Annotated in this window: 38 protein-coding genes and 1 pseudogene (1 of these 39 running past the window's edge); 18 read left to right on the forward strand and 21 right to left on the reverse strand. The window is 74.7% G+C overall.

Annotation, left to right across the window (positions count from 1 at the left end):
- Positions 1 to 1,015: hypothetical protein (locus tag AB0O53_RS29975; protein ID WP_365199819.1), on the forward strand; the 1,015-nt coding region annotated here is incomplete at its 5' end.
- Between the two features lie 28 nt (positions 1,016 to 1,043).
- Complete coding sequence (locus tag AB0O53_RS29980) at positions 1,044 to 1,979, forward strand: SDR family oxidoreductase (RefSeq protein ID WP_365199821.1); 936 nt, start codon at positions 1,044 to 1,046, stop codon at positions 1,977 to 1,979.
- Positions 1,980 to 2,234: 255 nt separating this feature from the next.
- Here AB0O53_RS29980 and AB0O53_RS29985 read toward each other — a convergent pair whose 3' ends face one another.
- Positions 2,235 to 3,008, reverse strand: coding sequence for a TetR/AcrR family transcriptional regulator (locus tag AB0O53_RS29985; protein ID WP_350991693.1), 774 nt, complete (start codon positions 3,006 to 3,008; stop codon positions 2,235 to 2,237).
- Positions 3,009 to 3,116: 108 nt separating this feature from the next.
- Here AB0O53_RS29985 and AB0O53_RS29990 point away from each other — a divergent pair, with 108 nt between their 5' ends.
- The gene (locus AB0O53_RS29990) at positions 3,117 to 5,384 is read left to right on the forward strand and encodes an ATP-binding cassette domain-containing protein (RefSeq protein ID WP_350991692.1); all 2,268 of its coding nucleotides are present in this window, start codon (positions 3,117 to 3,119) and stop codon (positions 5,382 to 5,384) included.
- Between the two features lie 13 nt (positions 5,385 to 5,397).
- On the opposite strand, the gene AB0O53_RS29995 is transcribed toward AB0O53_RS29990, so the two are convergent.
- Positions 5,398 to 6,474 (reverse strand): enoyl-CoA hydratase/isomerase family protein, encoded by a 1,077-nt coding sequence (locus tag AB0O53_RS29995; protein WP_365199825.1) that lies wholly within the window; start codon positions 6,472 to 6,474, stop codon positions 5,398 to 5,400.
- Between the two features lie 745 nt (positions 6,475 to 7,219).
- Positions 7,220 to 7,483 (reverse strand): hypothetical protein, encoded by a 264-nt coding sequence (locus tag AB0O53_RS30000; protein WP_365199826.1) that lies wholly within the window; start codon positions 7,481 to 7,483, stop codon positions 7,220 to 7,222.
- Between the two features lie 512 nt (positions 7,484 to 7,995).
- Between AB0O53_RS30000 and AB0O53_RS30005 the strand changes: the two genes are divergently transcribed.
- The 3 genes from AB0O53_RS30005 (at position 7,996) to AB0O53_RS30015 (ending at position 9,878) form a co-directional block, all read left to right on the forward strand.
- On the forward strand, positions 7,996 to 8,322 hold the full coding sequence (locus tag AB0O53_RS30005; RefSeq protein ID WP_365199829.1) for a hypothetical protein: 327 nt from the start codon (positions 7,996 to 7,998) through the stop codon (positions 8,320 to 8,322).
- Positions 8,315 to 9,160 carry a hypothetical protein gene (locus tag AB0O53_RS30010; RefSeq protein WP_365199830.1) on the forward strand — a complete coding sequence of 282 codons (846 nt, stop codon included), beginning with the start codon at positions 8,315 to 8,317 and terminating at the stop codon, positions 9,158 to 9,160. Before AB0O53_RS30005 ends, AB0O53_RS30010 begins: the two co-directional genes overlap by 8 nt.
- A 268-nt stretch (positions 9,161 to 9,428) precedes the next feature.
- Positions 9,429 to 9,878 carry a hypothetical protein gene (locus AB0O53_RS30015; RefSeq protein ID WP_350991683.1) on the forward strand — a complete coding sequence of 150 codons (450 nt, stop codon included), beginning with the start codon at positions 9,429 to 9,431 and terminating at the stop codon, positions 9,876 to 9,878.
- A 12-nt stretch (positions 9,879 to 9,890) separates the two neighbouring features.
- Here the strand turns inward: AB0O53_RS30015 and AB0O53_RS30020 are convergent, their stop codons facing one another.
- A complete protein-coding gene (locus AB0O53_RS30020; protein WP_365199833.1) occupies positions 9,891 to 10,451 on the reverse strand; it encodes a DUF6434 domain-containing protein in 561 nt (186 codons plus the stop codon).
- A gap of 137 nt (positions 10,452 to 10,588) precedes the next feature.
- Here AB0O53_RS30020 and AB0O53_RS30025 point away from each other — a divergent pair, with 137 nt between their 5' ends.
- The 4 genes from AB0O53_RS30025 to AB0O53_RS30040 all read left to right on the forward strand — a co-directional run bounded on the left by AB0O53_RS30025 (position 10,589) and on the right by AB0O53_RS30040 (position 14,983).
- Positions 10,589 to 11,170, forward strand: coding sequence for a hydrolase (locus AB0O53_RS30025; RefSeq protein WP_350991679.1), 582 nt, complete (start codon positions 10,589 to 10,591; stop codon positions 11,168 to 11,170).
- A 50-nt stretch (positions 11,171 to 11,220) separates the two neighbouring features.
- Complete coding sequence (locus AB0O53_RS30030; RefSeq protein WP_365199835.1) at positions 11,221 to 12,303, forward strand: saccharopine dehydrogenase family protein; 1,083 nt, start codon at positions 11,221 to 11,223, stop codon at positions 12,301 to 12,303.
- Positions 12,300 to 12,929 (forward strand): TetR/AcrR family transcriptional regulator, encoded by a 630-nt coding sequence (locus AB0O53_RS30035; protein ID WP_350991675.1) that lies wholly within the window; start codon positions 12,300 to 12,302, stop codon positions 12,927 to 12,929. The genes AB0O53_RS30030 and AB0O53_RS30035 overlap by 4 nt, the downstream gene beginning before the upstream one ends.
- A gap of 65 nt (positions 12,930 to 12,994) precedes the next feature.
- The gene (locus AB0O53_RS30040) at positions 12,995 to 14,983 is read left to right on the forward strand and encodes a CASTOR/POLLUX-related putative ion channel (protein WP_350991673.1); all 1,989 of its coding nucleotides are present in this window, start codon (positions 12,995 to 12,997) and stop codon (positions 14,981 to 14,983) included.
- A gap of 22 nt (positions 14,984 to 15,005) precedes the next feature.
- Here AB0O53_RS30040 and AB0O53_RS30045 read toward each other — a convergent pair whose 3' ends face one another.
- The 6 genes from AB0O53_RS30045 to AB0O53_RS30070 form a co-directional block, all read right to left on the reverse strand.
- Complete coding sequence (locus AB0O53_RS30045) at positions 15,006 to 16,982, reverse strand: flavin monoamine oxidase family protein (protein ID WP_350991671.1); 1,977 nt, start codon at positions 16,980 to 16,982, stop codon at positions 15,006 to 15,008.
- A gap of 126 nt (positions 16,983 to 17,108) precedes the next feature.
- Positions 17,109 to 17,846 carry a carbonic anhydrase gene (locus AB0O53_RS30050; RefSeq protein ID WP_350991669.1) on the reverse strand — a complete coding sequence of 246 codons (738 nt, stop codon included), beginning with the start codon at positions 17,844 to 17,846 and terminating at the stop codon, positions 17,109 to 17,111.
- 55 nt (positions 17,847 to 17,901) lie between these two features.
- A complete protein-coding gene (locus AB0O53_RS30055) occupies positions 17,902 to 19,731 on the reverse strand; it encodes an ABC transporter ATP-binding protein (RefSeq protein WP_434094361.1) in 1,830 nt (609 codons plus the stop codon).
- 123 nt (positions 19,732 to 19,854) lie between these two features.
- On the reverse strand, positions 19,855 to 20,109 hold the full coding sequence (locus AB0O53_RS30060; RefSeq protein WP_365199841.1) for a DUF6332 family protein: 255 nt from the start codon (positions 20,107 to 20,109) through the stop codon (positions 19,855 to 19,857).
- A gap of 119 nt (positions 20,110 to 20,228) precedes the next feature.
- Positions 20,229 to 20,879, reverse strand: a complete 651-nt coding sequence (locus AB0O53_RS30065) for a DUF305 domain-containing protein (RefSeq protein WP_365199844.1) — start codon at positions 20,877 to 20,879, stop codon at positions 20,229 to 20,231.
- A 121-nt stretch (positions 20,880 to 21,000) separates the two neighbouring features.
- Complete coding sequence (locus tag AB0O53_RS30070) at positions 21,001 to 21,420, reverse strand: DUF6153 family protein (protein WP_365199847.1); 420 nt, start codon at positions 21,418 to 21,420, stop codon at positions 21,001 to 21,003.
- Positions 21,421 to 21,538: 118 nt separating this feature from the next.
- On the opposite strand from AB0O53_RS30070, the gene AB0O53_RS30075 reads away from it, so the two are divergent.
- From AB0O53_RS30075 to AB0O53_RS30090, 4 genes are all read left to right on the forward strand, one after another.
- Positions 21,539 to 21,928: a hypothetical protein gene (locus AB0O53_RS30075; protein WP_350991659.1), complete on the forward strand. Its 390-nt coding sequence runs from the start codon at positions 21,539 to 21,541 to the stop codon at positions 21,926 to 21,928.
- Positions 21,929 to 22,334: 406 nt separating this feature from the next.
- Positions 22,335 to 22,763, forward strand: a complete 429-nt coding sequence (locus AB0O53_RS30080) for a hypothetical protein (RefSeq protein ID WP_350991657.1) — start codon at positions 22,335 to 22,337, stop codon at positions 22,761 to 22,763.
- A 127-nt stretch (positions 22,764 to 22,890) separates the two neighbouring features.
- Positions 22,891 to 24,015: a PLP-dependent cysteine synthase family protein gene (locus AB0O53_RS30085; RefSeq protein WP_365199851.1), complete on the forward strand. Its 1,125-nt coding sequence runs from the start codon at positions 22,891 to 22,893 to the stop codon at positions 24,013 to 24,015.
- Positions 24,012 to 25,319, forward strand: coding sequence for an MFS transporter (locus AB0O53_RS30090; RefSeq protein WP_365199854.1), 1,308 nt, complete (start codon positions 24,012 to 24,014; stop codon positions 25,317 to 25,319). Before AB0O53_RS30085 ends, AB0O53_RS30090 begins: the two co-directional genes overlap by 4 nt.
- A 33-nt stretch (positions 25,320 to 25,352) precedes the next feature.
- Here AB0O53_RS30090 and AB0O53_RS30095 read toward each other — a convergent pair whose 3' ends face one another.
- Positions 25,353 to 27,527 (reverse strand): tetratricopeptide repeat protein, encoded by a 2,175-nt coding sequence (locus AB0O53_RS30095; RefSeq protein WP_350991651.1) that lies wholly within the window; start codon positions 27,525 to 27,527, stop codon positions 25,353 to 25,355.
- A gap of 145 nt (positions 27,528 to 27,672) precedes the next feature.
- Positions 27,673 to 28,128, reverse strand: a complete 456-nt coding sequence (locus tag AB0O53_RS30100; RefSeq protein ID WP_365199857.1) for a hypothetical protein — start codon at positions 28,126 to 28,128, stop codon at positions 27,673 to 27,675.
- A gap of 181 nt (positions 28,129 to 28,309) precedes the next feature.
- Between AB0O53_RS30100 and AB0O53_RS30105 the strand changes: the two genes are divergently transcribed.
- On the forward strand, positions 28,310 to 28,483 hold the full coding sequence (locus AB0O53_RS30105) for a CsbD family protein (RefSeq protein ID WP_350991647.1): 174 nt from the start codon (positions 28,310 to 28,312) through the stop codon (positions 28,481 to 28,483).
- A 124-nt stretch (positions 28,484 to 28,607) separates the two neighbouring features.
- On the opposite strand, the gene AB0O53_RS30110 is transcribed toward AB0O53_RS30105, so the two are convergent.
- Genes AB0O53_RS30110 through AB0O53_RS30120 form a run of 3 tightly spaced genes read right to left on the reverse strand, consistent with a single transcriptional unit; the run spans position 28,608 to position 32,655 of the window.
- Entirely contained in the window at positions 28,608 to 29,825 is a 1,218-nt protein-coding gene (locus AB0O53_RS30110; RefSeq protein WP_365199860.1) for an NAD(P)/FAD-dependent oxidoreductase, read from the reverse strand.
- Entirely contained in the window at positions 29,822 to 31,222 is a 1,401-nt protein-coding gene (locus AB0O53_RS30115) for an FAD-dependent oxidoreductase (protein WP_350991643.1), read from the reverse strand. Before AB0O53_RS30115 ends, AB0O53_RS30110 begins: the two co-directional genes overlap by 4 nt.
- Positions 31,219 to 32,655, reverse strand: a complete 1,437-nt coding sequence (locus AB0O53_RS30120) for an FGGY family carbohydrate kinase (RefSeq protein ID WP_365199864.1) — start codon at positions 32,653 to 32,655, stop codon at positions 31,219 to 31,221. Before AB0O53_RS30120 ends, AB0O53_RS30115 begins: the two co-directional genes overlap by 4 nt.
- Positions 32,656 to 32,945: 290 nt before the next feature.
- On the opposite strand from AB0O53_RS30120, the gene AB0O53_RS30125 reads away from it, so the two are divergent.
- Together AB0O53_RS30125 and AB0O53_RS30130 are read left to right on the forward strand one after the other, a co-directional pair.
- Positions 32,946 to 33,926: a hypothetical protein gene (locus AB0O53_RS30125; RefSeq protein WP_350991639.1), complete on the forward strand. Its 981-nt coding sequence runs from the start codon at positions 32,946 to 32,948 to the stop codon at positions 33,924 to 33,926.
- A gap of 85 nt (positions 33,927 to 34,011) precedes the next feature.
- On the forward strand, positions 34,012 to 35,544 hold the full coding sequence (locus AB0O53_RS30130; RefSeq protein WP_350991637.1) for an amino acid permease: 1,533 nt from the start codon (positions 34,012 to 34,014) through the stop codon (positions 35,542 to 35,544).
- 58 nt (positions 35,545 to 35,602) lie between these two features.
- Here AB0O53_RS30130 and AB0O53_RS30135 read toward each other — a convergent pair whose 3' ends face one another.
- Positions 35,603 to 36,892 (reverse strand): phosphatase PAP2 family protein, encoded by a 1,290-nt coding sequence (locus tag AB0O53_RS30135; RefSeq protein ID WP_350991635.1) that lies wholly within the window; start codon positions 36,890 to 36,892, stop codon positions 35,603 to 35,605.
- Positions 36,893 to 37,125: 233 nt separating this feature from the next.
- The gene (locus AB0O53_RS30140) at positions 37,126 to 38,169 is read right to left on the reverse strand and encodes a hypothetical protein (protein WP_350991633.1); all 1,044 of its coding nucleotides are present in this window, start codon (positions 38,167 to 38,169) and stop codon (positions 37,126 to 37,128) included.
- A 285-nt stretch (positions 38,170 to 38,454) separates the two neighbouring features.
- On the opposite strand from AB0O53_RS30140, the gene AB0O53_RS30145 reads away from it, so the two are divergent.
- Complete coding sequence (locus AB0O53_RS30145; protein ID WP_365199869.1) at positions 38,455 to 41,625, forward strand: AfsR/SARP family transcriptional regulator; 3,171 nt, start codon at positions 38,455 to 38,457, stop codon at positions 41,623 to 41,625.
- Between the two features lie 56 nt (positions 41,626 to 41,681).
- Here the strand turns inward: AB0O53_RS30145 and AB0O53_RS30150 are convergent, their stop codons facing one another.
- From AB0O53_RS30150 to AB0O53_RS30165, 4 genes and pseudogenes are all read right to left on the reverse strand, one after another.
- On the reverse strand, positions 41,682 to 41,906 hold the full coding sequence (locus tag AB0O53_RS30150; protein WP_350991630.1) for a hypothetical protein: 225 nt from the start codon (positions 41,904 to 41,906) through the stop codon (positions 41,682 to 41,684).
- A gap of 224 nt (positions 41,907 to 42,130) precedes the next feature.
- Complete coding sequence (gene ddaH, locus AB0O53_RS30155) at positions 42,131 to 42,943, reverse strand: dimethylargininase (protein WP_350991628.1); 813 nt, start codon at positions 42,941 to 42,943, stop codon at positions 42,131 to 42,133.
- Between the two features lie 100 nt (positions 42,944 to 43,043).
- Positions 43,044 to 44,339, reverse strand: a complete 1,296-nt coding sequence (locus tag AB0O53_RS30160) for an MFS transporter (RefSeq protein WP_350991627.1) — start codon at positions 44,337 to 44,339, stop codon at positions 43,044 to 43,046.
- A gap of 6 nt (positions 44,340 to 44,345) precedes the next feature.
- Positions 44,346 to 57,671, reverse strand: a pseudogene (locus AB0O53_RS30165) (non-ribosomal peptide synthetase) (its annotated part continues 195 nt past the right edge of the window); the annotation flags it as partial.

A 57,671-nucleotide genomic window follows, 5' to 3' on the forward strand; every position in this document is an offset into this window, starting at 1 on the left:
TGCGCAGCGACCGTGCGTGCGGGGCCCGGCCTGGTCCGTTCGGGTGAAGGGGCGGCCGCCGCGAACCGGTCGGCCGTCAGGCGGTGTCCGGGACCCGGCCCGGTGCCCCGACACCGCGGACCGCGCCGGAGGCGGCCTGGCTCGGCGGGCCACCGCCGATCCGCTGTTCCGGCTCGTCGCCTACGCCCTGGAGGCCGCGCACGGGCGGCCCCCGGCCGCCGTGTGGAGCGCCCCGTACGCCTTCCGGCTCGGTTCTCCCGGGCTCGTCGCCGCCGCGGGCTGGCCGACGGCCGTCGCCGCGGCTCCCCGCGACGACGGCCTGGTGCGGCTCAGCTCCCTCGGCCATCCGGCGGACGGCTGCGACCTGCCGCTGACCCTGTCCGGGCCGCTGCCCGACGCCCCCGCCTGGGCCGTCCGGCCGTACACGGTGCTGCGGACACTGGCCCGCGCCGGGTACGGCCGCGGCGGGACGGACCTGCACGTGCAGGGCTCGCTCACGGCGGCCACCGGACTGGCCACGGCCGAACCGGTCGACTGCGCGGTGGCCCTGGCGGTGGCCGACGTGCACGCGGCGGCCGGCGAGCGGCCCGACCGTGCGCTCCTGGCCCGGCTGCTGGCCGAAGCCCTGCCGGAGGGGGACGACGGCCTGCGCCGGGCGGTGTTCCACGCCCGGCCCGGCCGGGCCCTGCTGCTGGGCGCACGGCCACGCCGACGGCGGTACGTCGCCTTCGACCCGGCGGCCTCGGGGTCACGGCTGGTGCTGATGGCCGTACGGGGCGAGGCAGCGGACCGGCCCCGTGAGCTGGCCCGCGCCGCGTCCGGCGCCCGCCGGGCCGGGGCGCTGAGCGCCTGGCCTCCCGGGCGGGAGCCGGGCCGGAGCCTGCTGATGCTGCTGCCGGAGGCGCGGCGGGCGGCGGTGCGGTCCGCCGTCGCGGAGGACTTCCGCGGCCGGGGCCGTCCCGTACCGCGGTTCCTGAACATCGCCGTGGCCGGTGCGGCCCGGCGCGAGGAATGACCCGGGCGACCCGTCGTAGGGTCGCGGTATGACTCTCGAAGGTGCCGCGGACGTCAAGGATCTGAGGGGCAGGGTGGCCCTGGTCGCGGGGGCGACGCGTGGTGCGGGCCGCGGCATCGCGGTCCAACTCGGGGCGCGGGGCGCGACCGTGTACGTGTCGGGGCGCAGCACCCGTGGCCGGCGGTCGGAGTACGACCGGCCCGAGACGATCGAGGAGACCGCCGAGCTGGTCACCGCGGCGGGCGGCCGGGGGATCGCGGTGGTCGCCGACCATCTGGTGCCGGCCGAGGTGGAGGCCCTGGTCCGGCGGATCGACACCGAACAGGGCCGCCTGGACGTGCTGGTCAACGACATCTGGGGCGGGGAGCTGCTCTTCGAGTGGGACAGCACGGTCTGGGAGCACGACCTGGACAAGGGATTGCGGCTGCTGCGGCTGGCGGTGGAGACGCACGCCATCACCAGCCACTTCGCGGTGCCGTTGCTGCTGCGCGAGCCGGGCGGTCTGGTGGTGGAGATGACGGACGGCACCGCCGACTACAACGCGGCCCACTACCGGGTCTCCTTCTTCTACGACATCGCCAAGTCCTCGGTACTGCGCATGGCGTTCGCGCTCGGGCACGAGCTCGGCCCGCGCGGAGCGACGGCGGTGGCGCTGACGCCGGGCTGGCTGCGCTCGGAGATGATGCTCGACGCCTACGGCGTGACGGAGGAGACCTGGCGGGACGCACTGGCCGCGAACCCGCACTTCGCGATCTCCGAGACCCCCGCGTACGTGGGCCGCGCGGTCGCGGCCCTCGCCGCGGACCCGGAGGTCTCCCGCTGGAACGGCCAGTCCCTCTCCAGCGGCCGCCTGGCCCAGGTCTACGGCTTCACGGACCTGGACGGCAGCCGCCCGGACGCCTGGCGCTACCTGGTCGAGGTCCAGGACCCGGGCCACGAGGCGAACACCACCGGCTACCGCTAGGCCGCCGCCTCGCCGAACCCGGGAGTCATCGCACTGCGGTTCGTCGAGCTGGTGGCCCGGGACCGGTCTTCGCGTTGTGCATGATGCGGACACCGCTGATGGGCCCGCCCCGGCTCAGGCGGCAGGCGCGCGCGGCGCTCGCCGCCGCTGCCCGCCGCGCCCAGGCCCCGGCATCCCGCATCGGCCGCGCGGCCCCCCTGAGACCGGCACCGCCGTCGCGCGGCCGCCGCATGCCGCACCGGTCCGGGCGCCGGCCTACGACGTGGCGCGGTCGGACGGGCGGGAGGCCAGGCGGTGGGTCAGGCCGTCCAGGACGCACCGGAGGCCGAAGGCCCAGATCGTCCGGGGGTGGTAGCCGCCGACCGCGGCGCCGACGCGGCCGGCAAGCGGGTGGCGGTCGGGGTCCAGGGCGCGCTCCAGCAGCGGGGCGCTGACGGCCCACCAGTCCTCCTGGCTCTGGCGGCGGTTGTGGTCGGCGTCGTCGGCGGCGGCCAGCGCGTTGGCGTGCACGAAGCCGAGCAGGTGGGTCAGGGCGGCGTCCATCTCGGTGTCGGTCAGGCCGATGCCCTCGAAGGCCGCCAGTTCGTGCTCGTACTTCCCGATCACCCCGGGACCCAGCGGCGGACGGGTGACGGCGAGGTCGGCGATCCACGGGTGGCGGGCCATCAGGTCCCGGTTGTCCTCGGCCACCCGGGTCACGCGGGCCCGCCAGGGCTCCTCGGGGTCGGCGGACCGGCGTTCCATGTGCAGGTACGCGTCGTCGAGCATCAGGTCGAGCAGTTCGGCCTTGCCGGGTACGTACGTGTAGACGGTCATCGGCGTCACGCCGAGCCGCTGGGCCAGCGCCCGCATGGTCAGCGCGGCCAGGCCCTCCTCGTCGGCGAGCACGGTCGCGGCGCGGACGACGGCGTCCACGCTGAGGCCCTGCCGCGGACCGCGCCGAGCGGGCTGCGCCGGCTGCCCGGGCTCGCGCCACAGCAGCTCCAGCGTGCGGACGGGGTCTCCCGCGCCGCTGCGGTCCTTCACCATGTCCCGGCCTCCGAGCCGTCGCCATCAATTCACTACAACGTATAGAGTACAACGTATAGAGTAAAGCGCAGAGAGTAAGCCGAGACGCGCCGCACCTCGAGGAGTTCCGTGCACATCGCCGCCGACAACCACCAGGTCATCCAGGTCCGGGGGGCCCGGGAGAACAACCTCGCCGACATCTCCCTGGACATCCCCAAGCGTCGCCTCACGGTCTTCACCGGCGTCTCCGGCTCCGGGAAGTCCTCCCTCGTCTTCGGCACCATCGCCGCCGAGTCACAGCGGATGATCAACGAGACGTACACCGCCTTCGTCCAGTCCTTCATGCCGAGCCTCGGCCGCCCGGACGTGGACGGACTGCACAACCTGAGCGCCGCCATCGTGGTCGACCAGGAGCGGATGGGCGCGGGTTCCCGCTCCACCGTGGGCACCGCCACCGACGCCTACACCATGCTGCGGATCATCTACTCCCGCGTCGGCACGCCGCACATCGGCACGTCCAGCGCGTTCAGCTTCAACAACCCCGACGGGATGTGCCCGCGCTGCGAGGGCGTCGGCGAGGTCTCCGACATCGACGTGGACCAGCTGGTCGACCGCGAACTCACCCTCAACGAGGGCGCGATCACCGTCCCGGGCTTCGCCGTGGAGTCCTGGTACTGGCAGAACATGGCGAACTCCGGCTTCTACTCCCCCGACACCAGGCTCAAGGACTTCACCGAGCAGGAGTGGGCCGACTTCCTGCACAGAAGCGCGGTGAAGGTGAAGTCCGGCTCCAACGGCTTCACCTACGAGGGCCTGATCACCAAGATCACGCGCCTCTACCTGGCCAAGGACCGCGAGTCCATGCAGCCCCACATCCGCGCCTTCGTGGACCGCGCGGTGGTCTTCACCGCCTGCCCGGACTGCGGGGGCACCCGCCTCTCGGCGGCCGCGCTGTCCTCGCGCATCCACGGCGTGAACATCGCCGAGTGCGCGTCGATGCAGATCAGCGAACTGGCCGGCTTCGTGCGCCGGATCGACGACCCCGCCGTGGCCCCGATGCTGGTCAACCTCCGGGGCCTGCTCGACTCCCTCGTCGAGATCGGCCTGGGCTACCTCAGCCTGGACCGCCCCTCCGGCACGCTGTCCGGCGGCGAGGCCCAGCGCGTGAAGATGGTCCGGCACCTGGGCTCTTCCCTCACGGACGTCACCTACGTCTTCGACGAGCCGACCACCGGCCTGCACCCGCACGACATCCAGCGCATGAACGACCTGCTGCTGCGGCTGCGCGACAAGGGCAACACCGTGCTGGTCGTGGAGCACAAGCCCGAGGTCATCGCGATAGCCGACCACGTCGTGGACCTCGGTCCCGGCGCCGGCACGGCCGGCGGAGAGCTCTGCTACAGCGGGGACGTGGCCGGGCTGCGCACCTCCGGCACGCTCACCGGCCGCCACCTCGGACACCGGGCACGGCTGCGGGAGTCGGTGCGCACCCCGCGCGGCCACCTGTCGGTGAAGGGCGCCGACCTGCACAACCTCAAGGACGTCAGCGTGGAGGTGCCGCTCGGCGTGCTCACCGTGGTGACCGGTGTCGCGGGTTCCGGCAAGAGCTCGCTGATCCACGGCTACCTGTCCGGGCGCGAGGGGGTGGTCGTGGCCGACCAGTCGCCGATCCGCGGTTCGCGCCGTTCCAACCCGGCCACCTACACCGGGCTGCTGGGGCCGATCCGGACCGCGTTCGCCAAGGCCAACGGCGTCAAGGCGGCCCTCTTCAGCGCGAATTCGGAGGGCGCCTGCCCGAAGTGCAACGGCCTCGGGCTGGTCTACACGGACCTGGCGATGATGGCCGGGGTGGCCACGGTGTGCGAGGAGTGCGAGGGCAAGCGGTTCACCCCCGAGGTGCTGACGTACCGGCTGCGCGGCAAGAACATCAGCGAGGTGCTGAACATGCCGGTCGCGGAGGCGCACGAGTTCTTCTCCACCGGGCAGGCACGGACCCTCCTGGGCCGCCTGTCCGACGTGGGCCTCTCCTACGTGCGGCTCGGGCAGCCGCTCAACACCCTGTCGGGCGGTGAGCGGCAGCGGCTGAAGCTCGCGATCAGCATGGCGGAGAAGTCCTCGACGTACATCCTGGACGAGCCGACGACCGGACTGCACATGGCCGACGTCGACAAGCTGCTCGCCCTGCTGGACCGGCTCGTCGACGACGGCAACTCGGTGATCGTCATCGAGCACCACCAGGCCGTGATGGCGCACGCCGACTGGCTGATCGACATCGGCCCGGGCGGCGGGCACTCCGGGGGCCGGGTCGTCTTCGAAGGCACCCCGGCCTCACTGGTGGCCGGGGGCGACACCCTGACCGCCCGTCATCTGCGCGAGTACGTCAGCGCGGACGCGTAGCCGCCCGCGGGATCTACGCCGGACGGAGTTCGCGGCCCTCGCCCAGCGGGGCGAAGAACCGCTCGACGTCGGCTTCGGTGACCGCGGCCAGGGTCGGCGGGGACCAGCGCGGGTTGCGGTCCTTGTCGACGACCTGCGCCCGGATGCCCTCGACCAGGTCGGGTGAGGTCAGTGCGTTGCAGGAGACCCGGTACTCCTGGGCCAGCGCCTCCTCCAGCGTGTCGAGGGCGGCGGCCCGGCGCACCGCGGCGAGGGTGGTCTTCAGCGCGGTCGGGGACTTGGCGAGGATCGTCTCCGCCGCCTCCTTCGCCGCCTGGTCGCCCTGGCCGAGGAGCCTGTCCACGATCTCCTCGACCGTGTCGGCCGCGTAGCAGTGGTCGATCCAGGAGCGCCCGCCGTCGAGCACCCCGGGCCCGGGCGTGGCGGCGTAGTGCGGCAGGACCTCGTCGGCGGGGGCCGTGGCGAGATCCGCGGTGAGCGCCGGGAGGCGTGCGGCGGGTACGAAGTGGTCGGCGAGCCCGCAGAGCAGCGCGTCCGCGGCGCCCACCGCGGCACCGGTGAGGGCGAGATGGGTGCCGAGCCGGCCGGGGGCGCGGCCCAGCAGCCAGGTCCCCCCGACGTCCGGGACGAAGCCGATGCCGGTCTCGGGCATGGCGACGCGGGAGCGTTCGGTGACGATGCGGACGCTGCCGTGCGAGGAGAGGCCGACGCCGCCGCCCATGACGATGCCGTCCATGAGGGCGACGTACGGCTTGGGGTAGCGGGCGATGCGGGCGTTGAGCCGGTACTCGTCGCGCCAGAAGTCGGCGGAGGCGGTGTTCCCCGCCCTGGCGTCGTCGTGGATGGCCCGGATGTCGCCGCCCGCGCACAGCCCGCGCTCGCCGGCTCCGCGGACCAGGACCTGGCCGACCGCGGGGTCGTCCGCCCATGCCTCCAGGGCCCCGGCGATCCGCAGCACCATGGGGTGGGTGAGGGCGTTGAGGGCCCTGGGGCGGTTGAGGGTGACCACGCCGGTCCGTCCCGCGACGTGCAGCACAACGGTGTCGTCGTCGGCGGGCGCGTGGGCGCCGGTATCGGGTTCGCTGTTCACGGCCCTCACAGTAGGGCCGGGGCAGCGGTGCGCCACGGGCGGCCGTGGCCGGCGCCGGGCGCGCCCCGGTGCACCGGGGCGGGAAGGTCATGCCCGGCCCCCGCGGGGACCGGATCGGCCGGGAGCCCCGGGACTGCCGAGGGTCCGGCACCACGGACATTCGCGGGGGTCGCTCCCCGAGTTCCCCGAGCTCCCCGAACTCACCTCAGGAGGCGGGGGCAGGGAGAAGCCCGCCCTGTATTCGTCCCGAAGCCGTGGCATCGAGCCGATCCCCGCGCCGGGTGGGACGGCTTCGCCGGCCGTGCCCGCGTCGGCGAGGCGGCGGATCACCCGCGCCACCGCTGCCCGCACCGCGCGCGCCACCCGTCGCCCGGTCGTCCAGGGACCACGAGCTGCCGGCTCGCCGCAGGGGGCGTCCGCGCGCGACCCTTCTCGCGGATTGTGTCCGGATGATCCGGAAGTCGGTCCGTGCAACGAATTTTCCCCATCTTCCGCGCATCTCGGAGGGATGGACCTTACATAACCCATTCGACGGCGAGAAGGCAGCACGGCGCGAATTGCGCGAGTTTTCACCCGCCCCCCGATGTGCGAATTGCCGGGGTTTTCACCCACTCCGAGGATGTACGAATTGCCGGGGTTTTTCAGTAACTCCGGCCGCCCTTTACGCCCGGGTGCGCCTGATCAGGACGCGCGGCCGGGGGTCCCGGTGCACGAGGGATCCGGTGGCGAACCGGGCGGTCCGCGCTCAGGACTGCAGCGGTTCGGCGGGCGGAACCGAGCGGCAGCCGGCGGGCGATTCGCCGTAGGACGGGTGGCCGACGTGGCTCATGAACGATCCGGGTGCGCGGACGCCGAGCAGCTCCTCCCCCGGCCAGACCGGCGCCGCGTCGTCCCGGCGGCCCAGCCGGGTGGCGTCCACGTGCAGGGACAGCACCTGCTTGAAGCGTCGCCGGCGCCTCAGCTCCAGGGCGTCCACGACCCAGAGACGGCCGGCTCCGGAGGAGCTCAAAGCAGTGAAAACCGTGCCCAGCGCAGTGGAAATCAGCACGATCCACAGGAGGATGCCTCCCACAGTCAGTCCTTTCGAAGGTTGTTGCGGCAAGGACCGCCCGAACCGGGGCCCCGGCGATCGACCGGCATAACGGGGAGGCATATGCCAGGTTGCGCCCCGTCCCCCGATTGCAGCCATGCACGGCAACCGGCCTTTGGCATCTCGGCCTATTTACCGATGACCGGCCACCCGCGCCGGTCCCCGAGCCCGATGCCCGCCCGAGGCCCCGCCCGGGAACGGCCGGGGGACGGCCCGGTGGGGCAGGGCCGGATCGACCGACGGGGGTGGTCGCATTGATGTACGCACATCGCCCCGGCCGCGGGGGTGTGCAGAGCGCCGCCGCGCCACTGCGGGGGAATAACGTTCCGGCTGTTTGTTGAAATCGATATGAAAGAGCCCGGCGCTTGCCCCTCGGCCACCATCACCCGGATGGCGCATACCCTGACCAACATCGACAGCGTTTATGGAATATGACAACAGCAAAGCTCCCCGTCTTCTTCCACGGGACCACGGAAGAAGACGGACAGGGAGACAGTTCTCATTCCGGCGCGATCCGGATCGGGAAGTGGCTTTTCATTCCGGGCTCGGCCGACCGCGGCGCGACCCGGAACGCAACGCTGGAACACGAGAGCCTGGAAATCGATCTGGGCGCCTCGTCGACGATCTTCGAGGACTTCCTGCGCACGATGAGCATGATCCAGACCGACTTCGGCAGGCGGTTGGGGAACGCGACGGCGTCCGCAACCGCGTCCGCATCAGCGGCCGGCGAGCGCTCGGGCGGCAGCTCCCGTGTATGAGCCGTACGCGTACACGGACATCCCGGGCCTCCGCCCCCAGCCGACGACCTCGGCGTTCTGGGGCTGGCCGGACCACGGACCGGATCCCTCCCCCGGGCAACCGCCCGGCGGTCCCGGCGAGGCGCACCGACCGTGGGATCCGGCGGAGGAGTTCGCCGGGCTATTCCAGGAGGGCGCCGCGCAGGCGCCGCGCGAGCCCCGCGCCCGAGGCGACTTCGACCGTACCGGTGACCCGGCCGGCACCATCGGCCTCGTCACGGGGCTGAAGAGCTCCGCTCCCGGCCGTCCGCCCGCGGACGCCTCCAGGGGGCACCGGCGGGCCCTGTCGAAATCGCCGGTGGTGCCGCCCCTGCTGCAAACGGGCAGCCTGTTCGCCGCAGCGCTGGTGGGCGGCATCGCCGCAGTGGTGAGCATCCTCAGCGGCCTCGCCATCTGCGACGCCCTGCGCCACAGCGCCGGACCCCACGCGGACCGCGAAGTGGTCAGCTGGTGGCCCCTGCTGATCTACGGCCCCTGGATGGTCGCCTCGCTGTCCATCCTCAGATCGGCGCTGCACCAGCGCCGCGCGCTCCACTCCTGGTCGATCGTGCTGCTGTTCTCCACCCTGGCCACGCTCCTGTGCGTGGCCCAGGCGCCCAGGACGATCGCCGCCGGCGCGGCGTCCGCCCTCCCGGCCGTCGCGGCGCTGGCCTGCTTCCAGCAGCTGGTCCGCCAGATCACGCTCACCCGACCGCCCCGCCAGGCCGCTCCGCGGCACCGCAATCCGACGGCTTCCGTGTCCGCCGCGCTCCGGCAGTCCGCCACCCCCGGAAGCGGCCGATTCGGACAGGGCGGATGACGGTCCCCCGTGCGCGGCGGGCGAGGGCCGATCACCCCGTGGGCGGCCACCGCGAGGAGCAAAGGCGGTAGCAGCTGCCGACTCCTCCCTGGCCAAACCGGTCCTTCCCACGCATCAAAGAGGTGTTCACCTGCACCTTTGAAACGAAGATCGAAACCGATGGTCACGGGCCGCACCCAGACTCCATCCGACGGTCTACCCGCTCACGCCCCTCGGCGAGCCGCGCTCCGGCGCCCCGTCTCCACGCCCATCACGAGAGATCGACACCATGTACGAACTGACCTACGCAGAGCGAATCCAGTACAAGCGGCGCCAGGACACCGCCTACCAGGCCGGCCAGGACGCCGTCGCCAACCTCCGGGCGGCGCTCGCGCTCGCGGACCTGACCCTTCCCTCCCTGAGCAACGACGGGCCCGTGGCCGGCCACGGCTTCGTCCGGCTCGGGGGGTGCAACGCGGCTTTCGCCAACCGGCTGGCCGAAGTGGTCGCCGCAGGTGCCCACGCCCTGCAGTACCAGCAGCAGGTCGGCGCAGCCGAACAGCCCCGGAAAGGAGCGCAGCAACAGCCCACCCCCCACGGCGTCGAAGTCGTCGGCCACCGGAGCGTACGCACGGAGGTTCCGGCCGCACCGGACCCCGTCGTCGCGTTCCTCCTCGCCGTGCGTCACGGCGCCAGGCATCCGGCCCGCGCGGACCGCAGGCCGACGCCGGCCCACTGAAGCCCTGCCGGTTCAGTCGCGGGGGCGGGCCCGGTGGGCCCGCCAGGCGGCGAGGGCGTCCGTGCGCGTGCCCGCGGGGTGCCGGGCGTGCCAGTCGCGCAGGAAGCGGTTGAACTCGAACTGGGCGTCGATCACCCGGGGTTCGGCCGCCCGGGCCCGGGTCGCACGCCAGTGCTCGACGGCCTCGGCGAGGGTGTGCCCGGCCTGCCCGGCGACGTACTCCCTCATGGGGGCGTCGAAGTGGAAGCCGGGGCCGATCTCCCGCACGAAGTACTCCCGCAGCACCTGGCTGCAGCGCTGTCCGGGCGGGATCACCGTCGCCCCGTCGACGGGGGCGGCGAGTTGCCGTCCGGCCCGGCGGGGCGGGACGGGCGCCGTGACCGCGGGCTCGGGCAGGCCGTCGAGCGCGGCGGCGAGCCGGGCGGTGACGGCGGCCTTCCCGCCCCGGACGGTGATGCCCAGCTGCCGTGCCAGTCCGGTCAGTTCGGCCAGGGTCCAGTACCAGCGCAGCAGTTCCGCCCCGGTCAGCGCCGTCGACAGGAGGGGGCGCACCTCCCCCGCATTCGTACTCATGTTCGCATCCTAGGCCGCTTCTCCGTCGCGCGACATGCCGCGGCGATCCGCGGGGCGGCGCGGCCGCTTCTGACAGGCTTTCACCTCATGTCGAGCGCCCGTGGCGCCCCACCGCACCCGGCCCCGAAGGAGCGCACATGCCCGCCGACCCGAACGGCCTCGCCCTCGGCGAGGACACCGCCCTGGTCCTCATCGACCTGCAGACCGGCATCCTGGCCCTGCCCACCACCAGGCCCGCCTCCGAGGTCCTGGGGCGGGGCGTCGCGCTCGCCGAGGCGTTCCGCGCCCGCCGGCTGCCCGTGGTCCTGGTCAAGGTGGCCTGGTCGCCGGACGGCGGGGACCTGCCCACCGCCAACGTGGACCGCCCCGGGCCGGCGGCCGCCCCGCCCGCCGCGTTCTCCGAGATCCCCGCCGAACTCGCCACCCTCGGGGACGTGGTCGTCACCAAGCGCCACTGGGGCGCCTTCACCGGTACCGAGCTGGACCTGCAGCTCCGCCGCCGCGGCATCCACCGCATCGTCCTGGCCGGGATCTCCACCAGCGTCGGCGTCGAGTCCACCGCCCGTACGGCGTGGGAGCTCAGCTACGAGCTGGTCTTCCCGGAGGACGCCACCGCCGACACCGACGCCGACTCCCACGCGCACACCTTCGGCAAGATCTTCCCCCGCATCGGCAAGGTGAGCACCACCGACGAGGTCATCGCCGCCCTGCGCCCCTGAGCGCGGGCCCCTGTTCGCATTTTTAGGTCGATCGACCTAGAATCTGCGGCATGACTGATGCACTGCGGTACGACCCGTCCGGACCCGTCCTGATCACCGGGGGGTACGGAACCGTCGGCGCCGAGATCGCCCGGATGGTCGCCCCCGGCTCCCCGGTCCTGCTCACCGGCCGTTCACCCGAGCGCGGCCGGGCCCTGGCCGCCGAGACCGGCGCCGAGGTGCGCGCGTGGGACCTCGGCTCCGCGGACCCCTTCCGCGCGGAGGTCCGGGCCGTGGTCAACGCGGTCAACGACCCGGAGGACCGGGTGCTGCGGGCCGCCGTCGAGGGCGGCGTCCCCTACGTCGACATCACCCGCTGGACCGCCCGGATGCAGCGGGCGGTCACCGTGGCGACCCTGCTGGGCCCGACCGCGCCCGTCCTGCTGTCCTCGGCCTGGATGGGCGGAGTGAGCAGCCTCGTCGCCGCGTCGCTCGGCGCCGCCCTGGGCGGCGCCGAGCAGGTGGAGATCGCCGTCCGCTGGGACATGGCCGACCGGTCCGGCGCGGACTCGGTCGAGTTCATGGACCGGCTCGGCGTGGGGTTCGAGGTGGTCGACGGCGGACGCCGCCGGCGCGCCGACCCGCTCACGGAGGCCCGTACGGTCCTCATCGGCGGAACTCCCGTACGCGTCGCGCGCATCGACACCCCGGAACAGTTCACCCTCCCGCTGACCCTCGCCACCTCCACCGCGGCCACCCGCATCGGCTTCAGCTCCCCGGCCGCCACCCGCGCGCTCCTCGCCCTGCGGGGCACCGGCTTCTTCCACTGGGCCGGCGGGGAGCGCTGGGCGCCGGCGCGCCGCGCGCTGCTGCACTCGCCCGGGGACGGCGGTACGGCGCAGCTGCGCGTCGACGTGTCGCGCGGCGGGCGCAGCCGCACCGCGACCGTCACCGACCCGCGCGGCCAGGGCCATCTGACCGCCGTCGGGGCGTTCCTGGGACTGCACCGCGTGCTGGGCACCGACGGGGCACCGCCGCCGCGGGGCGTGGTCTTCCCCGAGCAGCACCCCGACCCGGTCGCGGCGGCCGCCCGCCTCGCGGACCACGGCGTACGCGTCGAGTTCGACCGGGCGGGGACGGGGGCCGCGGCATGACCCCCGCACATCCTTCGAACCCCTCGGCGCCGACTCCGAAGGGGCACCAGCGGCGCACGGCCCTGCTGGACGCCGCGGAGCGGATCCTCGGCTCGGCCGGGGGCGCCGAACTGACGATGCGGGCGGTCGCCGACGCGGCGGGCGTCCGGCTGGGCCACCTCCAGTACTACTTCCCGGCCCGTTCGGACCTCCTGGCCGCCCTGCTCGACCGGGTCCTGACGGCCTCGCTGGCGCGCGTCGCCGCCCTGGCGGAGGCCGGCGGCGCCGCCGAGGACCCGGCGGACGTCCTGGACACCCTCCTCGGCGACCACGACGACCCGTCCCTGGTACGGCTGTTCACCGAGGTCTGGGCCATGGCCGCGCACGACGAGGACGCGGCCGGAGCCGTCCGCGCCTTCTACGCCGCCTACGCCGGGCACGTGGCCCGCTTCGTCCTCGGCCGCTCCCACGGCCTGGACCCCGGCGCGGCGCACGCCCGCGCCGAGGTCTTCGTGATGCTCATGGAGGGCGCGTCGCTGTTCCGCTCGGGCATCGCCGGCCGGGCCGGCGCGGTGACCGACGCCGCGCTGCGCCGCACCCTGCTCGGCCTGCTCGGGCCGCCCGCCCCCGAGAGCGGGGCCGCGTAGGCCGGTTCCGGCCGTAACCCGGAGGGCTCCCGCCGGTTAGCAGCCCGGAAGACGAGGGAGCACGCATGGCACAGCAGCACACGACGTCCCTGCGGCTGCGCCTGCGGTACCGGTTCGACAACCTCGTGGCGGGGGGAACCACCCCGCTCATCGGATGGCTGGCGCTGGCCTGCCTGGCCGTCGTCGTCCCGGCGAGCGCGGTACTGGTCTGGGCCGACCGGGCCGCCCCGCCGACCCTCTCGGGGCGGCTCACGGCCGTCTGGGTCAGCGTCGGTCAGACCCTCAAGCTCGGCGGGGCGGTCGGCCCGCCCCTCTACGTGCTCGCCTCGCTGACGCTCGCCCTGGTGGCCCTGCTGTTCGTGTCGACGCTGGTCAGTCTGATCACCACCGGCATCAACCGGCGCATCATGGCGCTGCGCCGCGGGCACTCCACGGTGCTGGAGGCGGGGCACACCGTCGTCCTGGGCTGGTCCGACCAGATCTTCCCGGTGGTCTCCGAACTCGCCCGGGCGGGCGCCAACCAGCGCCGGTCCGCCATCGCGGTCCTCGCGCCCAAGGACAAGGTGGACATGGAGGACGAGGTCGCCACCGGCCTCGGCGGCACGGGACGCCGTACGGGCACGGGGGCCACCCGGATCATCTGCCGCAGCGGCCCCACCACCGACCCGGCGGCGCTGGCCCGGGTCAGCCCCCGGACGTCGAAGGCGGTCCTCGTACTGCCTCCCGACGGGGACGCGGGCGACGCCCAGGTGGTCAAGACCCTCCTCGCCCTCGACGCCGCGCTCCCCCGCCCGCGCGAGGCGGTCGTGGTCGCCGCGGTCCGCGACTCCCGCAACCACCTCACCGCGCAGCTGGCGGCGGGGCCCGGCGGGCACGTGCTGTGCGCGGACGAGATCATCGCCCGGCTCCTCGTCCAGACCGCCCTGCAGCCCGGGCTCTCCCTCGTCTACCAGGACCTGCTGGACTTCGACGGCGACGAGTTCTACACCGCCGCCGCCCAGGACCTCGCCGGACGCGCCTTCGGCGAGGCCCTTCTGGCGTTCACCACGTCCTCGGTGGTCGGGATCCTGCGCGCCGACGGCCGTGTCGTGCTCAATCCGGACCCGGACGCGGAGATCGGGGCGGGCGACCGGATCGTCCTCATCTCCGAGGACGACGACACGGCCGTACCGCAGCCCGCGGGCCCGTGGGTGGAGGAGGACGCGATCACCACCGCCTTCCCCCGGCCCCGCTGCGCCGAGCGCCTGCTCCTCCTCGGGTGGAACCGGCGCGCACCGCTCGTCGTCGAGCAGCTCGACGAGTTCGTGGCCCCCGGCAGCACCCTGGACGTCGTGGCCCTCGGCCACGGGGCGGCCCCGCGGACCGCCGCCGGGGTGGCCGCGGCGCGCAGCCGCCTCGAAGTGGCCTTCCACAGCGGGGACATCACCGACCCGGACGTACTGGCCAAACTGGACGTGCCCTCCTACGACGGCGTGATCGTGATCGGCGAGACGGACCGCGAGAACGCGCCCGCCCAATCGGCCACGGCCACCGCCCCTGCCGGCGCGGCCGGCGTGCCTGCGCCCGCCTTCGCCCCGGAGCCCGGGAGCGCCACGGACGACCGGACCCTGGTGACGCTGCTGCACCTGCGGGCGATCGGAGAGGCCGCGGGCCGCGAACTCCCGCTGACCACCGAGATGTCCGACGACGGCAACCGGCTGCTCGCGCCCGCCCGGGCCGGCGCCGACTTCATCGTCAGCGGCAGGCTGATCAGCCTCCTGATGACGCAGATCTCGGAGAGCGGGCATCTCGCCGACGTCTTCGAGGAGTTGTTCAGGGCGGAGGGCAGCGAGTTCTACCTGCGGCCGGCGGCGGACTACGTCCGCACCGACCGTGAGGTGGCGTTCGCGACGGTGGTCGAGTCGGCGCGGCGCCGCCGGGAGTGCGCGGTGGGCTACCGGCTGCGCGCGCAGGCCGCCACGGCCCCCTCGTACGGTGTGCGGCTCAATCCCGACAAGAGGCAGCGGGTCCGCTTCGGCGAGCGCGACTGGGTGGTCGTGCTCGCCGAGAGCTGAGCCGCGGCCGGCCGGCGGGCTCTCACCCCGAGGTGTGGACCTCCAGGGCGGTGCGCACCGCGGATTCGAGGGCGCCCTCGATCCACGCGGGCTTGATGGAGGTGTGGCAGCCCGCGAAGTGCAGGTTCCCCTCCGCCCGGCGCACGTGCGGGAAGAGCTCGGTGTGCTGGCCCGGCAGGAGCACGGAGGCCTCGCCGTAGGCGTAGGGGTCGCGCATCCAGGACTGGGTGCGTCCGACGCCGGTGTAGAACACCTCGATCCGCTGGCCGAACACCTCCTGGACGCCGGCCAGCGCGCGGGGGTAGCGCTCGTCGTCGTCCAGGGAGTCCCACTTCAGGGCGTCGTCCGCCCAGCTGTAGGAGGCGAGCACGACTCCGCCCGGGCTGCCCTCGACGGGGTGGGAGGGCTGGAACATGAAGCGGTTGGGGTTGTCGGTCGCCGAGCCGCCGCCGATGACCCCGGCGGCTTCCGGCTGGTCGCGGCCGAGGCTGCGGCAGGCCGCGTAGTGGGCCCGCTGGGCCCCGGAGATGCCGCTGCGCGCCACGGAGGAGTGGGCGCCCAGCAGCGAGCCGTCCTCCGGGGTCCGCCCGAGCTGGTACGTGCGGTACAGGCCGGGCCGTACGGCCTCCAGTTCGCGCTTCCAGTCGGCCTCGTCGAACTCCCACCAGCGGCGGCTGAACTCCAGCAGCACCTTGGTGGCCGCGTCGTAGTGCAGCTCGGTGATCGCGCGCCGCTTGCCGTAGGAGAGGGCGGGGGTGACGGGGATGTGGCGCAGCCCGGAGAAGGGGACCGTGATGATCGCGCTGTCACCGGTGAAGCTCTCGCGCTGCACCGGGCGGCCGCCCCGGCCCTCGGAGACGGTGTCGACGGTGACCCGGCCCTCCCCGTGGGTGATGCGGGTGGCGCGCCGGTCGAGCCGCACGATGTCCCGGACCCGGGCGTAGAGGGCGTCGGCCAGGGTGGCGGTGCCGCCGGGCAGTTCGAAGAAGGCGGTGTCGGGGCTGATGAGGGAGGCCCCGATGAAGCTGTGCACGAAGGCGAGGTGGAGGCGGGAGGTGAGGTTCTCGACGGTGCCGATCAGGTCGACGGTGCGCTCGTCGAGCTTCGCCTCCTCGGTCAGGTAGCGGTACATCGACATGTGGCCGTAGCGCTGGATGATGCGGGCCCAGCCTTCGACGAGCGCCCTGTCCTTCCTGCCCTCGATCTCCTTGCGCACGGGGGCGAAGGCGTCGCGGACGATCTGCGCGGCGGGGATCGCCTCGTGGGCCGCCGGCACCCCGAAGGAGCGGTTGAGGGTCCGCGGGCTGCGTGCGTAGTCGGCGCGGCGGACGCGGATGCCGTTGACGAAGATCCAGGTGCGGTGGGCGGGGCGGCCTGAGCCGTCGACGTCGACCAGGTGGAAGCGCCGGCGCTGGAGGCCGAGGCTGTCGATCAGGCCGGTGACCAGCGGGTGCCTGTCGGGGATCCGCATGGCGCCGGCCTCGGCGTACTGCTGGGGATCGGCGAAGGGCGCGGGGGACTTCTCGTGCCCGCCGGTGCGGAAGGTCTTGATCCGGCCGCCGACGCGGTTGCCGTTGGCCTCGATGACGGTGACCCGGTGCCCGGCCTCGCGCAGCAGGTGGGCGGCGGTCAGGCCGGCCGGTCCGGCGCCGACGACCAGTACGTTCCGGCGGGGTGTGCGCGAGCGCGGCAGGCCGTTGCCGAGGAGGATGTCCGCGTAACGGGGCACCAGGGGCTCGTCGTCGTCACCCCGTACGAGGACGGCCCGGGCGATCGTGAGGCAGGTCTCCCAGTCCGGGCGCGCGGAGCCCGCCGGCGCCTGCGGGGTCCCGGCGGACGCGGCGGCGACCGTGAGGGCGCCGGCTCCCGCGACCCCGGCGGCGCCGGCGATGAGCGTACGGCGGGAGGGGCGTCGGACGGTGTCCGCAGCGGGCTGGGGCGCGGGGTCGGAGCAGGGTGCGGGGTCGTTGCCGGGTGCCGGGGAAGAGTCGATGATCATGAGTCAACTCTCCCGGCGCCCCGGGTCCTTGATCACCGAAAGCGGACCCGGCGGGCAACAACCACCCGGACGTGCGGCTTCGTGCGCACGGGGCTGACGAACGGGGTTTCGTACGCCGGCGTGCGCTCAGCGCACCAGGCGCACGCGCTGGCTCGTCAGTTCGTACCGGGCCCCCACGACGGCGAGCGACCCGGCGGCGATCCCCGCGGCCATCTCGGGCTCCGCGGCCAGCCGCCCGCGCACCAGCCGGACGTTCGCGGTGATCGCGGCGTCGGTCCGCGCGGGCCCGCGCAGCCCGCGGTCGATGGCGGGGCGGATCTGGTCGACCAGGTACTGCATGTGGCCCGGGAGCGGAGGGCCGCCCTCGGCGGCCCGCACGGCCGCGGCGACGGCCCCGCACGACTGGTGGCCCAGGATGACGACGAGCGGGATGCGCAGTTCCAGGACCCCGTAGGCGATGCTCCCGAGGACCGCCTCGTCCAGGACCTCGCCGGCCGAGCGCACGGTCAGCAGGTCGCCGAGGCCCTGGTCGAAGACCAGCTCCGGCGGTACCCGGGAGTCGACGCAGCCGAGGACGACGGCGAACGGGTGCTGGCCGGCGACCAGCGTGCGCCGCACGGTCCGCGTCTGGTCGGGGTGGCGCTCGTGGTAGGTCCGCCAGCGCCCGTTCCCCGCCACCAGCTCGCGCAGCGCCGACTCCGGTGTGGTGGGCCGCGATCCGGACCCGCCCCCGGGTGGGGCCGCCATGGGCACGTGGGCGGAACCGGCCACCAGCCCGGCCCCCACGGCGGCCACGCCCGTCAGTACCGCCCGGGCCAGCCGACGCCGCCCCGGAACCTCTTGGCCTTCAGCTTCGACGCTCACATCGGGACAAACTATTCATTTTCGACCCTCCTGCTCCGCAGGACACGGCCTCGGCTCAGTTCAGCCCGGAACGCGCGCGGGTGACGGTGTCCGCGGCGATGCCCGCGGCGGCGGCCGCGGCGGTCTCGTCCAGGAAGCCGCCCGACTGGTGCTTCCACAGCTTCGCGTAGGCGCCTTCGGTGGCGAGGAGCTCCTGGTGCGAGCCCTGCTCCACGATCCGGCCGCGGTCGAGGACGACGAGCTGGTCCATGGTGGCCACCGTGCTCAGCCGGTGCGCCACCACGAGGGCCGTCCGGCCCTCCATCAGCCGCCACAGTGCCTCCTGGACGAGGATCTCGCTCTCCGAGTCCAGGGCGCTGGTCGCCTCGTCGAGCAGCAGGATCGGCGCGTCGCGCAGGATGGCCCGGGCGAGGGCGACCCGCTGGCGCTGCCCGCCGGACAGTTTGACGCCGCGTTCGCCGACCATGGTGTCGAATCCGTCCGGCAGTGCGTCGGCGAACTCCGTGACGTGCGCCGCCTCGGCCGCGCGGCGGATCTCGGCCTCGGTGGCGCCCGGCCGGGCGAACGCGATGTTCTCCCGCAGGGTGCGGTGGAACATCGCCGGGTCCTGGGGCACGTAGGCGAGCCGGCTGCGCAGGTCCGCCTGCCGCAGCCGGCTGATGTCCTGGCCCCCGATCATGATCCGGCCGCCGTCCACGTCGGTCATCCGCAGCAGCAGCCGGGTGAGCGTGGTCTTGCCGCCGCCTGAGCGGCCGACGAGACCGGTCTTCGACCCGCTGGGGACCTCCAGGTCCAGCCCCTCGAAGAGCGGCTTCGCTCCGCCGTGGGAGAAGTTCACCCGTTCGAACCGGACCTCGGCGCTCTCGGACCGCAGCGGCTCCGGAGTCTGCGGGTCGAGCACCGTGGGCGGCTGCAGCAGCAGTTCGGTGAACTGCGCGGCCTCCGTCATCGAGCTCTCCAGCCGGCGGTAGATCTGGTTGAACTCGAACATGATGCGGGTCGCGTTGGCGTAGTAGGTGAAGGTGACGATGATCGCCTCCACTCCGTGCTCGCCGGCGCCGAGGGCGACGGCGAGCAGCAGGCCCAGCACGTTCGTCAGGACGGACAGGGGTGCGACCAGCGTGTCGATGCGCAGGTTGCCGTAGTCCCACGAACGGAGCGTCAGCCGGCGCGACTGCGCCACACGGGACCGGTGTTCGGCGGCCTCGCGGTCCTCGGCGGCGAACGCCCGGACCGTGTCCATGTTCATCAGGCTGTCCGCGACGTGACCGGAGACCCGGGCGATCGCCTCCTCGCGCTGGGCGACGAGCGCCTGGCGGCGGCGGATGAGGGGGGTGACGCAGAAGGCCGTCAGGGCGATCAGCGTCAGGAGGCCGACGACGAGCAGCGGCTCGTACTGCCACAGCACCACGGACGCGAAGAGCAGCGGAACGAAGCTGCCCATGACCGAGAAGGTCAGCGTGTCGACGAACTCCTCGAAGCGGGAGGCGAAGCTCAGGACCCGCTTGGTCAGCGAGCCGGCGAAGTTGTCGTGGAAGAACGCCGCGTCCTTCGCGAACAGCTCGTCCATGCCGACGACGTAGAGGTGCTCGATGCCCCGGGCGTCGAGGCGGTTGAGGCAGTGCAGCCCGATCCGCCACAGCGTCTCCGCGAGCAGCAGGACCCCGGCGAAGCCGAGGACGTAGGGCAGCATCGCGTCGATTCCGGCCGAGCCGCCGTCGGCGACCCGGCCGACGAGCTTGGCGACGATCAGCGGCGCGAGGTAGAAGATGCCGATGTTGCCCAGCGCCGGGAGCAGCATGGCCGGAGCGGTCAGCCGGCGCAGCCGCGCCAGCTCCCGTCCGTAGTAGCGAAGTGCGAGGAGGACCGAGCCCCTGCTCGGCATGCTTTCGGGCGATGTTGGTGAACCCATCCCAAACCCTGTGTTGTCGGACCAGCAGGACAGGAGTCGGAGTGTCCCGTACGGGAGGTGGGACGGTCCACGCGTTTTCCGGCCGCGGACGGGCCGTCAGCGGCCCCTGCGGCGCTGCTCGTCGAACCGCATCAGCACCCGTACCAGGCGCCACACTCCGGCCAGTCCCGCGAGCAGCCCGCCCGCCGTCAGCACGGCCTTCTCCGCCGCCCCGGAGAGGCCGACGGCCAGGACGAGGGCGAAGGCGACGGCGAAGACCGCCGCGGCCAGCACGGCGGCGGTCACCAGGGCGAAGATGATCTCCACCGTCATTGCGTCCTTCTCCCACCGCGACTCGCGCCCCATGTCCATGGGGCAAGTCTCACATCACGGTCAAGCCGTCGTCCCCGCGGCCGACATGGGCCTCAGGACCGGCCGCGGGCCGGGGCGGGGTGTGCGTGAGCGGCCCCGCCCCGGCCCGCAGGGGACGGTCAGCTCTTGCCGAGGAGCTTGTTCATCTGCGCGATCTCGGCGGACTGGGAGGTGACGATCGCCTCGGCCATCGCCTTGGCCGCGGGGAAGGCGCCCTGCGCCTGCTCGGTCTTCGCCATCGCCACCGCGCCCTCGTGGTGCTCGACCATCAGCTCCATGAAGGCGGTGTCGAACGCCGCGCCCGAGGCGTTCTTCAGCCGGTCCATCTGTTCCGCGGTCATCATTCCGGCCGTGCCGTGCGCGGAGTGGTCCATGGCGCCCTCGGCGGGCACCTGCTCACCCCAGGCGGCCAGCCATCCGGACAGGGTCCTGATCTCGGGGTCCTGCGCCTTCCTGATGTCCTCGGCGAGCTTCTTCACCTCCGCGGACCGGGCGCGGGAGGGGGCCAGATCGGCCATCTCCACGGCCTGGCGGTGGTGGGGGATCATCCCCTTGGCGAAGGCGGCGTCGGCCGCGTTGTGCTGCCCCCCGGCGGTCGGGGCCTGGGCCCCGGCCGATGCGGTGGCCGACGGGGACGCCGGGGCGGACGCGGCGCCGTGGCCGTCGTGCTCCGCCGTGCCCTCGCCGCCGCAGGCGGCGAGGACGACGGAGGCCGCGCCGGCCGCGACGAGGGCGGCGGCGCGACGGAAGAGGGAACGCTTGGCTGTCATGGTGGTGCTGCTCCTTCGTCCGCAGCCCGGTTCCGGGCGTGCGGGAAGAACGGATGAAGAGGGGCCCGGAGCACGGCCGTTCGCCCGGCGGATGCCGGGTGGACGGGCCGCGCGGGCGGCTCTAGATCCGCAGCAGCTGTAGTTCGGCCAGATCGGGCGGGGCCCGGGCGGCGGCCACGGCCACCGGTTCGGCGGCGGCCCACGAGGACACGCCGGGCAGGCCCACGAGCGCCTCGGCGAGTGCGGGCGGCGCGTACCCGGAGGCGACACCGGCCGCGGCGCAGGTGGCGTCGGCGTGCTCGGCATGGCCCGAACCGCCGGCGGGGTGCGAGCAGTCCTCGCCGGCCTGTTCGGCGGCGGGAGCGCCGTGCTCCCCGGCCGCCGCGTGGTGGGCGCCACCTGCCGCGGCGGCGGCCGCCACCGGGGCCGGGCCGAGGGCGTGCATGCCGAGGATCCCGGTCAGCACCGCCAGTACCAGCGCCAGCAGCGCCGCACCGCGCGCCCAGGGGCGGCGGTTCGTCGGGCGGCGGGTACGGATCACAGGATCATCGTACGGCCCCCGGGTACGGATCCCGCGCGCCGGCAAGGCCGTACCGCTTTCGAGCCATTCGCCCGGGCGGGCCTGCCGCCGGCCGCGGACGGGTGTCTAGGATCGCGACGTGATCACCGCTCGGTCGTCCTCCGGCGTGCCGCGGATCCGGGGGAACCGGAATCCGCTGGTGCTCCTTTGGCTGGCCCTGCTGCTCGTCGGCGTGCTCGACGCGCACGGGATCGCGGCGGGCAGCGGCTACGGGCACCACGCCTCCCCCGCTTCCGTGACCGCCGCGTCCGCGCAGACCCTCCTGGCCGGCGCGGACGGATCCACGCATCCGGCCGAGCACTGCATGCCGGGGCGCTCCGACCGCGGTACGGCTCCCGGCAGCCACCCGCAGATGGTCGCCGGACCCGCCACGCCGGCCCTGCGGACGGACGCTCCCCCCGCGCCGGGCACGGTCCCGCGGACGTACGGCGCCCCGCCGCCACCCGCACACGGAGTGCTCCGCATCTAGGCCGTCTCTGTCGGATCTTGCCGGGCCCGCGCTGCCCGGCACCGCACCTCGCTGCGTTGTCGGGGCTCCCGAGTACGCCCAGTACACGAGGAGCTCCTCCGCCTTGCGATGCTTCCCCTCGGCCCTGCGGGCCTGGGGAGACCCCATGGCACCGGACAACGCGGGCTCGGCCGACAAGATCCGAAAGAGACGGCCTAGGGGTGTCCGGCCTCGGCGGCGACCCGGCCGAACCTTGGGCCACGCGGCGGATGCCGTTCACCCTTCCCGGGCATGCGCGGGTCGCGCCGCCCGGGCCCCGCCGGCGTCCGCGGAACACTCCGCCCGACCCGCGCCGCCGTCCGCCCGCCTGCCCGTACCGGGCCTCCCCGTCCCCGCCCACGGTCCGAAGCACCTCCACGGAGGAGCCGTGTCGTTCCACCCCTCCGCCGCCGCGCGCCGCGCGTGCGCCGTCGTAAGGCCGCTCCTGACGCCCGCCGCGCTCCTCGTGCTGTCCGCGTTCGTCGCGGCCCTCATCGGCTGCCTGGTCCACGACGGTCAGCCGTCCCCGCGCCAGGCCCTCGCCGGGTCCGCCCCGGCCCACCACCACCAGCCCTCCGCCCAGGGCTCTCCCGGAGTCCCCCACCCCGACGACCCCTGCGTCCTGCACCTCGCGCCCCGCGGCGTCCAGGACCTCGCGCCGCAGCGCCCGGCCGCGTTCCCGGTGCTCTTCGCGCTGCTCCTCGCGGTGCTCGCCGCCGCGCCGCCGGGCCCGGTGCGGCGCCGGGCCGCCACCTCTCCCGAGATAGCGCCCGCGGGACGCAGAACCAGGACCCGCGTCTGCTGCTGGCGGATCTAGCAGCCGTTCGTGCGGCCTTCCCGAAGGCCGCCGTCCGCCGTCGCCGCGTACGGGCCCGCGCCCTCCCGCGCCGGCGGCGGACGAGACGTGCACGGAAACATCCGTCTACGAACGAGAGCAGAGGAAGATGTCCTCTCCGTCCACACGGACCACCCCGCCCGCCCGCGGCGCCGCCCTGTCCGGGCTCGTCGGCAACACCCCGCTCCTGCGCGTGTCCGAACCCTTCGCCCCCGAGGGCCACGGCTTCTGGGCGAAGCTGGAGGGCTTCAACCCCGGTGGCATCAAGGACCGGCCGGGACTGCACATGGTCGAGCGGGCCCGCGCCCGCGGCGACCTGCTGCCCGGCGCCCGGATCATCGAGTCCACGAGCGGCACCCTGGGCCTGGGGCTCGCCCTGGCAGGCATGGTCCACGGGCATCCGGTCACGCTGGTCACCGACCCGGGCCTGGAGCCGTCCATGACGAAACTGCTGACCGCCTACGGCGCCCGGGTCAACGTCGTGGCCGAACCCCACCCCGCCGGCGGGTGGCAGGAGGCCCGCCGCGAACGGGTGCGGCAGCTGATGGCCCGGCATCCCGGATCCTGGTGCCCCGACCAGTACAACAACCCCGACAACACCGGCGCCTACACGCCGCTCGCCCTGGAACTCGCCACCGGACTGGGCCACATCGACGTCCTGGTGTGCAGCGTGGGCACCGGCGGGCACTCCGCGGGCGTCTCCCGCGTACTGCGGCAGCTCTACCCGCAGCTGGAGCTGGTCGGCGTGGACACCATCGGCTCGACGATCTTCGGCCAGCCCGCCCGGCCCCGCCTGATGCGCGGGCTGGGATCGAGCATCTACCCCCGCAACGTCGCCTACGGAAACTTCGGCGAGGTGCACTGGGTGGCACCGTCCGAAGCGGTCTGGGCCTGCCGGCAGCTCGCCGGCTCGCACTACGCCACCGGCGGCTGGAGCGTCGGCGCCGTCGCCCTCGTCGCCGGCTGGCTGGCCCGGACCCGGCCGGCGGACACCCGTATCGCCGCGGTCTTCCCCGACGGGCCCCAGCGGTACCTCGGCACCGTCTACGACGACGACTACTGCGCGGCCCACGGGCTGCTGGACGGCCCGCCGGCCGCCGAACCGGAGGTCGTCGGACGGGTCGACGAGAAGGAGGTCACCCGCTGGACCCGGTGCGCCGCCGTCGTCGACCCGCTGTCCCCCGACGAGCGGGCCGCCGGGTCCCCGGAGCGGGTGCAGGAGACCGCCCGGTGAAGGGCACCCTGGCGCAGTTCCGCTCCTACGACCCGAGCGTACGGCTGCTGATGGTGAACCAGTTCACCATCAACCTCGGCTTCTACATGCTGATGCCGTACCTCGCCGCCCACCTGTCCGGCTCCCTGGGACTGGCCGGCTGGCTCGTCGGACTGGTCCTCGGCGTCCGCAACTTCAGCCAGCAGGGCATGTTCCTGGTCGGTGGCACCCTCGCCGACCGGCTCGGCTACAAGCCCATGATCATCGCGGGCCTGGTGCTGCGCGTCGTCGGCTTCGCCGCCCTCGGACTCGTCGACTCCGTGCCCGCCCTGCTGGCGGCGTCGGCCGCCACCGGGCTGGCGGGGGCCCTGTTCAACCCGGCGACCCGGGCCTACCTGGCCGCCGACGCCGGGGACCGCCGGGTGGAGGCGTTCGCCCTGTTCAACGTCTTCTACCAGGCCGGCATCCTGCTCGGACCGCTCGTGGGGATGGTCCTCACCGGGGCGGGGTTCCGCGTCACCTGCCTGACGGCGGCCGGGATCTTCGCCGTGCTGAGCCTCGTACAGATCCGCAGCCTGCCCGCCCGGCGGCCGGCGGACGGGGCTGACCCGCAGCCGGGCGGCGCGCGCGAGACGGTGCGGGCGCAGTGGCGGGGCATCCTCGCCAACCGGCCGTTCCTGCTCTTCGCGGCCGCGATGACCGGCTCGTACGTGCTGACCTTCCAGGTGTACCTGGCGCTGCCGCTGGAGGTCCGGCGCCTCGGCGGCGACGGGGCCTTCGCGGGGGCGGCGACGGCCGTCCTGTTCGCCGTGTCGGGGCTGAGCACCGTCCTGTTCCAGACGAGGGTGACCGCCTGGTGCAAGACGCGCAGAGCGCCGGGCCGGGCTCCGGCGTGGGGGCTGCTGGTGATGGGCGGCGCGTTCGTGCCGCTGCTCCTGGCGGCGGCCGTACCGGTGCCGGACGCAGGGCCGGGGCGGTGGCTGCTCGCCGCCGGGCCGCCGACGCTGGCGGCGCTGCTGCTCGCCGTCGGCACGACGATCGCCTACCCGTTCGAGATGGACACCATCGTCCGGCTCTCCGGGGACCGGCTCGTCGCGACGCACTACGGGCTCTACAACACGGTCTGCGGGATCGGCATCACCCTGGGCAACCTGCTCACCGGTGCGGCCCTCGACGCGGCCCGGGCCTCGGGTGCGCCGGCGCTGCCGTGGCTGTCCCTGGCCGCCCTGGGAGTCCTGTGCGCCGCCGCGGTCGGGTGGCTGCACCGCAGCGGGCGGCTCGCGGATCCGGTCCCTGCCGGGCGGACGGAACCGGCCGCGGCCTGACCGGCCCCTCCCCCGGCGCGGGCGGTACGCGGGTCACGCCCCGTGCCGCCCGGCCGGCGGGAGGCCGGCCAGCAGCTCCCGGGCCAGGCGCAGGTGGCGGTGGCCCGGCTCCAGCACGGTCCGGGCGTCGCCGAGGGTCCGGGTCAGTAGGGCGCGGGCCTGCTCGGAGCGGTCCGAGAAGGCCAGGGCGCGGGCCCACTCCAGGCGGGCGTAGATCGTGTGCGGATGGTCGGGGCCCATGACCCGGGTACGGTCGGCCACCAGCGCCTCCCAGGCGGCCGCGGCTTCGGCGGTCCGGCCCGCCCGGGCCGCGAGGGCGGCGAGGCTGCTGCGGACCGCGAGGGTGTGCGGGTCGCCGGGGCCGAGGCAGCGTTCGGCGTCGGCCAGCAGTTCGGTCAACCGCGCCTCGGTGCGGGCCGGTTCGTCGGCGCGGTACCAGATCAGGCTGCGCCGGGTGGCCAGCACCTGCGGGTCGTCGGGGCCCTGGACCCGCAGCCGGTCGGCGAGTAGCCGGGCCAGCTGCCGGGCCGCCTCGGCCGGGGCACCCGACTCTCCGGTGAAGTAGGCCAGTTCGTGCCGGGCGGCCAGGGTGTCGGGGTGGTCGGCTCCGAGGACGGTGGCGGCCTGGGCCGCCAGGGCGGCGAACCGGCCGGCGGCGGCGTGCGGGTTGCCGGCCTCGCCGGTGAAGAAGGCCAGCTGGTGGCGGGCGGCCAGGGTGTCCGGATGGGCGGGGCCCAGCCGGTCCTCGCGCCGCCGGGTGATCCCGGCGAGGTCGGCGGCGGCCCGGCGCGGGCGCCCCGCGTCCCCGACCGTGAGGGCGAACAGGAAGTCGGCGCCGGGGGCTCCGCCCAGCCGGGCCCGGGTCAGCGCCTCGGCCGCCCGCCCCGGCCGCCCTTCCTGGTGGGCCAGCAGGCCCATGTCGTAGGCCTCCGTCGGGGTGACCCGCGCGACGAGGGCCTGCCACAGGTGCTCGGGCACCGGGGGCAGGCCGGGCGCGCCCAGGAGGTAGTCGAAGGCCGTGTACCCCTGGGTGTAGTTGCCGATCAGCAGGCCGCTGGTGGCGTAGACCGCCGTGCAGGCCCAGTTCATCGCGTCGTCGAAGGGCTCCGGCTGGAGGTCCCCGCCGCCGCGTGCCTCCAGGTAGGGGCGGTGCAGTTCGCGCAGCCGGTCGCGGCTCACCGGGCTGCGCAGCCCGGCCCGCCGGCAGTCCACGGCGGCCGCGACCACGGCCGCGCCGCGCGGATTGGTTCCGGGGGTCCAGGCGTTGTGCCAGGCCGCGAGCAACTCCGGTCCGGCGGCGAGGACTTCCGCGATGCCGAAGCGGTCCCCCGCCCGCAGGGCCGCCCTGATGCGCGGGTCATGTCCGTGGGCCGCGGCCCGCCGGCGTTCCTCGGGCGACCAGTGCCGGGCCAGCCGTACCACCTCCGCCTGCCGGAGCACGTCCCGCTGGGTGCGCCAGGCGTCGCGGTCGGAGCCCGTCAGCCGGCCCTCCTCGCGGGCGTCGAAGCGCCGGAACTCCTGGGTGCGCATGGTCGCCACCACCACCCGGCGTCCCGGCGCCGGCGCCGCCAGGGCGGCGAGCATCGCGGTCGTGAGCCCGCCCGCGCCGAGGAACTCCTCCAGGTCGTCGAGCCACAGCACGGCCCGCCGCCGCGTGCCGGCCACGCGCAGCGCCAAGGGGAGCGCGGACCTGCCCAGGGGGCGGACGAAGGCGTGCCGGGGGAAGAGGGCGCGGGCCGTCTCGTGCGCCAGCCGGGACTTGCCGGCGGTGGACTCCCCCACCAGCAGGACGAATCCGGCCCGGCCGAGCGCCTCGCGCAGTTGGGGTTCCACGTCGCGGCGGATGTACGCGGGGGGCGCGGCCGGGGTTCGGCTCCCGTCGGCGGAGTGTCCGTCCGCGTGGTGGGCCCCGGCCGGCTCGGGGCGGTCCACCTGCCGCAGGGTGGGGATGCGGCCCCCCGCGGTGCGCAGCAGCGCGTCCGCTCCGGCTGCGGCGCCGTCTCCGCCCGCCGGAGTGGCGCGTTGCGGCTGGAGCCGCTCGGCGGCCAGCCCGGAGAAGGTGGTGACGGCGGCGCCGATCCCGGTGGCCCACGCCCCGCTGGTCCACAGCGAGGCCAGGGCCAGGGCCGCCGCGCCGAGACCGACCGCCCCCACGTAGACCGGCCAGCCGCGCACGCGGCCGTTCTCCCGTACGAGCAACACCGGCATGCCGCCCCCCACACGTCCGTGGCCGGCCCCCATTTTCACCCGTGCGGGTGAATTCGGAACCCGGGGTGGCGCGGTGGTCGCTCCGTCTGACCGGATGTCAGCGGTCGGGTGGCGCCAGGGCGCCCGTGGGAGCGGCGGTCCGGGGTCAGCCCTCCTCGACGAGCACGGTGATGTTCCGGTTGCGGATGAGGACCCGGTCGACTTCTTCGCCGATCGCGAACTCGCCCGCCACGTCGGTGGGGGTGACGACCTGGGCGACCATCCCGTTCGGCGCCACCTCGTTCAGCTGCAGATGGAGTTCTCCGGGGACCGGGACGAACGGCGGTGACGCACGTTCCAGTTCGAGAGCGAAGCCGGGGGTGCGGCACAGGGACGTACCCCGCACGGTGACCGTGCGCCCGCCCCCGGCGCTCCGGTGGGCCGTCGCCGTGAAGTCCTCGGCGCCTGCCGCGCAGCCGAATCCGTTCTCGTGTCCGGACATGTCTTCTCCCGTCGATCGTTCGGTGGTCGGCCGATCAGGGGCCGCCGTCAGGCCGGCCGCAGTCGTCACCCCGTACACCGGGTGGTCGAGCACGTCGGTGAACGCGTCCGGATCCGCCACGGTGACACCCGCCCTCTCGGCCCCTCACCACCCCGTGTCCCGAGCCCCATGGTCCCACCGTGCGTCCGGGTGGTCACTTCGGTCCCACAGGGATCGGCGGGTCCGCGTTTGCCGCCGGGGATCGTGGTCAGAAGCGGGGTGTACGACGCATCCGTACCCGATCTCCAGGGAGTGATCAGTCGTGTCCGACAAGGAGAAGAGCCGGGCCAAGGCCGAGCAGGTCAAGGGCAAGCTCAAGGAGACCGCGGGCCGCGCGGTGGGCAACGAGCGCCTGACCGCCGAGGGCCGCGCCGAGAAGACCAAGGGCAACGCCCGGCAGGCCAAGGAGAAGATGAAGGACGTCTTCAAGGGCTGACCCCCGCGACCCCTCCGACGCTCGGCGCCCCGGTGCGCCGGTGCCCCGCCGTGCGCACGGCCGCCGACCGGTCCTCCGGTCGGCGGCCGCCGCCGTGTTCGGACACCGTGTTCGGACGCCGTGTTCAGGCCAGGGCCACCACGACCGGGCCGCCGGCGGGGTCCACGCGGGCCGTCCAGTGGGGCGGAAGGCGCAGGGAGCGGGACGGGGAGGCGACGAGGGGGAACCTGCGCCGCCACAGCGGGCGGCCGTCCTGGGTCACGGTCACGACGGGCGCGGTCACCGCTTCCGCGGAGCGCAGCAGCAGCGGCCGCCGGGCGGTGCCCGTGATCCGGTTCGGCGTCATCCACACGAGCGGGGCGCGGACCTGTACGGGCGGGCCGGACTCCGGCCAGGGGGCGCCCGCGAGGTGGGCGAGTACGGGGGCGGCCGCGGCGGCGCCCTCCGCGGCCGCGGTGGCCGCGCGCTCGATCCCGTGGAGGGCGTTGCCGACGGCGAAGACGCCCGGCAGTGCCGTACGGAAGGAGTCGTCCACGCGGGGGCCGCGGGTCCCGGGGTCCAGGGGGACGCCGCCGCGGCGGGCCAGTTCGTGGTCGGGGATCCAGTCGCCGGTGAAGACCACCGTGTCGCAGGCGATCAGGCCCGTGCGGCCGTCCCGGTGGTGGATCGTCACGCCGGTCAGGCGGTCCCGGCCGCGCAGTTCGCCGACGGTCGTCCCCGTGAGCAGCGCGATCCCCGGTACGGCGGTGCCGCGCGGGTGCTCGGTGAGCATCGCCGCCACGTCCGTGCCCGCCTGCCGGAGCGTGGCCGCGGCGTGCCGGGCCACGGGCTCGGCGCCGACCACCACGGCCCGCCGGCCGACGGGCAGTCCGTGGGCGTGGACCGCCTGGAACAGTTCCCCGGTGGTCAGCACCCCTTGCGGGCGTGAGCCGGGGACCAGCCGGGCGCTGCGCGGGCGTTCCCTGGCTCCGGTGGCGAGGACGACGGCCCGGGCCGTGATCCGTTCCAGGCCCGCCGGGCCGGTGGTCTCCAGGCGGAGCGGTCCGGCCCAGCCGGTGGCGGTGATGCCGGTACGGAGCACGGCGCCGGCGGCGAGCGCCGCCCGTACCGAGCGCCGTGCGTACGCGGGGCCCCGCAGCCGGGGCGGCGCCGGCCGGCCGAAGCCGCCGTGGTGGAGGTGGCGCGGCATGCCGCCCGGTTCCTGGTCGCGCTCCAGGACCTGGACGCGGCCGGCTCCCGCCCGGGCGAGGCGTGCGGCGAGGGCCAGTCCGGCGGGGCCGGCGCCGACGACCAGGACGTCGGCCCGCACGTCGGTACGGCCGGCGTCGTCCGTACGGTTCACCGGCGGGCCTCCTCGAACAGGGCGCGGACGGCGGCACCGCAGTGGAAGCCCTGGCAGCGGCCGCCGCGGGCGCGGGTGCGCCGCCGCAGACCGTCCGGAGAGGCGGGCGGTACGGTCGCGGCGAGCGCGTCGCGGATCTCCCCGCGGGTGACGCGCTCGCAGTGGCAGACGATCCGGCCGTACTCCGGGTCCGCCGCGATCATCGCCGCGTCGCGGTACGGGCGGGGGAAGGCCTCGCCGAGGTTCGGCATGCGCACCGGTTCGAGTGCGCGGGCGCCCGTCACGGGCAGTCCGGCCTCGGCGAGCAGTTCCACCACGTGGGCGGCGATCCCCATCGAGGCGGTCAGGCCCGTGGAGCGGATGCCGCCCACGCTCACGTAGTGCTGGGCCGGATGGGCGCGGATCGCGTAGTCCTCCTGTCCGGTGGCCGCGCGCAGGCCGGCGTACACGGCGGTGACCTCCTCGTCGAGGAGCGCCGGCAGGATCCGCCGGCCCTTCTCCCGCAGCAGCGCGAGTCCTTCGGCGGTCGAGCCGGTGGCCGTCTTGTCGTCCAGGTCCTCGGCGGTCGGGCCGAGCATCACGTTCCCGTACACGGTCGGCGTGACGAGCACTCCCTTGCCGCGGGCGTCGGGCACCGGCAGCAGGATGTGGCGTACGAGGCCGCGGGCGAGCTCGTCGAAGACGATGAGCTGGCCGCGGCGGGGGGTGACGGTGAAGTCCGTGTGGCCCAGGAGCCGGTCGATCTCGTCGGCGTACAGGCCCGCCGCGTTGACCAGGTACCGGGTGCGCAGCGGGCCCCGGCCGGTGGCGAGGGTGTGCGGTTCGCCCGGAGCGACGTCCTGCACGGGGCAGTTGAGGTGGAGGTCGACTCCGGCGCGCACGGCCTGGGTGGCGTAGGCGAGGGTGGTCGTCCAGGGGCAGACGAGGGATTCGTCCGGTACGTGGAGGGCGCCGAGCACGCCGGGGCCGAGCTCCGGTTCGCGGGCCCGTACCTCGCCCGCCGGGAGGATGCGGGCGGCGCGGTAGCCGTTGCGCACCGCCTTGTCGGCGAGGCCGGGCAGGGCGGCGAGCTGCTCCTCGTTCCAGGCCACGAGCAGGGCTCCGACCGGTTCCACCGGGATGCCGCTGTCGGCGGCGTACGCGGCGAGCAGCCGCTGCCCGTCGCGGACGAGCCGGGACTCCAGGGAGCCGGGCACGGCGTCGAAACCGGTGTGCAGGATGGCGGTGTTGGCCTTGGAGGTGCCGTTGCCGACGTCGTCGGCCGCGTCGACCAGGGCGATCCGCAAGGGGAGGCGGGCCAGTTCGCGGGCGATGGCCGAGCCCACCACGCCGGCGCCGACGACCGTCACGTCGTACGGGTCGCCGCCCGGGAGCGGGCCGCGCCGGGTCAGGGTCATGCCGGGCCGTCGAGCAGGGCGGACACCGCCGTACGGAACCGCGCGCGGCGTTCGGCGGCGGGCCCGGCGCCGGCTTTCGGCTCGTAGACGGCGGACGGCTTCCACTCCGGTACGGCCTCGTGCGCGGCGAGGGAGGGGTCGAGGCCGAGGCGGGCGACGGCTGCGACGCCGAGGGCCGTGGCGTCCGGGAGCGCGGAGACCTCGACGGGGATCTGGAGCAGGTCGGCCTGCGCCTGCATGAGCAGGGCGGACCGGGTGAGTCCGCCGTCGACGCGCAGGGTGGCGAGCGGCGCGCCGAGATCGGCGGCGACGGCGTCGGCGAGCTCGGCGACCTGTGCGGCGATGCCGTCGCAGAGGGCGTGGACGAGGTGTCCGGCGGTGGTGTCGAGGCCGAGTCCGGTGACGGAGCCGCGCAGGTCGCCCCGCCACCACGGGGCGGCGAGCCCGGCGAGGGCGGGGACGAAGGTGACGCCGCCGGCGTCGGGGGCGGTCCCGCCCACGGTGTCGAGGTCCCGGGCGCCGGAGATCACGCCGAGGTCGGTGAGCCAGCGGACAGCGGACGCGGCCGTGTAGACCTGGCCGTCCAGGCAGTAGCTGGTCTCTCCGGCGAGCCGCCAGGCGACGCAGCCGACGAGTCCGGTGGTGCTGCGGCGGGGGCGCGGGCCGCTCTGCGCGAGGAGGAACGCGCCCGTGCCGTAGGTGCACTTGGCGGTTCCGGGCTCGGTGACGCGCTGGGCGAGGAGTGCGGCCTGCTGGTCGACGAGCAGGCCCGTCAGCGGGATCGGGGGCCCGAAGGCGGTGGTGGTGCCGACGCGGGTGTCCGCGTCGACGACCTCGGGGAGCGGTTCGCCGGTGAGGCCGAAGGCGTCGAGGGCCTCCGGGGACCAGTCGACGGTGTCGAGGTCGAGGAGCTGGGTGCGGCCGGCGGTGGCCGCGTCGGTGACGAAGGCGCCGGTGAGCCGGTGCACCAGCCAGGCGTCGCTGGTCGTCACGACGCCCTGCCGGGTGAGGTGGCGACGTATCCAGGCCATCTTGGGCGCGGCGAAATACGGGTCGAGGGGCAGCCCGGTCCGGTCGCGCAACGCCTGCGCGTGCGGGGCCAGTTCGGCGCAGAGCTGCTCGGCGCGGCGGTCCTGCCAGACGATCGCTGCGGTCAGCGGTTCACCGCTCGCCGGGTCCCAGGCGAGGACGGTCTCGCCCTGGTTGGCCAGGCCCACCGCGACGACCGGTTCACCGGCCGCGGCCAGGGCGGCGCGCCCCGCGTCGACGACGGAATCCAGCAGCTCGCGGGGGTCGACCTCCACGCGGCCGCCCGGCAGGTACCGGGGCCGTACGGGGGCGGATGCGGAGCCGATGACTCCTCGTACGGGGCAGACGACGAGGGCCTTGGTTCCCGAGGTGCCCTGGTCGACAGCGAGCACCGGGCCCGTCATCACCGCTCCGTCCCTGGTGTCGGCATGCGCGATCGTCTCCGGGAAGCCTTCACCAGCGGACGCCGCCCCGTCAAGATCCATCTGCGCGGGCGGGAGGCCTGCTGACGCGAATTCACATCTTGTATGTGGCTTGATACTTGCATTCGAAAAAGTTTCATGACTCGAACGCTCATAGTCACTCTATAGTGATCGCCGATCACCAGGCGCGAAGGCCATGCGATGCGAGGACCGATGACCACGACCACCGCAAGACGCGCCCGTCCCGACGACCCGTCGACCGGGGCGAGGTGATGGCGGGCGGCGACTTCCGGCCCGTCTACCACCCCGCCGGCCACGACAACGACCTGCGGGTGGCCGTGCAGGACCTGCGCACCGGACGCTGGCTGGCGATGGCCCACTTACTGGACCGGACGGACGGCTGGGGACTGTGGACCCAGCGCACCCAGGTGCTCGCCGCGGTCGCCGCCGGATCCGACGTGGTCCAGGCGTGGCGCTCCGAGGAACCGCGCAGCGTCGCCGCGTCCGTCATGCACACCCGGGTGGTCGTCGAGCGCGCCGTCCGCGCCCACCGGGCGCGCCACCCCCGTACGCGCGAGCTGTGGCAGGAGGCGTGGGCGGCCTGCCGCGACACCGCCGAGATCAGCCCCGCCGACCCCGTGCCCTGGGTCTGCCTGCTCGCGCTGGCCCTCCTCGACGAGCACCGTTCGATGGACGAGCACCGGCAGGCGCCGCCCGCCCTGATGCTGCCCCGCGGCCCCTGGGGCATCCTCGCCCAGGTCGACAAGCGCGACCCGCACAACCGCGAGGCGTACCACCGGATGCTCCAGTTCGTGTGCGCGGGCACGCCCGGCCCCCTGACCGAGGCCGCCAACTTCGTGCACTGGGCGTACGGTTCGGCCCCGCCCGAGTCCGCCGTCCATCTGCTGCCGCTCTACCTGAGCATCGAGCGCTACCGCCGCGAGCGCGGCCAGGAGAAGGCGCTCGACCTCCACTGGGTCGCTGAGGACGCCGTCCGCGACGCCGGGCACGCCCTGGACACCTGGTTCCGCCACAGCGACCTGCGCCGCGCCTCCCAGCTCGACCTGAACCACCTGGCGCACGCGCTGTGGGGAGCCCACCTGTTCGGCGCGGCGGCGCAGGTCTTCGACGCGATCGACCGGTACTGGACCACCCTGCCGTGGGCCTACCGGACCCGCGACCCGGCCGACCAGGAACTGGCCATGGAGGTCTTCCTGCGGGCCCGTGCCCGCAGCCTCACGGCCCGGAACTGACCGCGCGGGCCCCCGCCCCGCGCCGTCCCCACCGGTTTCCCCCCGCCCCACCCCCGCTCGCCCCGACCCCCGGAGGTAGTCCCCCATGTCCCGAACCGCGCCGACCGTCCGCCCGGACAGCAAGGCCCCGCCCCGGCGGGACGAGGAGGAACGGCTCAGGGAGCTCGGCTACCAGCCCGTCCTCGCCCGCCGGATGGGCGGCTTCGGCAACTTCGCCATCAGCTTCTCGGTCATCTCCGTCCTGTCCGGCTGCATGACCCTCTACGGCTTCGGCCTGGGCACCGGCGGTCCGGCCGTGATGCTGTGGGGCTGGGCCGGCGTCGGCCTGTTCGTGCTCTGCGTCGGTCTCGCCCTGGCCGAGGTGACGAGCGCCTACCCCACCTCGGGAGCGCTCTACTACATGGCCGACCGGCTGGGCGGGCGGCGCTGGGGCTGGTACACCGGCTGGCTGAACCTGCTCGGCCTGCTCGGCGCCATCGCCGGCATCGACTACGGCGCCGCGCTGTTCACCGGCGCCTTCCTCAACCTCCAGTACGGCGTCGAGCCCACCCCCGGCCTGACGTTCGTGATCTTCCTGTGCATCCTGCTGCTGCACGCCACGCTCAACCTCTTCGGCGTCCGCCTCGTCAGCGTGCTGAACTCGGTCAGCGTCTGGTGGCACCTGGGCGGCGTCGCCCTGATCGTGGGCGCCCTGGCATTCATACCCGACCAGCACCAGTCGCCCTCGTTCGTCTTCACCGAGTTCGTCAACGACACCGGCTGGGCCAACCCGTTCTACGTGGCGGCGGTCGGCCTGCTGCTCGCCCAGTACACCTTCTCCGGGTACGACGCCTCCGCGCACCTGTCGGAGGAGACCTCCAACGCCTCCGTCTCCGCCGCCAAGGGCATCGTGCGGGCCATCTGGGTCTCCTGGATCGCCGGCTTCGCGCTGCTGGCGGGCCTGACCTTCGCCATCCAGGACTACGCGGCCGTCCAGGGCACCGCCACCGGCGTCCCGCCCGCGCAGATCTTCATCGACGCGCTGGGTTCCGGCGGCGCCACGGCCCTGCTCCTCGTCGTCATCGTGGCGCAGCTCTTCTGCGGCAACGCCGAGGTGGCCGCCGCGAGCCGGATGGTCTTCGCCTTCAGCCGCGACAACGCGCTCCCCGGCTCCGCGCTGTGGCGCAAGGTGAGCAGCCGTACGCAGACGCCGGTCCCGGCCGTGTGGCTGTCGGTCGCCGTCGCGGCCGTGCTGGCGCTCCCGTCGCTCTACTCCGCCACCGCCTACGGGGCCGTGACCGCCATCAACGTCATCGGCATCACCCCGGCCTACGCGATCCCGATCTACCTGCGGCTGCGCGCCGGGAACCGGTTCCAGCCCGGCCCGTGGAGCCTGGGGCGCTGGAGCAAGCCGATCGGCTGGATCGCGGTGGTGTGGGTGGCCGTCGTCACCGTGCTGTTCTGCCTGCCGCAGAAGTCGCCGGTGACCATCGACTCGATGAACTACGCGGTGATCGCCCTGGCGGTGGTGCTGGTCCTGGCCAGCGCGTGGTGGTACGCGGCCCGGCGCTCGTACGGGACCCCTTCGGCGTACGGCAACGCCCGCGAGCAGGCCGAGATCGCCGAGGGCATCGTCTGACCCGGCCGTCCGGCCGTCCGCGCGCGCCCCACCGCACCGGGGCGCGCGCGGTGTCGTCTCAGACCAGTTCGGGCTGCTGTTCGCGGCGCTGCTGCGGCACCTGCACCGCCGCCGCCTCGGCCAGGCGGTCCCAGCGCCCGGTGACCCGGACGTAGCCGTAGATCACCGAGACCATCGACAGGACGACCAGCGGCCCGAACACCCACGGGTACGCCGCCATCTCCATCGACAGGTAGCGGTAGGACAGCAGGAGCCCGACGAAGACCGCGGTGCCGTAGGCGACCAGCTGGATCCCCTTGCGGTCCCGCCCGTGGTCGAGGGTGCGCAGCCCGGCGTCGATGGTGAGCGTGAACACGACACCGGCGACGATGTCCGCGCCGTAGTGGTAGCCGAATCCCAGCGTCGCGCCGAGCGTCGCGATCAGCCAGAACGTTCCTGCCCAGCGCAGGGCCCGCGGGGCCTTGCGGGAATGGATGAAGATCGCGGTGGCCCATGCGGTGTGCAGGCTCGGCATGCAATTGCGCGGGGTGAACTCGTCGAACGGCATCGGCAGCGGGGTGGTGACCGGCGGCGGCGTGTTCGGCCAGAGCTCGGCCAGCGCCCACTGGCCCCCGTCGGCGCCGTACGCGAAGATCGGCCCGACCACCGGGAAGAACATGTAGATGCCCGGCCCGAGCAGGCCGATGGCCAGGAAGGTGCGCACCAGGTGGTGGCGCGGGAAGCGGCGCTCGACCGCCACCTTGCGCAGCTGGTACAGCGCGACGACGACCGCCATCACGGCGAGCTGGATGTAGACGAACTCCAGGACGCGGAAGCCGACGACCCCGGTGGCCTCGACGATCCGGCCCGCCACCCACGAGGGGTTGCCCAGCGCCTGGTCGGCGGTGGCCACGTACTGGTCGAGCACCGTCGGGCGGGTCTTCGACGTGATCAGCAGCCAGGTGTAGCCGGTCTTGCGGCCGGCGACCAGCAGCAGGGCCAGTCCGACGCCCTGCAGCAGCAGGATCCGTTCACGGCCGGTGCGCCGCGTGAGCGCGATGACGGCGCAGGCCAGGGTGACCAGCAGGGCACCGTTGCCGTACATCATCTCGGCGCCGGCCATCCAGCGCACGAGCCAGAAGACGAGGTCGATGCCGACCGCGGCGCCGATCGCGATGAACCGCTGCCGCCAGGTGAGCACCACCAGCATCAGGGCCATGCTGGCGTAGAGCACCGTGCCCGACTTGGGGGCGAACACCACCTCCCGCGCCTGGTCGGTGATCGGCCCGCGCACGCCGTAGCCCCGCGCGGTGATCTCCAGTGCGACGAGGAATCCGAGGGCCACCGCACTGACCGCGGCCCACAGCACGACGCTCGGGCGACGCCATGCGGCGGACTCGGCCCCGCCGCCCTTTTGCGAAATCGCTCGCTTTACCTCAGATATCAATTTTTCAGCCGATGTTCATATGTCAACCCTGACCATTGTTCGCTCGAACATGTTAGCGGAGCTGGTGGGCCGGTTCGGAAATGTAGTGAAGGCCACAGCGGCGGTGAATCCGGGGACTGCGGGGCGCACCGGCCGGAATGCCGAATTCCCCACCCTCAGCAGAGGCTGTCCCAGGAGTGGAGGGCGTCCAGGGCGGCGGAGCGGGTGGCCGGCTCGGCGACGGCCCCGGGCGCCGGCGTGAGCAGGTAGTCCGCGACGGGGGTGAGCAGGAGCGAGGTGCCGGGGCTCGGGCTGAGCAGACGGGCCTCGCCCCAGGTGTGGCGGATGACGGTCCGGCGGAGCAGGGCACCGTGCCGGGTCGCGGCCCGGCGGGCACCGGGCGGAGCCCCGGCGCGGCGGCGGTGTTCGGCGGCCAGGTGGGGGGCGAGGGCGCCGCGGACGGCGGCGAGCGGGCCCAGCGGGACGTACTCGGCGGCGTGGTCGAGGAGGCCCGCCGCCTCCGGGGCCAGCCGGTAGGCGGCGAGGACGGCGGCCGCCTCGGCGGCCTCGAAGGGCCCGCCCGTGAGCGCGGAGACGTCGAGGAGGGCGAGGGGGCCGGGCGGCCGGGCCGGTCCGCCGATGCGGGCCTCGGCCAGGGCGATGAGGCACTCCACGTGGTCGTCGGCGACCAGGTACGGCCGGACGGGCACGCCCCGGCCGTCGCCCGGCAGGGCGGCGGTGGAGAGGTGGACGCGGTACCAGGGGTCGACGAGCGGGTCCTGCGCGGGCCACTGGAGCGTGACGGCGGTGTGGTGGGGACGCTCGCCGAGCAGGGAGACGCCGATGTGCTCCACCGGGTGGTCGGTGACCAGGCGGACCACGGCCTGCCACAGGGCCGCCTCGTCGGGGGCGACCAGGTCGAGGGTCTCCAGCGGACGGAGCAGACCGGCCGGGTAGTACCCGGCGAGCGGCAGGCCCCCGATGGCCCGCACCCCCGTGGAACGGGCCAGGTCGGCGGCGAGGCGCGCGTACCGGTCGACCCGCTCGCGGGCCCGGCCGAGCTCGGCCCGGGCCGGCTCGCCCATCCGGACTCCGTCGCGCTCCAGGGCGGAGAGCACCAGATGGGGCAGATGGCGGCAGGCCCGGGCTCGGTGCAGGAGTTCCGCCGGCCCGGCGGCGGGGTCGGTGCCGAGCAATCTGTACAGCAATGAGGTGTTCACGGACGTCCGCCTCCGAATGTATGGTCGGGCCCGGCGCCACCGGCGGCCGAGGGGGGCGGGCGCGGTGCCCGGACGGTCTCCGGCGTGCCCGCGGCACGGAGCGATTCTGTACCGCAAGGTTCAACACCTGATCACCACAGGCTCAACGGACTCTCGACACCGGGTGCGACGCTGTGGTTAAAAAGGTGACACAAATCGAGACATGGGCGCCGAGCGGGGGCGGGCACCGTGTTCTGGGGCTGGGGGCAGAACTTGGGCGAACTCCGTTTCTCATTACTCGGTCTGATGCGTGCTCACCGGGGCGCCACCGCGCTCAAGATCGGGAGCCCGCAGCAGCAGGCCATGCTGGCCGTCCTCCTGTTGCGGCCGGGGCACTCCGCGAGCGCCACCGACCTGATCACGGCGCTGTGGGGCGAGGAGCCGCCGAGCGCGGCCATGACCACGGTGCGCACGTACGCGTGGCGATGGCGCAAGGTGCTGGACGCCGTCGATAGGGACGGCGAAGGGGACGGAGCCGCAGGCGACCGGCCCGCATCGAGCGTGCTGGTGTCGATGGGGGACGGCTACCGGCTGGTCCTGCCGAAGCTCGCCGTCGACGCCGCGGAGGCGGAGTCACTGGCCGCCGAGGCGGAACGCACCGCACGGACCGATCCGCTGCGCGCCCGGGACCTGCTCAACCAGGCGCTGGAGCTGTGGCAGGGCGAACCGCTGGCCGGCGTACCGGGCCCGTTCGCGGAACGGCACCGCCAGCGGCTGGAGGAACTGCGGCTGACGCTGCTGGAGGAACGGATCGGGCTGGACCTCACGCTCGGCCGCTACTCGCGCTGCATCCCCGAGCTGACCTCCCTCACCACCGAGCACCCGCTGCACGAGCGGGCGTACGAGCTGCTGATGCGGGCGCTGTACCAGGCCGGACGGCAGGCGGACGCGCTGGCGGTGTACCGCGGGGTGCGCCAGCTGTTCCTCGCGGAACTGGGCGTCGCACCGGGGGCGGAGCTGGAGCAGCTGCACCGCAGGATCCTGGAGGGCGATCCGACGCTGGCCGCCCCGGAACAGGTCGCGCCGGCGGCACCCGCGGAAGAACCGGAGGGGCGGCGGGAGCCGGCGCGGGAGAGCGCCGGCTCCGAAGACTCCCGCAACGGGTCCGGGCCCCGGGCGGCCGGACCGGACCGGCACAAGGCCGAGGAAGGACAGGAGACGGCCCCCAGACCGGCGGCCGCGCCCCCGAGACCGGCCCAGCTCCCGCCGGACGCCGCCGACTTCACCGGGCGCACGGCGCCCGTCCGGGTGCTGGACGAGGCACTCGGCACCCCCTCGGCGCAGGCACTGGTGATCGCCACCGTCGTCGGCATGGGCGGCGTCGGCAAGACGGCGCTGGCCCTGCACGTGGCCCACCGCGTGCGGGACTCCTACCCGGACGGCCAGCTGTACGTGGACCTGCGCGGCTCCGACCCGGTGCCCGCCGACCCCGAAGCGGTGCTCAGCAGCTTCCTCGTGGCGCTCGGGGTGCCCGGCGACGCGGTGCCGGACGGGCTGGACGCCCGCTCGGCGCTCTTCCGGTCCGTCGTCGACGGGCGGCGGCTGCTGCTGGTGCTCGACAACGCCAAGGACACGGCGCAGATCCGGCCCCTGCTGCCGGGGGCGGTCGGCTGCGCGGTCCTCACCACCGGGCGCACCCGGCCGGCCGGACTGCCGGCCACCGTGCACGTCGACCTCGACGTGTTCCACCCGTCCGAGGCTCTGGACCTGCTCGGCCGGACCATCGGCGCGGACCGGCTCGCCGCCGAACGCGACGCGGCGCGGGAGCTGGTGGTGGCCTGCGGCCATCTGCCGTTGGCGGTCCGGATCGTGGCCGCCCGGCTCGCGGCCCGGCCGAGCTGGACGGTGGAGACGCTCAGTCGCCGGCTCCAGGTGGAGCGGCGGCGGATCGACGAACTGCGGATCGGCGACCTCGCGGTGGCGGCGGCCTTCGAACTGGGCTACCGCCAGCTCACCGCCGACCAGGCGCGCGCGTTCCGGCTGGTGGCCTCGGTGGACGGGCCGGACATCGGGCTGCCGGCCGCCGCCGCCCTCCTCGACCTCGACGAATACGACGCCGAGGACCTGCTGGAGGCCCTGGTGGACGTGGCGATGGTGGAGTCGCCGTTCCCCGGCCGCTACCGCTACCACGACCTGCTGCGCTCCTTCGCCCGGCGCCGTCCGGTGCAGGGGGCGGGCCCCGCCGCCGCGGGCGGCGCGGCGGCGGACGCCGGGGAGGCGGTGGCGGCCCGGGACCGGCTGCTGGACCACCTGCTGGCCACGGCCTGCACCGCGTTCCAGCACGCGGTTCCGGGCGATCCGGCGGCGGGCGCGCTGGGTCCGGCCCGGTCCCCGGGGGTGGCGCTGGCCGGATGGGAGGCGGCCCGGGAGTGGACGACGGCGGAGCGCGCCGGTGCTGTGGCGCTGGCGGCCCAGGTGGCCGCGGATGCGGCGGCCGGTCCCGTGGACGGCACGGCGGTCGGCCCGGCGGGCGCGGCGGGGGACGGTCTTCGGGCAACCGCGCTGCGGGCCGCGATCGATCTGCTGATCGCGCTGACCCCGTTCGTGCTCACCCCGCCGAGCCGGCAACTCGCCGCCACCGCCGACGCGCTGGCCGAGGCGGCGGCGCGGCACGGCGACGTGCGGGCGGCCGGACGCGCGCACTTCCTGCGCGGGAACGTCGCCCTGGCGGCGACCCGGCTGGACGCCGCCGAGGCCGCCGCGCGCCGGGCGGTGGACGCGGCGCGGACCGCCGGTGACACGGTGATCCTGCGCCAGGCGCTCAACGACCTGGGTCTGATCTGCCAGTTCCTCAGCCGCTACGACGAGGCGGTGGACCACTACGACGAGGCGCTGCTGCTGGCCAACGAGCTGGGGCACCGTTCCGGCGCCCTGGTGACGACGGTCAACGCCGCGCTGGCACGCGTCCGCAGCGGGCGCGCGGAGGAGGCCGTGGAGATCTGCCACCGGGTCCTCGCCGAGCTGCGCACCCGGCAGGACGATCCCGGGCGGGCGTACACCCTGTACGTGCTGGGCCTGGCCCTGCACGGGCTCGGGCGGCACGAGGAAGCGGTGACCTGGTTCCGGGAGTGCCTGACGGTGTCGACGGGGGCGGGTCTGCGGGACCGGGCCGCGCACGCGCGCTACCGGCTGGCGGACAGTCTGCGCTCGCTCGGCCGGGCCGACGAGGCGCTCGAGCACGCCGGGCAGGCGCTGGTGCTCTGCGAGGAGCTGGGGGCGGAACGGGACCAGGCCCAGGCGCTGTTGGTGCTGGGCCGCTCGCTGGCGGACCTGGGGCGCGGGGCCGAGGCGGGGGCGCGGTTGCGGCAGGCGTACGAGATCTTCTGCCGGCTGGGGCTCCCGGAGGCGGCCGAGGTGGCCTGCCTGCTGGGGCAGCCGGCGCCGGCCCCGGCCGAGCCCTGCGGGCTGGAGGCCTAGGGGGGTGGTGGCCTGGGGGGTGGCGGCGGGGGCGGGGGCGGGGCCGCCGGTGAGGGTCAGGAGCCGGTGCTGTTCCAGTCCTTGTCGTCGGACGGGGAGGGGGTCGGGGCCGGGGCCTGGTTGGTGCTGACGGTCCCGGTGCCCTGCCCGGCGCCCGTTCCGGTGGCGTCGTCGGCCATCGCCGCGCCGGCCGCGCCCAGGGCGATCAGCGTGCCGAGGCCGAGGCCAGCGACGGCCAGGCAGACCCGGGTGGCAACGGTGTCGTTCGCGCGGTTCGCCATGACTGCTCCTGAGAGACGTCTTCCCTGGTGGGAAGGGGGCTTCCGGTTCTTCCCGGGGTGTTCCGGGCTGATGGGAGGAGCATGGCAAGGCACGTTCAACAGCCGATCGACGCCGGAGCACCGTGCGTCGATCGGCTTCGTTGATCGGGGCGTTGACCGGACCGTTGACCGCGTCGGCCGGGGCGTCGACGGGGCCGTCGGCCGGCCGTCGGCGCGGACGCCGGTCAGGCGGCCTCGCGGACGTGCAGGGTGCAGCACTTGACGCTGCCGCCGCCCTTGAACAGCTCGGAGAGGTCCACACCGATCGGCCGGAAGCCCCGCTCGCGCAGCCTGGCCGCGACCCCGGTCGCCGCCTCCGGCAGCACCACGTTCAGGCCGTCGCTCATCAGGTTGAGCCCGAACACCGCCGCGTCCGCCTCCTCCACGAGCACCGCGTCCGGGAAGAGCCGGCGCAGCACCTCCCGGCTGCCCGCCGAGAACGCGCCCGGGTAGTACACGACCTCGTCGTCGTCGAGGACGCCGAGCGCGGTGTCGAGGTGGTAGAAGCGCGGGTCGACGAGGTCCAGGCCGACCACGGGGCGGCCGAGGAACTCCTGTGCCTCGGCGTGCCCGGCGGTGACGCTGCGGAAGCCGCGCCCGGCGAGCAGGTGGGAGCCCGTCAGCAGCAGGTCGCCCTCGCCCTCGTTGACGTGGACCGGGTCGTGCGTGGTGAATCCGTTGGCCCGGAACCACTCCAGGTAGGCGGGGCCCTCGGCGGCCCGCTCGGCGTTGCGGAACCGGGCGCCGAGCACCCGGCCGTCGACGACGGTGGCGCCGTTGGCCGCGTAGACCATGTCGGGCAGGCCGGGCAGCGGGTCGATCAGGTCGACGCGGTGGCCGAGTTCGACGTACAGGTCGTGCAGCCGCTCCCACTGGGCGACGGCGAGCCCGGTGTCGACCGGCTTGGCCGGGTCCATCCACGGGTTGATCGCGTAGCTGACCTCGAAGTGGGTCGGTCGGCACATCAGGAAGCGGCGGGGGCGGGCGGTGCGGGTCATGGCGGGCTCCGGGAGGGTACGGACGGGCGTGCGGGCAGGGTGCGGGTGGGAGTGGTGCCTGGGCGCGGGAAACCGGACGGCGGGCGGGGGCCCGGACGGCTCAGGTCCGCGCGGGACGCTCGGGGAAGCTGCGCAGGCGGCGGAGCGGGCTCGCCAGCAGGACCAGGCCTGCCGAGAGGAGCACGCTCGCCATGATCCACAAGGTGGTGCGGGCGCCGAGCAGCTCGCCCAGCCAGCCGCCGAGGAGGGCGCCCACCGGGATGGCGCTGAAGTTGACGGTGGAGGCGCTGGCCCGGATCCGGCCGATCATCGCGGGCGGGCAGTAGGCCTGGTAGAAGCTGCCGGCGATGACGTTCCCGGCGATCACCCCGCAGACCGCGACCGACCAGGCCACCGCGCTCACCGCCAGCGGCAGCCGCTCCCCCGCCATCGGCAGCAGGAGGATGAACGGAGCTCCGACCAGCTCGCAGAGCAGCAGTCCGCGGGCCGTCCCGAACCGCCGCGCGATCCGCCCGGCGAGTGCGGCGCCGGCCAGGCCGCCGATGGAGACCACCGCGAAGACGGCACCGACGCCGCCGGGGGTCACGCCCACGGTCCGGACCAGGAAGATGGTCTGCACGGCCTGGATGCCGTTGAGGCCGAGGTTGCCGACGGCGGCGAAGCTCGCCAGCGTGCGCAGGTAGGGGTCGTGCACCAGGAAGCGGACGCCCTCCTTGATCTCGCGGAGGATGCCGCGCCGTTCGGAGACCGGCGGGGGCTTCTCCTCGGCCTTGATGGACCCCACGCACAGGGCCGCCACCAGGTAGGTGAGCGCGTCGGCGAGCAGGCCGGTGACGGCGCCGAACGCCTGGGAGATCAGGCCGGCGAGGCCGGGTCCGGCGATCTCCGCGGCCGCGTCGCCGGAGCGCAGCTTGACGTTGGCCTCCAGCAGGTCGGGCTTGGCGACGAGTACGGGCAGGACGGCGCTGTTCGCGGTGGACAGGAACACCTTGACCGCGCCGGCCAGCAGGGCGACCAGCACCAGCTGGGCCATCGTCAGCAGGCCCAGCCAGCCCGCCACCGGCACGCTGCCGAACAGCACCAGCAGCAGCAGGTCGCAGACCAGCATCACCTTCAGCCGGGGCCAGCGGTCGACCCAGGCCCCGGCGAGCAGGCCGAGGAAGAGCCAGGGCACCCAGGCGGAGGCGGTGAGCAGGCCGACCATGAAGGGCGAGGCCTCCAGGGTGACGACGGCCACCAGGGCGAGCGCGACGTTGCCGACGGCGGTGCCGAGGCCGCTGGTGGTCTCACCGATCCAGAGCTTGCGGAAGTTGCCCTGCGCCCAGAGGCCCCAGCGGCTCTTCCGCGGCGCGTCCCCCTCGGGGGGCGACGGCGGTTTCACGGAGGCGGTGGTCATGGCGGGTCACTCTCCAAGCTTCTCGGCGAGCACGGCGGCGATCCGTGCGACGGGCTCCGGCTGCGTCATGGCGCCGTGCGTGCAGGTGATGCGGTGCTGCTCGATGCGGCCGTCGACGTAGGGCCGCCAGGCGTCCCCGTAGGGCCAGTCGGCGGGCTTGTCGAGGGTGGCGCCGAAGAAGACGGCGTCGCCCCGGTAGCGGGCGGGCGCGTGCTCGGACATCAGCTTGGCGTTCTGCTCGAAGACGTCGGGCAGGACGGCCGCGGCCTCGCCGAGCAGTTCCGTGAGGTGCGCCTGCCCTCGGTCGTCGGCGGGGTCGTGGCCGAGGGAGGCGAGCAGGGCTGCGAGGGTGTCGACGGGTCCGTCGGCGGCCGGTTCCTCGCCGGCGGCGTGGCGGGCGGGGTCGGCGGGCAGGCCGTCGAGGAGGGCGAGCAGGGCGACCTCCTGGCCGGCCGTCTGGAGGGCGACGGCCATGGCCTGGGCGACGACCGCGCCGAAGGACCAGCCGAGCAGGTGGTACGGGCCGTCCGGCTGGACGGCGCGGATCTGCCGTACGTAGTCCTCGGCGATCTCGGTGACCGAGGACGGGGAGCCGCCGCGCAGGGCGCGTGCCTGGAGTCCGTGGACCGGCCGGTCCGGGTGGAGGTGGCGCAGCAGACCGGAGTAGACCCAGCTGATGCCCGCGGCGGGGTGGACGCAGAACAGCGGGGCCCTGGTGCCGGCCGCGCGCAGCGGGAGCAGTACGTCAAGGGCGCTGTCGGCGCTGTCGGCGCTGTGGGCGCCGGGGGCGTCTGCGGTGCCGGTGCCCGCCGGGCCGGCCGGTTCCGGGTGCCGGGCCAGGTGCCGTCCGAGGGCGGCCGCGGTGGGGGCCTCGAAGAGGGCCCGCATGCCGAGGTCGGCGCCGAACACGGTGCGGATCCGGCCGAGCAGCTTCATCGCGAGGAGGGAGTGGCCGCCGAGGTCGAAGAAGCCGTCGTCGATGGAGACCGGTCCGGGCAGGCCCAGCACCTCGGCGAACAGGCCGCAGAGCTGTTCCTCGTGCGGTGTCCTGGGTGCCCGCCCGGCGGCCGGGGCGTGGAAGTCGGGGGCGGGCAGGGCGCGCCGGTCGACCTTGCCGCTGCCGGTCAGCGGGAGCGCGTCGAGTGCGACGAAGGCGGCCGGGAGCATGTGGGCGGGCAGCGACTCGGCGGCGAAGGCGCGCAGTTCGGCCGGGTCGAGCCCGCCGTCCGGCACGACGTGGGCGACGAGCCGCGGGCCGGCGGTGCCGTCGTCGTGGACGGTGACGGTGGCGGCGAGGATCCGGGGGTGGCGGGTGAGCGCGTGCTCGATCTCGCCGGGTTCGATCCGGAAGCCGCGGATCTTGACCTGCTGGTCGGTGCGGCCGAGGTATTCGAGGTCGCCGTCGCGGGTGCGGCGGACGAGGTCGCCGGTGCGGTACATCCGCTCGCCCGGCGCGAACGGGTCGGCGACGAAGCGCTCGGCGGTGAGCGCCGGGCGGCCGAGGTAGCCGCGGGCGAGGCCGGCTCCGGCCAGGTACAGCTCGCCGGGGACTCCGGCGGGGACGGGACCCAGGTGCTCGTCGAGGACGTGGGCGCGGGTGCCGAGGACGCTGCGGCCCAGGGTCGGGCGGCCGGTGGCCGCGAACGGCTGGGTGAGCGCGTCGACGGTGGACTCGGTGGGGCCGTAGAGGTTGTGGGCGGTGGTGGCGGGGGCCGCGCGCAGGCGGTCCCAGAGGGACTGGCCGACGGCCTCGCCGCCGAGCAGCACCACGCGGGGGGCGGGGGCGTCCAGCAGGCCTTCGTCGAGGAGCTGTTCGGCGTAGGAGGGGGTGACTTCGACGACGTCGACGCACTCGGCCGCGATGTACCGGACGAGGGCGGCGGCGTCGCGGCGGACCTCGTCGCCGATCAGGTGGAGTTCGTGGCCGGCGATCAGCCAGAGCAGGCCGTCCCAGGAGGCGTCGAAGCAGAGGGAGGCGGTGAGCGCGACGCGGCTGCGGCCGTGCTCGCGTTCGGTCGCGCCGATCGGGCCGGCCGGGGAGCGGTGCGAGGCGAGGAGCGCGGCGATCGCCCCGTGGCTCACCACGACGCCCTTGGGGCGGCCGGTGGAGCCGGAGGTGTGGATGACGTAGGCGGCGTCGGCGGCGCGGGCGCGCAGCGGCGGGTTCGGTGCGGCGGGGTGGCCGCCGGCGTCGGCCGGGGTGGCCGCCAGGACGGGCAGACCGGCGAGGAGTTCGGGCAGGGGCCAGCCGTCGCCGGTGACGGCCAGTGCGGGCGCGGCGTCGGCGAGCACGGCCGCGGTCCGGTCGGCCGGGTATCCGGCGTCCAGCGGGAGCGAGGCCGCGCCGGCCTTGAGCACGGCGAGCAGGGCGATCACGCTCTCCGCGGAGCGCGGCAGGGCGAGGGCGACGACCGTCTCGGGGCCGGCGCCCGCGGCGGTCAGCCGGTGGGCGAGGTGGTTGGCGCGGGCGTTGAGCTCGGCCCAGCTGAGCCGGGTGTCCCCGGCGACCAGTGCGGTGGCGTCGGGGGTGTGCGTCGCCCGGTCCTCGAAGGCGGTGGGCAGCAGCGGCACGGCCGCCGGCAGCTCGGATCCGCCGTCCAGGAGTTCCGCGCGTTCTTCGGCGCCGAGCAGGTCGGCGCGGCCGATGGGGCGGTCGGGGCGGGCCGCGACCGCGGTGAGCAGCCGGCCGAAGCGTACGGCGATGGACTCTACGGTCTCCCGGTCGAACAGGTCGGTGGCGAAGTCGATCGCGCACTCCAGCCCGGCGGGCGCGCCGTCGGCGTCGAAGGACTCGCCCATGGCGATGGAGAGGTCGAACTTGGCCGCGTACCCGCCGACCGGTTCGACGGCGGCCGGCAGGCCGGCCAGGTCGAGCGGGGCCTGCGCGGTACCGCCGGACCGGCCCGCGCCCTGGAGCAGCAGCATGACCTGGAAGAGCGGGTGGCGGGCGAGGGAGCGGGCCGGGTTGACCTCCTCGACGATCCGCTCGAAGGGCACGTCCTGGTGGGCGTGGGCGTCGAGCTGGGTCTCCCGTACGCGGCCGAGGAGTTCGGTGAAGGTGGGGTCCCCGGAGGTGTCGGTGCGCAGGACGAGGGTGTTGACGAAGAAGCCGACGAGATCGTCCAGGGCCTCGTCCGAGCGGCCGGCGACCACCGAGCCGATCGGCACGTCGGTGCCGGCCCCGAGCCGGGTCAGCAGCGCCGCCAGCGCCGCCTGCAGGGTCATGAACATGGTGACGCGGTGCTCACGGGCCAGCCCGGTCAGCGCCCGGTGCAGGGCGGCGTCGAGCGGGAGGACGACGCGGTCGCCGTGGTGGCCGCTGTCCGCGCGGCGGGGGCGGTCCACGGGGAGCGCGAGTTCCTCGGGGAGTCCGGCCAGGGCCTCGCGCCAGTGGGCGAGTTGGCGGGACACCAGGCTGTCGGGGTCGGCCTCGTCGCCGAGCAGCTCGCGCTGCCAGAGGGCGTAGTCGGCGTACTGGACCGGCAGCGGCCGCCAGTCGGGCGCCGAGCCGTCGGACCGGGCGGCGTAGGCGGCGGCGAGGTCGCGCAGCAGCGGGTCCATGGACCAGCCGTCGCCGGCGATGTGGTGCAGGACGAGGACGAAGAGGTGCTCTTCGGCGCCGGCGGCGGCGCCGGCGGGGAGCGGGAAGAGGTGGGCGCGGACGGGGAGTTCGGTGGCGAGGTCGAAGGGGACAGCGGAGCACTCGGCCAGGGTGGCCGCCGGGTCGGCGGGCGGGGCGGTGCGGCGGTCGAAGGGGATCCGTGCCTCGGCGGGCGGGACGATCCGCTGCCGGGGCTCGCCGTCCCGGTCGGTGATCAGCGTGCGCAGGATCTCGTGCCGGGCGACGAGGTCGCCGAGGGCGAGTTCCAGGGCGTCCGCGTCGAGCGGGCCGGTCAGGCGCAGGGCGAGGGGGAGGTTGTAGAGGGCGCTGGGGCCCTCCATCCGGTCGATCAGCCAGAGCCGCTGCTGGGCGAAGGAGAGCGGCAGGTCCTCCGGACGCTCGCCGGCCGTCAGGGCCGGTCGCGCGCCGTCGCCGTCGAGGCGCTGGGCCAGGCCGGCGACGGTGGGCGCCTCGAAGACGTCCCGGACGCCGATCTCGGCCGCGAAGACCGTGCGGACCCGGCTGACCAGCTGCATGGCGAGCAGGGAGTGTCCGCCGAGGGCGAAGAAGTCGTCGTCGATCGAGACCGGTCCGGTCGCGCCGAGGATTTCGCCGAACAGGCCGCACAGGAGTTCCTCGCGGGCCGTACGGGCGGCCCGGCCGCCCGCGAAGAGCTGGAGGTCGGGGGCGGGGAGGGCGCGCCGGTCGACCTTGCCGCTGCCGGTCAGGGGCAGTGCGTCGAGGGTGACGACGGCCGCCGGGACCATGTGGGCCGGCAGCGTCTGCGCGGCGAACCGCTTTATTTCGAGGGAGAGTTCGGGACTGGGTTCGGTGACCGCGCAGTGCGCGACCAGTCGTCGGTCGCCGTCGGCTCCCTCGTACGGGGTGACGACCGCCTGTCGGACGGCCGGGTGCCGGGTCAGCTCCTGCTCGATCTCGCCGGGCTCGACGCGGAAGCCGCGGATCTTGACCTGGTGGTCGGTGCGGCCCAGGTAGTCGATCCGGCCGTCGCGGGTGCGGCGGACCAGGTCGCCGGTGCGGTACATCCGCTCCCCCGCGGCGAACGGGTCGGCGACGAACCGCTCGGCGGTCAGCGCGGACCGGCCCAGGTAGCCGCGGGCCAGGCTGTCCCCGGACAGGTACAGCTCGCCGGGGACTCCGGCGGGTACGGGATGGAGGTACGCGTCGAGGACGTGGGCGCGGGTGCCGAGGACGGTGTGTCCCATGGTGGGGCGCTCCGTGTCGGCGAAGGACTGGAGCAGGGTGTCGACGGTGCACTCGGTGGGCCCGTACAGGTTGTGGCCGGTGGTGGCGGGCGCCTCGCGCAGGCGGGTCCACAGGGCCTGCCCGACCGGTTCGCCGCCGAGCAGCACCACGCGCGGCGCGGGTGCGTCCAGCAGTCCCTCGGCGACGAGCTGTTCGGCATAGGTGGGGGTGAACTGCACGGCGTCGATGCCCTGTTCACGGATGTGGCGGACCAGTGCGGCGGGGTCGCGGCGCAGGTCCTCGCCGATCAGGTGCAGTTCGTGGCCGGCCACCATCCACAGGAGGCCGTTCCACGAGGCGTCGAAGCAGAGCGAGGCGGTCAGCGCGGCGCGCAGCCGGCCGTGGGCCCGCTCGGGCCCGGCGAAGGTCTCCGCCCGGTGGGCGGCCAGCAGTCCGGCGATCGAGGCGTGGCTCACCACCACGCCCTTGGGGCGGCCGGTGGAGCCGGAGGTGTAGATCACGTAGGCGGCCATGGAGCCGGTGACGCGGACGGCCGGGGCGTCGGCGGGCAGCCGGTCCCAGTGCTGTTCGGCGGCATCCAGGACGGTGGCGCCGGTGAGGCCGTCGAGCACCTCGGGCAGCGGCCATGCGGCGTCGGTGAGGACGGCCGCGGGGCGGGCGTCGGCCAGCATGTGGGCGGTGCGCTCCAGCGGGTACCCGGCGTCCAGCGGGAGGAAGGCCGCACCCGCCTTGAGTACGGCGAGCTGGGAGACCACCGTCCGCGCCGAGCGGGGCAGGGCGAGTGCGACCACGTCCTCGGGGCCGATGCCGGCGGCGGCCAGGCCGTGGGCGAGGCGGTTCGCGCGGGCGTCCAGCTCGGCGTACGTCAGCCGGGTCCCCTCGAAGACGAGGGCGGTGTCGTCGGGTGTCGCGGCGACCCGGTCGGCGAAGGCGGCCGGTACGAGGGGCCGTTCGGCGGGCAGTGGCCGGTGTCCGGCGAGGAGTTCGGCGCGTTCGCCCTCGGCCAGCAGGTCGGCGCGGCCGATCCGCGTGTCGGGCCGGGCCGTCATCTCGGTCAGCAGCCGGCCGAAGCGGGCCGCCATGGACTCGGCGGTCTCCCGGTCGAAGAGGTCGGTGGCGAAGTCGATCGCGCAGTCCAGTCCGGCGGGCTCGCCGTCCGGTCCGAAGAACTCCTCCAGCGTGATGTTGAGGTCGAATTTGGCGACGCCGGTGTCCGCGGGCAGCGCCTCGACGCGCAGCCCGGCCAGGTCGGGCTCGCCGCCGGTGTTGGACTGCAGGACCATCGCCACCTGGAAGAGCGGGTGGCGGGCGAGGGAGCGGGCCGGGTTGAGCTCCTCGACGATCCGCTCGAAGGGCACGTCCTGGTGGGCGTAGGCGGCCAGGTCTGCTTCCCGGACGCGGCCGAGGAGTTCGGCGAAGGTGGGGTCCCCGGAGGTGTCGGTGCGCAGGACGAGGGTGTTGACGAAGAAGCCGACCAGGTCGTCCAGGGCCTCGTCCGAGCGGCCGGCGACCACCGAGCCGATCGGCACGTCGGTGCCGGCCCCGAGCCGGGTCAGCAGCGCCGCCAGCGCCGCCTGGAAGGTCATGAACATGGTGACGCGGTGCTCACGGGCCAGCCCGGTCAGCGCCCGGTGCAGGGCGGCGTCGACGGGCAGGGCGACCCGGTCGCCCCGGTGGTCGGCGCGGGCGCCGCGCGGCCGGTCGACGGGGAGGGTGAGCTCCTCGGGGAGGTCGGCGAGGGTGTCGCGCCAGTGGGCGACCTGGCGGGAGACCAGGCTGTCGGGGTCGCTCTCCTCGCCGAGCAGCTCGCGCTGCCAGAGCGCGTAGTCGGCGTACTGGACGGGCAGCGGCCGCCAGTCGGGCGCCGAGCCGTCGCGGCGGGCGGCGTAGGCGTCCGTGAGGTCGCGCAGCAGCGGGCCCATCGACCAGCCGTCGCCGACGATGTGGTGGAGGGCGACGACCAGCACGTGCTCCTGCGGGCCGACCCGCAGGAGGGTGACGCGTACGGGCGGTTCCGCGGCCAGGTCGAAGGGGCGGCGGGCGGCCCGGTCCACCTCGGACGCCACCGACTCCGCGGCGCAGTCGAGCAGTTCGACCGGGAGGGCCGCGCCGGCCGGGGGCAGGACGATCTGGTGGGGCGCGCCGTCGTGCTCGGCGATCAGGGTGCGCAGGATCTCGTGCCGGGCGACGAGGTCGCCGAGGGCGAGTCCCAGCGCGGCCGTGTCCAGCGGGCCGGTCAGGCGCAGGGCGAGCGGCATGTTGTACAGCGCGCTCGGGCCCTCCATCCGGTCGATCAGCCACAGCCGCTGCTGGGCGGAGGAGAGCGGCAGGCGTGCGGGGCGCTCGCCCGCGGTCAGCGCGGGGCGGGTGGTGGCGCCGTCGAGGCGCTGGGCGAGGCCGGCCACGGTGGGCGCCTCGAAGACGTCCCGGATGCCGAGTTCGGCGCCGAGGGCGGCGCGGACGCGGCTGAGGAGCCGGGTGGCGAGCAGGGAGTGCCCGCCGAGGGCGAAGAAGTCGTCGTCGGCCGAGACCGGTCCGGTGAGGCCGAGGACCTCGCCGAACAGGCCGCAGAGGATCTCCTCGTGGGCCGTGCGGGCGGCCCGGCCGCCGGCGGGGGCCGCGAAGTCGGGGGCGGGCAGGGCGGACCGGTCGAGCTTGCCGTTGACGTTGAGCGGCAGCTCGTCGAGCGCCGTGAAGGCCGCCGGGACCATGTAGTCGGGCAGGGCGGCGGCCGTGTGGGCGCGCAGCGCGGCCGCGTCGAGCGGGGTGCGCGTGACGACGTAGGCGACCAGCCGGGTGCCCGCCGCGGCGTCGGTGCCGTCCCGGTGGGGCAGGACCGCGGCCTGGAGGACGTCGGGGTGGGCGGCCAGCACGGTCTCGATCTCGCCGGGCTCGATGCGGAACCCGCGGACCTTGACCTGGTGGTCGGTGCGGCCCAGGTATTCGACGAGGCCGTCGGGGCGGCGGCGGGCGAGATCGCCGGTGCGGTACATCCGCTCCCCCGCGGCGAACGGGTCGGCGACGAACCGCTCGGCGGTCAGCGCGGACCGGCCCAGGTAGCCGCGGGCCAGGCCGGCGCCGCTGAGGTACAGCTCGCCGGGGACGCCCGGCGGTACGGGCCGCAGGCCCGCGTCCAGGACGTGGGCGCGCAGGCCCGGCAGCGGGCGGCCGATGAGCGGGCGCGGGTCGCCGGCCAGGCGGTGGTACAGCGCGTCGACGGTGCACTCGGTGGGGCCGTACATGTTGAGGACGACGGTGTCGGCGGCGGCGGTGAGGGTGGTGGAGAGGCTCTGGCCGAGGGCCTCGCCGCCGACCATGAGCAGGGCCGGCGGGCAGCGGTCGAGGAGGCCCTCCTCGACCAGCCGCTCGGCCTGGCCGGGGGTGACGTCGAGGACGTCGGCTCCGGTGCGTTCGACGTGGCGGACGATCGCGGCGGCGTCGCGGCGCAGGTCGTCGTCGAGCAGGTGGAGTTCGTGGCCGGCGACCATCCACAGGAGTGCCTCGAGGGCGGTGTCGAAGGAGAGCGAGGCGGCCTGGGCGAAGCGGAACCTGCGCCCCGGGTGGGCCTGCCGGGCGGCGGCGATGGTCTCCTCGCGGTGGAAGGCGAGCAGGTTGGCGAGGCCTCCGTGGCGGACCACGACGCCCTTGGGGCGGCCGGTGGAGCCCGAGGTGTAGATCACGTACGCGGCGTGGGAGCCGGTGACGCGGACGGCCGGGGCGTCGGCGGGCAGCCGGGTCCGCTCCTGCTCGGCGGTGTCCAGGACGGTGGCGCCCGCGAGGCCGTCCAGGACCTCGGGCAGCGGCCATGCGGCGTTGGTGAGGACGGCCGCGGGGCGGGCGTCGGCCAGCATGTGGGCGATCCGCTCGCGGGGGTGGTCGGCGTCGAGCGGGAGGAAGGCCGCACCGGCCTTGAGGACGGCGAGTACGGCGACCAGGGACTCGGCGGAGCGGGGCAGGGCGAGCGCGACCACGTCCTCCGGGCCGGCGCCGGCGGCGGCCAGGCCGTGCGCGAGGCGGTTCGCGCGGGCGTCGAGTTCGGCGTAGGTCAGCCTGGTGTCGCCGAAGACGAGGGCGGTGTCGTCGGGGGTCGCGGCGACCCGGTCGGCGAAGGCGTCCGGTACGAGGACGTCCGCGGCTTCCGGCGGGGCGGTGTCGTTCCATCCGGCGAGCGCGGTCCGGCCGGCCTCGCCCAGGACGTCCAGCTCGGCGACCGGGCGGTGCGGGTCCCCGGCGGCCTGGGCGAGCAGGCGCAGCAGGGCGTCGGCGAGGCGTTCGGCGGTGGCCCGGTCGAACAGGTCGGTGGCGAACTCCAGGCCGCCCTCGATGCCGGCGGGGGCGCCGTCGGCGTGGTGGCGCTCGGAGAGGTTGAGGGTGAGGTCGAAGGCCGTGGTGGGCAGGCCGAGCGGCTCGTAGGCGGTGCGGGTGCCGGGGAACTCGGGGCCGCCGCCGGCGGTGTTGTCGAAGGCGATCATCACCTGGAACAGCGGGTGCCGGGCGAGGGTGCGGGCCGGGTTGAGCTCCTCCACGAGCCGCTCGAAGGGCACGTCCTGGTGGGCGTAGGCGGCCAGGTCGGCCTCCCGGACCCGGGCGAGGAGCTCGGCGAAGGTGGGCCGGCCGGTGAGGTCGGTGCGCAGCACCAGGGTGTTGGCGAAGAAGCCGATCAGGTCGTCGAGGGCCGGGTCGAGGCGCCCGGCCAGCGGGGTGCCGATCGGCAGGTCCTCGCCGGCGCCGAAGCGGTGCAGCAGGGTGGCGTAGGCGGCCTGGAGGACCATGAAGAGGGTGGCCCCGTGGGCGGTGGCGAGGTCGGCGAGAGCCGCGTGCAGGTCCGCGTCGAGTTCCAGCGGGACGACGTCGCCGCGGTGGCTCGGCACCGCCGGGCGGGGGCGGTCCAGCGGGAGCGGCAGCTCGTCCGGCAGGCCGGCCAGCGCCTGCCTCCAGTGGTCCAGCTGCCGGGAGAGTGCCGACTGGGGGTCGGTGTCGGCGCCGAGCAGCCGGTACTGCCACAGGGTGTAGTCGGCGTACTGGACCGGCAGCGGCTCCCACACCGGGCTCTGCCCGCCGAGCCGGGCCGTGTAGGCGTCGGCGAGGTCGCGGAAGAGGGGCCGCAGGGACCATCCGTCGCTGGCGATGTGGTGCATCACGAGGAGCAGCACGTGCTCGTCGGGGGCCTCGGGGCGCAGGTGGGCGTGGAGCGGTACGTCTCCTGCGAGGTCGAAGGTGTGGCCGGTCAGCTCCTGTACGGGCCGGTCGGTGACGGTGAGCAGTGGCGCCGGGGGTGTGTCCAGGACCCGCTGGTACGGGACGCCGTCGTGCGCGCCGAAGACCGTGCGCAGGCTCTCGTGGCGGGCGACGACGTCGTGGAGGGCGGCGTCGAGGGCGTCCACGTCGAGCGGTCCGGTCAGGCGCAGGGCCAGGGTGACGTTGTAGGTGGCGGCGGGGCCCTCGGCCTGGCCCATGAACCACAGCCGGCGCTGCGCGAAGGAGACGGGCAGGTGCTCGGGGCGGGCTTCGGGGCGCAGCGCGGGCCGGGCCGGGCCGGTGGCGAGCCGGTCGGCGAGGGCGGCGACGGTGGGGGCCTGGAAGAGGTCGCCGATGGCGAGTTCGGCGCCCAGTTCGGTGCGGGCCCGGCCGACCAGGCGGGTCGCCAGCAGGGAGTGGCCGCCCAGTTCGAAGAAGTCGTCGTCGATGGTGATGTCGTCGATGCCGAGGATCTCGCCGAAGAGGTCGCACAGGGCGCTCTCGCGCTCGTCGCGGGGGGCGCGGCCGGCGGTGTCGGCGCCGAGTTCGGGCGCGGGCAGGGCGCGCCGGTCGACCTTGCCGTTGGCGTTCAGGGGCAGGGCGGGCAGGACGACGACGGCCGAGGGGACCATGTAGCCGGGGAGGGTGGCGGCGGCGAACTGCTTTATTTCGGCGGCCAGTTCGGGCTGTTCGTCGAGGGCGTGGCCGGGCACCGCGCAGTAGCCGACGAGCCGGAGGTCACCGGGTCGGTCCTCCCGGGGGATCACGATGACCTGCCGGACGGCGGGGTGGCCGGACAGCACGGCCTCGATCTCGCCCGGTTCGATGCGGAAGCCGCGCAGCTTGACCTGGCCGTCGATCCTGCCGAGGAACTCGATCGCGCCGTCGGTGCGGCGGCGGACCAGGTCGCCGGTGCGGTACATCCGCTCGCCCGGCGCGTACGGGTCGGCGACGAAGCGCTCGGCGGTCAGCGCGGGCCGGCGCCAGTAGCCGCGGGCCAGGCCGGCCCCGGCGACGTACAGCTCGCCGGGGACGCCGGGCGGGACGGGGCGGAGCCGGGCGTCGAGGACGTGGGCGCGCATGTTGTCGAGCGGGCCGCCGATCGGCGGCCGGGGGCCGGCCAGGTCGGCGGGGGCGAGGCGGTGGTGGGTGGCGAAGGTGGTGGCTTCGGTCGGGCCGTAGACGTGGGCCAGCAGCAGGTCGGGGCAGTGGTCGAGGACGCGCTGCATGAGGGTGCCGGAGGCGGCCTCGCCGCCGGTGCAGACGGTCCGCAGGGCGCGGAAGGTCTCGGGGGCCTGCTCGGCGACGAGGTCGAAGAGGGCCTTGGTGAGGAAGACGGCGGTGACCTGGTGCCGGGTGGCGACGGCGTGCAGGGCGGCGGCGTCGAGACTGCCGGGCGGGGCGACGACGACGGTGCCGCCGGACAGCAGCGGGGTCCACAGCTCGTAGGTGGCGGCGTCGAAGGCGTGCGGGGAGTGCAGCAGGATCCGCTCGTGCCGGCCGTCCTGCCAGCGGCGGTCGGCGGCGAGGTCGACGACGTCGCGGTGGCGGACGGCGACGCCCTTGGGGGTGCCGGTGGAGCCCGAGGTGAACATCACGTAGGCGAGCCGGTCGGGGTGGACGGGAATGCCGGGGGCGTGCGCCGGGGCGGTGTCGCCGTCGCCGGGGCGGACGACGAAGGCTTCGTGCGGGAAGCCGGGGTCGGCGCGGTCGGTGAGCAGGACGGGGGCGGCGGTGTCGGCGAGGAGCGCGGCCATCCGCTCCGGGGGCAGGCTCGCGTGCATGGGGACGTAGCAGCCGCCGGCCTTGAGTACGGCCAGGGTGGCGACGACCAGGTCGACCGAGCGTTCCATCAGCAGGGCGACCGGGGACTCCGGGCCGACACCGCAGGCGGTCAGGTGGTGGGCGAGCCGGTTGGCGCGGGTGTCGAGCTCGGCGTAGGAGACGGTGCCGCCGTCGTGGGCGAGCGCGACCGCGTCGGGGGTGCGGGCGGCCTGGGCCTCGAACAGTTCGGGCAGCGAGCCGGCCGGGACGGGAGCGGCGGTGGCGTTCCACTCGTCGCGCAGCCGGGCGTGCTCCTCGGGGGTGAGGAGGTCGAGGGTGCCGATCGGCGCCTCGGGGTCGGCGGCCGCAGCGGCCAGCAGCAGGCCCAGGCGCTCGAACAGGGTGGTGACGGTGGCGCGGTCGTAGAGGTCGGCGGCGTACTCCACCGAGCCGGTGAGACCGGCGGGGGCGCCGCCCGCGGTGTGCCGCTCGGTGATGCCGATGTTGAGGTCGAACTTGGCGACGCGCAGGCCGAGTTCCTCGGGCTGCGTCTGCAGGCCGGGGAGGCCTTCGAGCTCGCCCTCCTCGTGGTTCTGGAGGACGAGGAGGGTCTGGAAGAGCGGGTGGCGGCCGAGGGAGCGGGCCGGGTTGACCTCCTCGACGAGCCGCTCGAACGGCACGTCCTGATGCGCGAACGCGTCCAGCTGGGATTCCCGGGCGCGGCCGAGGAGTTCGGCGAAGGACGGGTCGCCGGAGGTGTCGGTGCGCAGGACGAGGGTGTTGACGAAGAAGCCGACGAGGTCGTTCAGGGCCTCGTCGGAGCGGCCGGCGACCCCGGTGCCGAGCGGGATGTCGGTGCCGGCGCCGAGCCGGGTGAACAGCGCGGCGAGTCCGGCCTGGAGGACGGAGAACAGGGTGGCGCGGTGCCGGAGGGCCAGGCCGGCCAGGGCGGCGTGCAGGTCGGGGCCGTAGCCGAAGGGGACGGCGTCGGCGGCGCCGGTCGGGACGGGCGGCCGGGGGCGGTCCGTCGGCAGCTCCAGCTCCTCGGGCAGGCCGGCCAGGACCCCTCTCCAGTGGTCGAGCTGGCGGCTCAGGACGCTGCCGGGGTCGCTCTCGTCGCCGAGCAGTTCGCGCTGCCAGAGCGTGTAGTCGGCGTACTGGACGGGCAGCGGCTCCCAGTCGGGTGCGGCGCCGCCCAGGCGGGAGGCGTAGGCGGTGGCGAGGTCGCGCAGCAGCGGGCCGAGCGACCAGCCGTCGCCCGCGATGTGGTGGAGCACGACGAGCAGGACGTGCTCGGTGGACGGCTCGGTGGACGGCCCGCCGGTGGCGGGCCGGGTGTCGGGTGTGAGCGAGAAGACCGTGACCCGGACGGGCAGTTCGGTGCTCAGGTCGAAGGTGCGCGCGGCGGCCCGGTCCCGCAGGGCGGGGTACTCCGCCGGTGCGCAGTCCACCGTCTCGAAGGCGACCGTCGCCTCCGCGGACGGCAGGACGTGCTGCACGGG

It is taken from the genome of Streptomyces erythrochromogenes (assembly GCF_040684695.1).
Classification (GTDB): Bacteria; Actinomycetota; Actinomycetes; order Streptomycetales; family Streptomycetaceae; genus Streptomyces; species Streptomyces erythrochromogenes_C.

Excerpts from the sequence above, each read along its gene's own strand:
- AB0O53_RS30005 (WP_365199829.1), top strand. The coding sequence starts at position 7,996 with ATGACAACAGCAAAGCTCCCCGTCTTCTTCCACGGGACCACGGAAGAA.
- AB0O53_RS30120 (WP_365199864.1), bottom strand. The coding sequence starts at position 32,655 with ATGACGGGCCCGGTGCTCGCTGTCGACCAGGGCACCTCGGGAACCAAG.
- AB0O53_RS29980 (WP_365199821.1), top strand. The coding sequence starts at position 1,044 with ATGACTCTCGAAGGTGCCGCGGACGTCAAGGATCTGAGGGGCAGGGTG.
- AB0O53_RS29985 (WP_350991693.1), bottom strand. The coding sequence starts at position 3,008 with ATGGTGAAGGACCGCAGCGGCGCGGGAGACCCCGTCCGCACGCTGGAG.
- AB0O53_RS30115 (WP_350991643.1), bottom strand. The coding sequence starts at position 31,222 with ATGACCCTGACCCGGCGCGGCCCGCTCCCGGGCGGCGACCCGTACGAC.
- AB0O53_RS30025 (WP_350991679.1), top strand. The coding sequence starts at position 10,589 with ATGCCCGCCGACCCGAACGGCCTCGCCCTCGGCGAGGACACCGCCCTG.
- AB0O53_RS30130 (WP_350991637.1), top strand. The coding sequence starts at position 34,012 with ATGTCCCGAACCGCGCCGACCGTCCGCCCGGACAGCAAGGCCCCGCCC.
- AB0O53_RS30145 (WP_365199869.1), top strand. The coding sequence starts at position 38,455 with ATGCGTGCTCACCGGGGCGCCACCGCGCTCAAGATCGGGAGCCCGCAG.
- ddaH (WP_350991628.1), bottom strand. The coding sequence starts at position 42,943 with ATGACCCGCACCGCCCGCCCCCGCCGCTTCCTGATGTGCCGACCGACC.
- AB0O53_RS30045 (WP_350991671.1), bottom strand. The coding sequence starts at position 16,982 with ATGATCATCGACTCTTCCCCGGCACCCGGCAACGACCCCGCACCCTGC.
- AB0O53_RS30030 (WP_365199835.1), top strand. The coding sequence starts at position 11,221 with ATGACTGATGCACTGCGGTACGACCCGTCCGGACCCGTCCTGATCACC.
- AB0O53_RS30095 (WP_350991651.1), bottom strand. The coding sequence starts at position 27,527 with ATGCCGGTGTTGCTCGTACGGGAGAACGGCCGCGTGCGCGGCTGGCCG.
- AB0O53_RS30040 (WP_350991673.1), top strand. The coding sequence starts at position 12,995 with ATGGCACAGCAGCACACGACGTCCCTGCGGCTGCGCCTGCGGTACCGG.
- AB0O53_RS30160 (WP_350991627.1), bottom strand. The coding sequence starts at position 44,339 with ATGACCACCGCCTCCGTGAAACCGCCGTCGCCCCCCGAGGGGGACGCG.
- AB0O53_RS30065 (WP_365199844.1), bottom strand. The coding sequence starts at position 20,879 with ATGACAGCCAAGCGTTCCCTCTTCCGTCGCGCCGCCGCCCTCGTCGCG.
- AB0O53_RS30035 (WP_350991675.1), top strand. The coding sequence starts at position 12,300 with ATGACCCCCGCACATCCTTCGAACCCCTCGGCGCCGACTCCGAAGGGG.
- AB0O53_RS30060 (WP_365199841.1), bottom strand. The coding sequence starts at position 20,109 with ATGGACATGGGGCGCGAGTCGCGGTGGGAGAAGGACGCAATGACGGTG.
- AB0O53_RS30015 (WP_350991683.1), top strand. The coding sequence starts at position 9,429 with ATGTACGAACTGACCTACGCAGAGCGAATCCAGTACAAGCGGCGCCAG.
- AB0O53_RS30020 (WP_365199833.1), bottom strand. The coding sequence starts at position 10,451 with ATGAGTACGAATGCGGGGGAGGTGCGCCCCCTCCTGTCGACGGCGCTG.
- AB0O53_RS30055 (WP_434094361.1), bottom strand. The coding sequence starts at position 19,731 with ATGCCGAGCAGGGGCTCGGTCCTCCTCGCACTTCGCTACTACGGACGG.
- AB0O53_RS30125 (WP_350991639.1), top strand. The coding sequence starts at position 32,946 with ATGGCGGGCGGCGACTTCCGGCCCGTCTACCACCCCGCCGGCCACGAC.
- AB0O53_RS30085 (WP_365199851.1), top strand. The coding sequence starts at position 22,891 with ATGTCCTCTCCGTCCACACGGACCACCCCGCCCGCCCGCGGCGCCGCC.
- AB0O53_RS30150 (WP_350991630.1), bottom strand. The coding sequence starts at position 41,906 with ATGGCGAACCGCGCGAACGACACCGTTGCCACCCGGGTCTGCCTGGCC.